Source organism: Phycisphaeraceae bacterium (genome assembly GCA_020639155.1).
Classification (GTDB): domain Bacteria; phylum Planctomycetota; class Phycisphaerae; order Phycisphaerales; family UBA1924; genus JACKHF01.
The window spans coordinates 1-57,671 of record JACKHF010000001.1 but is presented as its reverse complement, the minus strand read 5'-3'; the positions used below and the strand labels follow the sequence as shown (position 1 = coordinate 57,671).

Here is a 57,671-nt window from a genome sequence, read left to right as displayed (position 1 = left end):
TCGCGTTCTCGAATAAGGGCGATGGCTTGTCGTTGGGGCGTGGGATGGTCATGGCCGCACCGCCTTGGAAGCGGTGTCGATCAGGTCGTTTCCGACGGGACTCTCTCGCAGCTCGGAGAAGTACGCCCCTGTAGTGGCTGCAATCGAGTCAGCAACAGCCTTGTTGATCGCAGCGACAACATCCTGCTCGCTTCTATTGTCGTGCGCCGAACGAACGCTATTGCCAGAGCGGAATATGACACACGTGCGAGAACCAACCGGTTGGCTCACCGTCTCAATCAAGTTCGCGTTGATGTACAGTCCGCCGATCCTAACGAGTATTGGCATCGCCATCGCCATCCCCTTGAGGGGGGCAGGCGGTAGAGTCGAGTAGTGCCTCTATTGCATCGAGCTGCGCTCGAATGCTCTGGACCAAACTCTTGACAGATCCTTGTAATGACCCCAAGGGGATTTGAACCCCTGTTACCAGGATGAGAACCTGGTGTCCTGGACCAGGCTAGACGATGGGGCCAGCGACCGGAAACATATCACGTCGAGCCACAAGGTCAAGTTTCTTCATAGCCAACGTCCGCAGAACACGGTGAAATACGCCACTACGATCGCGGGTTGTCGGGTGCTTTGCCGATGAGTTGCTGGGCAGTTCCACCATGGCATATGTATGTGTACAGATCTGCACATCCCGTTTTCTGGGATGGAGCCTGATCATCAGGGAGTTCCATGTTCGTTATCCGCCGACCAAAGTTGCAGGACACAACCACGCTGCTGAAGCTGGCGAAGATGGTCTACTTCATCAACTTACCGCCAGACAAGGACATCATTGGCGCGAAGATCTCGCACGCACGAAAGTGCTTTGAAGCCGTTGCGCGAGGTGATGCACACGTCTCGACCCACGATCGCAAGCGGGGGCACACGGGTGGATACGCGATCGATGCGAGCGAGCTTTTCATGTTCTGCATGGAGGACCTTGACTCTGGCGCGGTCATCGGCACGAGTCAGATCATCGCGCAGATGGGCGGACCGGGAAATCCGTCGGTGTCGCTCAAACTCTCGCGCAAGGAGTTCTTCAGCAAGAGTCTGCAGACTGGCACAATGCACACCGTTGCTCGTCTGCATCTTGACGAGTCCGGGCCATCAGAAATTGGCGGCCTGATCATGCAACCATCGTTCCGCAGACACAAACTCAAGCTCGGTCGTTTTATGGGATTGGTGCGGTTCCACTTTGTTGGACTGCATCGTGCGCGATTCCGTGATCGGGTGCTCGCGGAGATGATGGCACCTATCACTGCCGACGGGCAGAACTTGCTGTGGGATTTTCTCGGTCGCAGGTTTATTAACCTGAGTTACTCTGAAGCGGATCGTTTCTGCCAGACTTCGCGCGAGTTCATGACGTCGCTGCTGCCGGACACAGATATTTATCTGTCGCTGCTCCCGCCCGAGGCGCGTGCGCTTGTTTCTGAGGTTGGTCCCGAGACAGTGCCTGCAAGGAAGATGCTCGAAAAACTCGGCTTTGCGTACCGCGATCTGGTCGATCCCTTTGATGGGGGCCCGTATCTTGACGCGGTGACAAACGACATCTCCATTGTGAAGGCGACGTCCCGTCGTGTGCTCGGTAACGACCTACCTAAATCAAAGTGCAAGCAGCGGGGGATGGTGTCTGTGCTCCATCCCGATGGTGAGTTCTTTGCTGTTGAAACCGAGTGCGCTGCAGCGGGAGCAGGAAAACCGGTGTCTTTGCCGCGTGCTGTCCGTCTCGCACTGAAAGCTGAGCCGGGGTGCGAGATCGGATTTACACCCGAGGAAATACCGACTGTGAAGAAATCTTCAGGTCGATCACGAACACGATCGTAACACCTCACATAGACATTGAATGACTGATACGATGTTGCAGGACGAGGGCACGCACGCGTCGTGTCTGCGATCCGATGTCTGTTCATATCTGTTTTACGGGAAGGATTGCACACGCAATGTCGACAACGTCGAGTGCAGGTTCAACATCGTATGTGTTCTCACTCGGATTGCTGCAGCGCCAGCCGTCCGATCTCGTTGGTGGGCAATGGAAGCCGTTATCCGCAGGCAATGGGATCACATCGATTGATCCCGCTGAACCCAGATACACGCTATGGCAGGCGGATCCGTCACTTGCCAATCTCGATGAAGCGCTCGAGGCTGCCCGAAACGCGCTCCCTGTGTGGGCTGGCTGGTCGCGTGAGCAGCGATGTGCTGTGCTGAAGACCTACGCCGACATCTGTACAAAGCGCCAAACACAGATCGCAGAGCTGATCTCGCGAGAGACCGGCAAAGCGCTCTGGGATGCAACCGCGGAGGCGGGGGGGCTCGCTGCGAAGGTTGCAATTACACTCGACGATTCACAGTATGGTGCGATGTCACGCGTCACAGACTATGAACTGGCACTCACCGATTCACGAACTGGAAGGACATGGTACAAACCGCACGGCGTGATGGCAGTGGTTGCACCGTTCAACTTCCCGGCGCATCTTGCCAACGGGCACATCGTGCCTGCGCTTGTTATGGGCAACACGATCGTGCTCAAACCGAGCGAACGCACACCAGCAACCGGGCAGATGCTCGCTGAACTGTTCCACGAAGCGCTTCAGGCCCATCATGCGCCGCCCGGTGTTGTGAATGTTGTGCAGGGTGCAGTCGAAACCGCGAAGCGGATTGTGTCGGATTCGCGCGTCGATGGTGTGCTGTTCACCGGGTCATGGAATGTTGGCAGGCGCATCCTTGAAGCAAATCTTGATCATCCGTCGAAGATGATCGCGCTTGAGATGGGCGGCAACAACCCTGCGGTTGTCATGCCGGATGCAAACATGAGACAAGCTGCTATTGAGTGCGCTCGGGCAGCGTTTGTGACAACAGGGCAGCGTTGCACATGCACCCGCCGGCTGATTATCCACAAGGACATTGCTGAGACATTCATCGGAGCAGTGGCAAAGGCTGCGTCCAATGTCATCATCGGGCATCCTCGCGCAGAACACCCCGTGTTCATTGGGCCGATCATCTCAGCGCATGCCCGCGAAGCGGTGCTGAAGTTCCAGCAGGACCTTGTGGATGGTGGCGGCGAAATCATCGCAGAGGCCACAGGCATCGAGACACTCGATCATGGGTTTTATGTCTCACCCGGCATGGTGCAGGTTGACCACTTTGTTGCGGACGATGCGGGTGGACCAGCGTCTCATCCCGGGTGTGATATGGAGGTCTTCGGCCCGATGCTGCGCGTCTGTATTGTGGACTCACTCGACGATGCAATCGAACAGGCCAACGCGACGCGGTACGGGCTGGCAGCTTCCATTTTTACGAGCAACATGAACGACGCGAAACGGTTCCTGCACGAAGTTCGCGCAGGGTGCATCAACGTCAATACGGGTACAGCCGGCGCATCAAGCAAACTCCCGTTCGGCGGGCTTGGGCTTTCCGGCAATCACAGACCAGCGGGTTCGTTCAGCCTTGATTACTGCGCGTACCCGGTCGCTGGTATGATCGAGCAGGGAGAAGGTGTTGCCCTACCGCAGGGAATGCGATTCGAGGATGCGTGGGTGAAGTGAAAACTCAGAACAGGTCATCAACTTCATGTGCAACAAACTGGCCGAACGGCTGGGCGCAACGGGTCGTTATGCTGCGGCTTATGGGAGTGCTGCTTGCTGGTGTTGTGCTTCTGATTCCCGATGTACATGCAGTCTTGAATACATTGGCACAGTTGATCCTTGATCCATTTGTTCCGTTGTTGCCATATCAGATGGGTACATCGTCGTTTCGCGACACTGTCAGAATGAACTTCGACACGAGGTTTTCCGGAGACACGCCCACGATTTTGTTGCGCTTTGGTGTCTCAATGCTCTGTGTAGCTGTATTGTTCTTTGTTGTACTCAAACTGCTGCTGACACTGCCACCAGAAAGCAAAACTCACCGCAAGTAACAAATAAATAGGTGCCCGAGATGGCTGAGCCTCGTCAGATGACACAGACACACAACAACGAGAACGCAAAGCTTGTCTGGTGGGCCAGAACAGGCGTGTGCCTGATAGGAGTTGTATTTCTCGGGTTGTCTGTGCCTCGCGTTGTGAATGCGCTGACGGATATTGTGTTTTCGATCATCAGGTCTGAGTATGGTTTGATTGGAGAGGGCCCCAGCTTTGGATTCATTTTGTTTGCTGCATTCCTTGAACTCATCCGCTGGAATATCGGGGACATTTTGCAAGCTGTGCTTGGGTACTGGTGTCTGACATGTTCAGGCTCTGTGGCTCATCGCATCACACGCGGCCTTGTCGGCCATTGCTGGCACTGCGGGTATAGCCTTGAGGATCTTCAGGTTGACGCATGCCCCGAGTGTGGTGCTGCACTTGAATCAACAAGACAGCATATTTCTCCACAGAACGAACCCGATAATCAGACTCAACCGACGAATTCTGACTGATGCCTGTTGGTCGAGGAACGCGTGCCCGCTCCTCCGTAGTATCCCCGCATGCATCCTGACTTTGTCCCCGATACCAACGGCGATATGCCCAAACGCACCACACTCCCAAACCCCCGTGTTCAACCACGTTTTGGTGGCGTGTGTACGTTCGCACGCTTCCCCATGCTCGAACTCGTCCAGCAGGACTATCTGCCCGTGGACTGGGCGGTCTACGGATTTCCCTTTGACGCTGGCGTGACGTACCGGCCTGGTACACGATTCGGCCCGCGCGCGATCCGCGATGCATCGCAGTATGTCAAGCCGTACCACATTGAGCACGACATCGACGTGACGGAATGGCTGAGCCTTGCCGACGCTGGCGATGCGCCGATCAAGCCGTTCTCGTGCAAGGGCACGCTCGACAGCGCATGCGAGCACGCGTGCGGTATCGCCGATCCATCGCATACAAAGATCCTCGCGCTCGGCGGCGACCACTCGCTTGCGTACGCGAATCTGAAAGCGACGTGGATCCGTCGCGGCAAGCCGAGCGACGGTCTTGCGATGATCCACTTCGATTCGCACGTCGACACCGTGGATATGACTGGCGGTGAGAAGTGGTCGCACGCCTCGCCGTTTATCCGATTGATTGAAGAAGGATGCCTTGATCCGAAGCGCATGATCTCGATCGGTGTAAAGGGGCCGCTCAACACGCGCCATGATCTCGACTATGCGAAGGACGTTGGAATCGAGATGATCACCTACTCGCAATGGCGCAGGGAAGGCGATGTGCGCCTGCGGGAGTTTCTCAAGCGACTCGGGAACGACGAGACGTATGTGACGTTCGATGTCGATGCGCTGGACCCCGCGTTTGCACCTGGAACGGGAACGCCATGCATGGGCGGCTTCACATCAGCTGAAGCACTTGAACTGGTCCGTTCATTGGCGGGCGTGAATGTGGTGGGGGGCGACGTGGTTGAGGTGCTGCCAGCGATGGATCACGCGGAGATTACCGCGTTGATCGCTGCCCATCTGGCCTTTGAGATTCTGGCTCTGAGTGCAGTCCACAAGAGGCAGATGCACAGTTAATCGCGTGCCTACAGGTGGGAAACAGATGATCGGGCTAAGCCCACTGCGAGTTGATGGCAGACTGCGTGCTCTGTGGGCGTTGAAGTGGTCTTGTCTAGCGATCTCAATCCTGATTTTGCTTGCGGAAAGGTCCAGACGGGCTACGATTGGCCCCTGCTGGTGGGATAGGCCAGCAGGACTCCGGGGTGTAGCGCAGCTTGGTAGCGCGTTTCGTTCGGGACGAAAAGGTCGGAGGTTCGAATCCTCTCACCCCGACGTTTTGCTAGTTCGAGCCCTTCGGTGAGTACATCGAAGGGCTTTCTCTTTGTACAGACCAGACTTACGCCATCGAGTTGGTAGTTCAAACACACGATTTCGAGGATTCTTCGCTTCGTTGGGTAATCGGCCGCAACCCATTGCTCACAAAGCGTTTGCGAAAGTTCAAACACCTTCGACGCAAGCTCCGCATTTTCATCGTGCGAGCGATCCAGCACATCAAGCTGCAGCTTGATCGATGCGAGCCTGTCTCGAAGCTGTGTGTGCTTGTGCGCGAATGTGTCCTGGTCCACATCGTCGCTGAGTCTGAGATTGAGCAATCGGTCCTGTTGCTCGACGAGCAACGTAGCCTGGCGCTGGAGTTCGGATCGCTGAGCGCGCGCATCATCCTGCGCATCGCGTGTTTGTGACGCGAGCACCATCCTGAACCAATCACGCACATCGGGATCCTTGATCTTGATCGAGTCGAAGAGCGCAAGCATCTGCTGATCGAGATCCTTCTCGGTGACGCGCACACGCGGATGTCCCTCGGCGGTGTAGCCGCTGCATCGGTAATAGACATACTGCTTCACGCCGGACCTGGTCTTCTTCCTGACCTGCTCGCCGGTAACGACTCGACCGCAATGGGCACAGGTGATGAGCCCACCCGCATAGGTGAGTTGGTGCGCGTGGTAGGTGGTGCCGCCGAGCAAGGCCTCGACTCGTTTCCATGTCTCGCGGTCGACGAGCGGTGTCTGCTTGCCGGGATACCACTGGCCCTTGAAGGGGACCTCTCCGATGTAGGAACGATCGATGAGAATCGAGTGCAGCTTGCTGCGCGTGAACCGTGGTGCGTGGGGCAGGTACACTGCGCACTCGGCGTGCAACCGGTCGCGGAGCGCATCGAGTGTGAGTGGCTCGTACGCGTAGAGATGGAAGATCCGCTGGACAGTTTTCGCAGCAGCCTTGTCGACGACCGCAACGCAGCGGCCGTCCTTGCGAATGTTTTTGTAGCCGTATGGTGCCTTGCCGACGAACCAGCCCTCCTGCACGCGGCGGGCAAGCCCCTCTTTGACATCGACGGATTGCTGCTCGGTGTAGAAGCTCGCCATGTTGGCGAGCGTGCGTCGCATCATGCGACCTGCGGGTGTGTTCTCGGTGGGCTGTGAAATAGAAATGAACGGGAGGCCGTACTCGCTCTCCAGGCGCTCAAGTTCGACGTAATCGAAGAGGTTGCGAGACGCACGGTCGATCTTGTAGAAGAGCAACCCGTCGAGCTCGACCGCGTGCTTCTTCGCATAGGCGATCAGTTCACGGAACGCGGTTCGCTGCTCGTGCTTGCTCGCTGTCTCTGCAATGCGGAGAAACTTGACGATCTCGCCGCCAGCCTGCTCTGCGTAGCGATGCAGCGCCTCTTCCTGCACGGCGAGCGAAAAGCCCTCGCGTTCCTGCTCTCTGCTGCTGACGCGTGCCAGTGCCGCAAACCGTTTCATGATGATGGCTCCTGCGACAACACCGAGATCAAACGGCTTGTTGTCAGCAGAATTGTAACCGCGTCATCGATGGAAAGCGGCTCGGTGTAGTACGGTTGCCAGACGTTTATTGTTTTTTCTATCAGTTCCGATGTGATCCACTCTGGCAATCCATCGGGCACATCACAGCACGCACGATCGTGCGCAGTCGTGCGTGCTGTTGTGCCCTGTTCGGTGTGCATGGTGTGAAAAGCATGTTGGATCGGACATAACCCAATTCTGGGCAACGAGTTAGAGTGCGAAGAGGTTCACGTCGACTGCGGGACTGATTCAAACAGCCGATTCAAACAACGGTGCCTGCTCGATCTCCTTTGCGCGTTGCTGCTCCGCGAGTGCGTGCCCGTCCTATCCAAAAACTGAATTCACACCGCTTTTCGATGGTAGGAACGCAGCAAACCGCCTAGTCGCTCACTGCAACCCACTTCTGTGGCAGGTCCATACTCGGGCGGTGAAGGTTTGCCGATTCGCAGATTGTTCAATCCTTGGTGAGGGCGATCTGCGTTGTAGTGCTCGACATACGCAGCGATAACATGTCGGAGTTGGCGTTCGCCAAAGAGAATCATGTGATCCAGACACTCACTCTTGATCGAGAGCACGAACCGTTCAGCGTATGCGTTGAGATTTGGGCTGCGCGGCGGGAGCTTCACACACCCAATGCCGGATTCGCTTAGCAACCGTTGGAATGCCATCGTGAACATGGGGTCACGATCATGGATCAAGAACCGCTTGCCAAGCAGGAAGCCGTCGAACACGTCGGTCAGATTCCTCGCGATCTGCTGCATCCATACATCTGAGAGCTTCGAGGTGATGCCTGCGACTTCGACTCTGCGAGATTCGAGCTCGATGACAAACAACACCCAATAGCGTGTGAGCCCTTTTGATGTCCACACTTCGACAGTGAAAAAGTCGGTAGCTGCGATCATCGACCAGTGCGTCTTCAGGAACTTCCGCCAAGTCGTACGCTTCATTCGCTCGGGTGCAGGCTCAATCCCATGCTCGTGCAAGATGTTGGCAACAGTTGATGACGACATACGATGTCCGAGTACTTTGAGCTCACCAACGATCCGTTCGTAGCCCCAGTTATTGTCTGTCGCCATCTGGACAACGAGCGTGCGTATGTGCTCCATGACGCGCGGTCTCCCCGGTTTTCGTTTCGTACTTCCGTCATACTTCCGCGCGATCAACTGGCGATGCCAACGCAACAGTGTGGCAGGGGTCACGATAGAGCACACGTCACGCAACGCCCTCCGACCAAGCCGTTTCGCTCGAACCGCAAGACGTCTGCGCTGCTTGTCGGTGAACTTGAGCCGCCGTTTCCCAAACTGCTCTCTCAATACCCGATTCTCTTCACGAAGATACTCAATGATCAACTGCTGCTGCTCGTTGAGCAGGCCACCAACGATCACCGCGAGCATCTGCCAAGGCTTGACCATCTGATTCATGCTGCAGCGTATCGATACAGAACAAGGCCAGCGTTAGAGCCAAGAATTATGAGTGAACTGAGTATTTGGAGGGCACACCATCTAAACTCTGAGGGTAATCATTGGCGTTGATGATAAGGCGGTTCCACAATCACTGATAGTGCCATTTGATGTGTAACGATTCGCATGATTAATAGATCACGTCATTCGACTCTTGCTGTTGCGAAGTTGTCAGGAACAAAGCCGATGGCTCGTCCATCGATTCACATCTGTTGGGTCTTGGTTCCAGACGACTCGATCGTGGAGTCTTCCCTCGCGCGCTGACCAGAGCTCCACAGTGTGAGCAAACAACCTATATCCACCCCAGTGTTTGGGGCGGTTTAGGCCTCCGCTGAGCATTGTGGATTTCGCAACGTGCAGCGCCTTTGTGATCAGTTCGTCTCGCGAGGCAAGTGGGGCGCTCTGCGCGCTCGCTGCCGCACCGATTCTTGATAATAGCGGGCGCTTGTTGAAGTACTCATCGCTTTCTTTCTCACTCACGCGCTTGACACCGCCCTCAATGCGCACTTGTCTTTTTGCATGAGGCCAGTGAAACAGCGCAGCGGCTCGCGGGTTTGATTCGATCTCGCTGGCTTTTCGGCTGGTGTAACTCGTGTAAAAGACAACTGCTAGCGGAGATAACTCGACTGATTTGCACAGCACGATACGCGATGAGGGTGCGCCATAGGATGTTGCGGTTGAGAGCGACATCGCATTCGGATCATCGTACACACCCGAAGTCCTGGCTTGCTCGAACCATGACAGCAGCATCTGACAGGGATCTGCGGGAACTTCATGTGGAATGTCGTTGCAGGAGGCAAGCCGACGGATCAACTGAATGATGGTGTCTTTTCCGGCATCGCGTGCGGTTCTGTCCTGTTGGTTGTCCGGTGTACTCATCTGGGATGCCCTATATGAACGACGTTGTGTGCTCAATCGCTCCTGTGGCTGATTCTTATTGTGACGACGTATAATCACGCTTTGATTTACACTTCTTTATATGCCTTCCAGTCAAATGTCTCGATGAGTCCATTGACGATCTCATGCGTGGGCACGCAAAGGCTGGTTGAAGACGCGTGTCTGATGATCTGGCGATTGAGTTGGCCAACTTCTGATTCTCGCCCCTTCCTGATGTCCTCGACCATGCTGGGCGTGTGGTCCCGCGCACCTTGCATTGTTTCGATTGCGTGCTGTTCGAACGAAGCGCCAAGCTCAATTCCTTCCGCAGTGGCCACCTCGATGCCCTCTCGGAGCAGCCTTATCACAACATCAAATGCCGGGCTGTCGAGCACCTCTCCGACGGTACAGTTCACAAGCGCTGCGACAGGATTCATCGCAGCGTTGACGATTGCTTTCTTCCACACGGCCTGATCGATCGCGTCTGTGTGCTGAGTGTCCAGCCCTCCACGTGTCAGCGCTGCAGCAATGTGCTCGCTGACGTGACGATCAAGTGTGGTTGGTCCACCGATCGCGTGTGGCGGCTGATTCGTGTGGATGTGTGCAGCTGTACACCCGTTTTCTTCCTCGAGCGACACACCCAGCGTGAGTACCATTCGGAGCACTTGGCACTCCGGCATCAACGACATGAGTTGCTCACCGGGCTCAATCCCATTCTGGAAACTCACAACATGCGCGGATCTATCGTTGCGGCTGCTTGCTCGGAGGACGGGGGCAAGTTCGGCGGCGATCGAAGGAATTGCTGTTGTCTTTGTCGCGACAAACACAACGTCTGCACCGCCGGCTGCAGGAATGTCAGCGCACGATCGAACCACCACCGGATGAGAGTTGCACTGAATGTGTCCTGTGCATCGCACGCCATCGCGGAACAGTGACGACGCGCGTTCCGTATTCCTGCTCACCACAATCACGGGACACACTTGCCCGAGAACTGCAGCCAGTAGCGTGCCCATCGAGCTCGAACCGATCACTGCGACGCGCTGCATGGTCCAGTTATCTTCGAATGTGTCGGTATGGTGCTTTGTGCTCGCTTCCATGATGTGGTGCGCTCCTCGCGGGCATTGTTTACGGGAGTAAGCCCCCGGTGCGGATGCCAACTCCTAGGATCAGCATAAGCACTGCCAGCCCGGTCAGGCAGACCGTGAGAATCAAAAATAGCTGCAGATTCTTCTCACTGAGCCGTGAGACAACTCTGTGTTGTGTGAACGCGGCGACACAGATAGTCAGAATGAGCACCACCATTTTCGCTGCGATCATGCGTGTGTGCATTGTCGGTTCGGCGATAATCTTTGAGAATGATCCAATCCAGTGGTGTGCCAGCCACAATCCAGAAACAACCTGAATGCCAAGTGCAGCGAGCCCGATCGGACCGAACTGCCGCTCAAACTGAACAACTGCATCGGTTGATCGAGTCCGGAATGCGTACGGGATGATCGCGAACAAGAGTACCATGTGACCACCGATCCACAATGCTGATCCCATGAGATGGGTTATGACCATGAGTTTGTATGTCATCGAAGACCTCATTTGTGAAACGGAAACACAAGTTCATCATTACACAACCGCTTGTATTCACGCGATTGATCGACCAGGTCAACCACCATCATGGTTAGATGATGTCCCTTCGCTAGGCACATTCCAGATTTCATTGAACACCTGCACAACGCCGTTGATGCTCTGCGCAAACTGGATTGCCGATTCTTTAGATGCAAAGGCAGCTACACCTGATCCCATCGGTGTTCTTAACTGTTCAGACAAAGCGAAGTATGCGTTTTCTGTTTCAAACCACTCCAACGTGGCGTAGTCGTGTGACCATCGCTTTGATGGCACTCGTTCGATGTGGGCAGTCTCATACTGCCTTTGGCAGTTGAAATCATCAAACAGCATTGCGTCAGTTCCACGGCTACTTGGGTAGAGTGTTGCGGTGGCGTATCGTTCATCGCTAATGATCATGCCACACTCGGCACACATCGAATCGCCGATCAGGATCTGAGGCGGCCCGAGCGTGTCAGTCCGGTCGCAACCCGGGATAGTTGCGAGCAATGCGACTCCACAGAGCAAATGTGTTGTTTTCATACCGTGATCCTCTTTGCAAAGAGAATGACTGCCAAAGTGACGGGGACAACCGCCCACATTGCCATGACACCGCCGATCAGCCAGCCCAGCCATTCGCCATAGACACGAGACGCATACGAACCAACCGGTCCGAGCACATCAAGCGATGCGTTGATACTGAAAATCACAAGCAGCTTGAATGCCTGAAGCGGATTGATAACACCAAGCGCAAATACCTCCTGAACTCTGAGCTTGAAGATTAGCGTGCCGGCCATCAATCCCAGATCGCTCAGAAGCACAAATGCGAGCCAGAGGAAGAGCGCTACACCTGTGGCGACCGATACTCTGCGTGACATTACAGACACAACCATGCTGATCGAGAGCATCGCAAGCGCAAGCAGCACCGTTGCACCGACCAGAACGAGATATGCGCCAACGCCAACACCGCCTGCGCGCCACACGAGCACAAGCGCACTAATGCCAAATCCAAGACACAACAAGCATGAGAGTGCGCATGCAAGACCAACATACTTTCCGAGCAGCAACTGCGATCGCGACAGCGGCTGGGCCATGATGTAGAGCAGCGTACCACGCTCACGTTCACCCGCAATGGAGCCCGCTCCGACGGACAACGCCATCAATGGCACAATGAGCATGATGAGATTCAACAAGCCCGCAGCAGTTCGCCCGAATCCCGCAAAGCCTTGCGAGCCCGAGCCACTCAGAGAAAGGAATGAGACTGCAACTGCTAGGCCAGCAAAAGCCAGCGAGTAAAGCAGAAACCACCTACTACTGATCGCATCCCGGAACTCGCGCCGCGCGATCACCCACAGCCCCCCCGCATACGACAGACAGGAGGTGTGTTCACCCTGAGAGTGTCCCACTTGGATCGTTGTCATGTCTTTTCTCCCGGCAATGTCACATTCTCAAGCAGTTCGATATCTCGCACCTCAATGTTGTGCTGCGACAGCACATGGATGGGTGTTGCCTTGTTGTCGCTGGGAACGGATACACAGAGCCCACTTCCGTTAAGATGGACCGCGTGCCCAGCGGATTGCAGGATCTCGGCTGCTTTTGTCTCCGATGACATGTTCAGCACGAGGCGCATCACCTGCACACTCGTCTTGGTTGGCCAGAGTTCGGCAGGTGTGGATGTACGGACAACCTTGCCCTTCTCAAGCACCATGACTCTTTCAGCAAGCGCCATGACTTCATCAGGTCTGTGTGATGCGAACAGCAGCGTTTTCCCTGAATGCAACAGCTGCTTCAGTGTGTCGACCACCTCGCCGCGACCAATGGAATCGAGATTTGAGGTTGGCTCGTCCAGAATGATCAGTGGTGGATCTGAAAGCAATGCGGTCGCGAGCGCAAGCCGCTGCTTCATGCCACCGGACAGATCGCGGACTCGTTTTCGCTCGTGTCCCTGGAGACCAACCGCGCGTAGCGAGTCACTGGCCGAAGCCAAGTCTGCTCGCCTGAGCCTTGCAAAGAACATCATCGCCTGAGCGAGCCTTATATCGTCGTGAAACGCAAGTTCCTGTGGCACATAGCCGACACGCGATCGAGCAACTCGGCCATGGCGACGCACATCGACACCACCGATCGTGATGGCTCCACTGCACCGTGTCACACCGAGCAGGCAACGGATGAGTGTCGTTTTTCCTGCTCCGTTGCTTCCCCACAGCGCCAGCGACGATCCCCTCGGGAGTTCGAAAGAAACATCATCGACTGCTCTGGTCTTTCCAAATGTTCGGCTGACATGTGATGCTACGATCATGGCACATCCTTTGTTGCAGTCTGCCCGAGCGGTTGTTCCCAGTACAGCCAGCTACCGAGACACGCCACTCCACCGATGAGACAGATACCGACGATTGCCAAATGCCATGGCGTGCTTTGATGTTTCGGCATTGTGATATCAATACTGGGCGCTTTCACAAGCGGATGTTCGTCAATAAATACGGGCTGAGGCCTGAGTTCAGGCAGCGCCCGCGCGGTAAAATCGACCGCCTGCTGGGCTGGGCTATGCATGAAGAACCGAAGATTTGGCTCTCTACTCACGATTGCTGCGAACAGGTTTCGCGGCGCATATGCAAGATCGCCGATGCCATCGCGATCGTGATCGAAGCCAGCGTAATCTGACCAGAAGTTGCCGGTGCCTGCAGTTGAGAATGTGTTGTTTCCGAGATCACCCCTGCCGTGAGTTGCAGCTTGTTCTTCATTCTCTATAAACGCATTGGAAACAATCGTGTTGCTGTGTGTGTTTGGTGTTGCCAGCAATCCAATCTCGTTGAACGCGATCATGTTGGACGAGATCGATCCGATGGAATCGATCGATGAAGGGGCGTTGTCGATGTAGATGCCAACACGATTGGCAAGCAGCGCGTTGCCGAAGAGTTCTATATCGTCACAGTCTTTCAGCCCGATGCCATATCCAGAAGCTCCGCGATTATCCGTCATCCTGTTTGCTATGAGCGTGATTCGGTTGCTGTACATCAGGTAGACACCGACAGAGTTACTCGCTAACTCGTTCTCTTCCAGCGTTGTGTCATGGCTGTACATAAAATGCAGGCCATACCGAGAGCCGCTCACAACATTTCGTGAGATCTTGAGTCCTTCAGAATACCAGAACACCATATCTCTTGCTTGTCTGACGATGTTGTCTTCAACTGTGCAGTGATGGCTCCACCACAATCGAATTCCGTCACCGCGCCGACCCGGCTCTAGCGGCTTACCAGTGATGTCGTTGTACCGAACCACCGAATCCGACGACTCTCGAAGATCGATCCCAAAGAGCGCATCGGTGATAACATTGTGTTCAATGACGACGGCTGGCGCAAGCACTCGAATTGCAGCAGGCTCACCCGTCACGTTATCACCCGAACCGGTCACTCGTATGTTACGAACCGTCACGCTCGGCGCCGTAATCTCAATTACTGTACCAATACCCTCGCCATCAATTGTCACTTCTCCTTGTCCATCAAGCACAACTGGTGAGCGTACTTTCAACTGGCCGCGGTACGTTCCTGGAGGAATGACAACAGTACTGCCTGACGAGGCATCCGCAATCATGCGTTCGAGCATCTCTACAGACATGCGATGCTTCGACTGTTTGTCCTGACTGATCTGCCCGTTCGCGTGGATAGGTGCCGCTACAGCAAAGACGGCTGCCAGCACGGCTGACACAACTCTGGTTTGTTTCGGGCACATTTACACATCTCCATCAGATCACTGAACCTGTTCATTCTCATCAGCTTGCGCTCTGACAAGCGGGAGGTATGCGCGTCGGTGGAAGAACAGCGCGATGACCATGACAACTGAGGAAGTTGACGCCAGCACGAGCCCCGCGCCTGGTGTGGCGATGGTCACAAACTGGCCGATACCGCCCTTACCAAGCGCGGTTGGCACAAACGGTTTCACAGAGTTGGATAGCGGCGCATTGGGGTCGAGATTCAAACCAAAGTGACGCATCCAGAGGTGTAGATCCAGCAGGAACACGATCGGGAACAACATTGCCGGTAGCACAAGCAGCACCGCCCATCGACTATGAATGAACGCGGCAAACTCAAGCATGACAACCATCGCGATCATGACAAACACGCCAATCTTTCGTTCAAACCGCGCAGCTTCGTAGAGTGATCGCATGCCAATGTAGTGGTTCAGTCCATCGATTTCAGCAACATCACCTGTCAGGGTGTTCATATACGCGGTCATGTGCAAGCCGCTTGGATATTGCGGTGCCTGGAGTTCCATGTGCCAGTACGGCAGGAAGAGTGACACCAGCAGCAGAGCTCTTGCGAGCAGCAGAAACCATCCGGGCATACCGAATCGAAGGCCGTGTTGTGCCTGTTGATCTCGACTTAACCTCGGACCGACGATGCGATCAACAATCGCTGATTTCATTGTGTGATCCCTTTTTGCGTGGATGATGACATGGCGAAGAAAAGGAAATATGACAATCGGTCGCGGCATGTTTCCACGGCGCGACCGTCGGATCAGTTCGGCTCAACCATGAAGTACCCCATCATCTCGAGGTGGAGTGCCGAGCAGAACTCTGAGCAATAGAACGGGAATGTGCCAGGCGTATCAGCGATAAACTCGATCTTGGCGGTTTCTCCCGGCTCCAGACTGAGATTCACGTTGTACACCGGTATCGAGAACCCATGCACCGCATCAACCGCACGTTCTATGTTGGTGATGCGCCAAATCACTTTGTCGCCTTGCTTCACCGTGACATGCTCAGGATTAAAGTGACTACGCACGGAAGTCATGAATACTTCGACTGTGTTGCCCTTGCGAACAACCCGCTCCATCTTCGGTTTTGGTGCCATGGGATCCATGGATTGTGTGTGCGGATCCCACCCGATTTCTGGATACACCGCCCACGGATTGAGTTTGTCTGCTTTAACAATCTGTGCGTAGTGAGGTTCACCGACACCGATGGGCATGTCATAAATAACGGGCATTGTCGTGCCCTTTGCAGATATATCGACGAGTTGGAAGTTCTGCGGGAGAAGGGGCCCAGTCTGGAAAAAACGATCCACTGACCATTTGTTAAATGCGACGAGATACTTGCCATCGGGGCTGACGGTGTCTCCCTCGGCAACACCGATATGTCCCACATTGTAGTGAACAGGTGTCTTATGAACGAGTGTCCAGTCGGGTTCCGGAGTGCCACTGCCATAGGAACCACCAAGCGTCCATCGTGCGACAGCTGAGTCAAGGAACAGCGACGTATAGGCATACCCATCGGGACCAAACTGTGTATGAAGCGGCCCGAGACCTACTTCAACCTGTGCTTCGACCACCGCATCAAAGTCGAGAATCGGAACGCCGAAATCGTCTTTGCCTGCAAACTTCTTTGACGCGATTGCGCTTGTGATCTTTTCGAATGAGTAGATTGTTACGTGCGGATCGAGTTTGCCGGACACAACTATGAAATCCCCTTTCGGAGCAACATCAACACCGTGCGGGCTGCGCGGTTCTGGTGTGATATAGAGCAGCCCTTCTGCGATTGCTGTCTGCAAGGTGATCACCGGGAAGCCCTTGACTATCTCGACCTTGCCAGCCTGATAGATCTTCTCTGCCTTGTGCCAGTCGATGATGTGAAGGAAGTCGGTAGCGTTCCTACTAACCCCGGCTTCGAAGGGAGGCTTCTTATCCTGAATTCCACCGGTTGCCATCTCGGAGTTGAGAGAGTTGAGGAAGATGTATCCTTCACTCACCCCCTTGCCCGCATCAGATAAATCTTGCCAGTACGGGGGAAGTTCTATTGCGAACGATTTCTCCTTGTCGATCCTGCCTTTGGCTCGATCGAACTTCCACATCGTGACCGAGCCCTTGTATTTCTCCTTGTACTCTTCGATCGGGGCGTACTCATGACCCCACGGCACAGCATACTGACCGCCTTCAATCACGTACTCAGTATTGGGTGTAACGAACGTGCCACCATGATCGCTGATCGTCAACGGATTTTTGATAATCTGCTTTGTTTCAAAGTCGCGCAGATCGATTACTGCGACTCGTGCGTTGATCTTGTCGTTGATGAAGCACCACTGACCGTCGTAGTCACCATCAGTCTCAGAAAGGGCTGGATGGTGCGTGTCTCCCCAGAGGTTCTCCTTCCCATCCACATACCCTTCTTTGAGTACTTCTTCACCAACACCATACCCCCAGCCTTGCCACGGTTCGGGAGTAAAAACCGCGATAGACCGCAGTAGGCGCATCGAGGGAACGCCTATAACGAACACCTGTCCGGAATGCCCACCGGAGGAGAAGATGATGTACTCATCCTTCATGCCACTGGGAACAAAGGTCTTAGCGGCAGCGAGGAGGTCGGCAGTGCTGAGCCCTCTTGATTCGGCGACCTTCTGGACATCACTAATTGACTGCCCAACTGCTGCGGCCGTTACCATCGCGGCGCCGGTTATGAATGCGATTCTCGATACGCCTCTCGTACGTTTCATGTGAAACTCCTTGGTTCAATGCGCGTGTCACAAGGCAGAACATGCCTCGGTGAATCTGTGGCTGTTACTTATGGATACTGCGGATAAACCGAACGATGTCACTGAGTTGCTCGTCTGTGAGTGCTGGGTTACCACCCTTGGGCGGCATATCGAGCCCAGTTGTGTTGTTCGAGTCCCAGATTGGACGCCCACTCTTTATGAACTTGATAAGTTCTTCATCAGATTGGGCTACAACAAACTCACTCGTGGCAAGCGGTTTTCCTAACCCTTCCATTCCTTGCCCTTGAGGTCCATGACATGCAGAACATGAAGCGACAAAGAGGTCGTGCCCGACACCAGAGGGGCCTGCAGTCTCAGATGACATATCGCGCGGGATATTCCACGCGTCAACCAACACCGTTGGTTGGTCCATGTCTTGAAGCGAACGGAGATATTGCACAACACTGCGCAAGTCATCGTCGTTTAATGCTTGGTTCCCGCGTGCAGGCATGGCAGCGCCGGTTGTGTTCGCTGGATCGCTGGGTAACCGTCCTTGCGCAATCAGCGTAAACAACTCATCATCAGAATGTTCTTGCACAAACGCACTGTTCCGTAGTGGCTTGCCCAGACGTGCTACACCGTTTGCATCGTTGCCGTGACAAAGTGCGCAGCTCTTTGAGTAGATGTATGCACCTCTGTATATGGCATCGGTATCCAACCCAAGTTCCTGGGCGATTTGCTGGATTCGTAACGACGATACATCGCGAACAGGGGCAGGCTGAGTCACCATGACCAAGAGAAGTATGGATGGTGCAGTAAGCCCTACAAGGAGTGCGTACGCGATCGCGTGCCACTTATACGGATCATCTTTCTTGCTGACTCTGCTAGACACCATGCCTTTACCTCGATTCAAAGACGACGGCAAATACAGATATGTGTATACACTACTCCATTTATGAAGCAAACTGTATCCCGGATCAAAATAGTGGTCAAATAGATACACTATTCTTTTTTATTTTCGGCTGGAAAGTCTGATATTGTCAGGCCTTGGGGTCGCATAGATGATCTGCAAAGCGGTTGATTATTGGTCGTTGTTAACAAGTCCTCGATCGATGTAGACGCAAATGCCTGCTGAATACGCGCAATCTCAGAGTCGAGAAGCTTATGAAGCGCGCAGAGGGTTGTATGTCCTTTGATACCAAGAGGACAACTGGAAATACGTTCGATCTCGGTTTCGGTCGCCCGAAGCACATCGTACACGCTAATAGATGATGGGAGTTTGGCAAGCTGAAAACCACCGCCAGCACCTCGCTGCGCAGTTAGAATGTGGTGTTTCGAAAGCATCCGCAGCACCTTCTGCAAGTACAGCACTGGAACCTTTGTTGCTTCAGAAATCTGACTTGCAGACGTTTGTTCGTTTAAAGTTTGGGCAGCAAGGTAAACGACTGCTCTGAGCGCATATTCAGACGTTTGGCTGATCACTGTGTTGCTCGTTCTTCGTTATTTGTGTACCTAGACATCGATTTTACTGCGGTAGGCAACTCATTTCCACAGAAGACATCGAAATCGAATGGGCTTTCGCAGTCAACTCATACTTGTATATCTCAAGGGCAAACTGCTAATCAATGCACAATCGTGAGTTTTCCATTCAATGTGCCTTAGTGACTTTCAACTCTTCACTCAATGGTGTTTGTGAGAGCTTTGCTGGCGAGTGAGCTCTATGTCTTCTCGCTGCTGGTAAATTTCAGGAACGTGCTTCTGTATCCGTTCGCTTCCCGATTGACGGCAAAGCGAGCGGTTCATCGGCACGGCACTTGAAAAAGGACATTTGTGTCTTCTATTATGCTAGCGATATGTGAACCGTCAGCGGGAGGGCCTCCGATGCCTGCCGAAACTCCAGCCTCCAAGCTATCTGATGCAGAGTCCTTGTCTGCACAAAGACCTCGAAAGCGGATAACCCATGTGGGCCTGCTCGCGATTGCGGTGTCCTTTGCCTGCGGTACATTCGGCGGCGTGGGTACGTTTACCTTTGGGTACGGCGAGGGTGCAGCCTATCTCAGCAACAACCCCGCTTCGTGTGCAAACTGCCATGTGATGCAGGCACACTACGACTCGTGGCTGAAGTCGAGTCATGAGAATGTTGCGACATGCAACGATTGCCATCTGCCGCACCATCCGCTGGGCAAATGGATCACCAAGGCCGACAACGGGTTCTTCCACTCGCTTGCGTTCACCACGGGTGACTTCCACGAACCGATCCAGATCAAACCACGCAATCGCACCGTGACACAGCAAGCTTGCTTGCATTGTCACGGCGAGTACGTCAACCACATGCTCCCGGCCGAGTCTGGCGGCGACATGCTGATGTGCATCCACTGCCATTCGGATGTCGGCCATTCGCAGCGATAACGCGCGATGCACGCACAACAGAGAAGAAAGTGACGCACGCAATGAAACGCACAACACAAGTAGCACCTGATCCAATCGAAGTGAACTCCATGCCGCAACGTCGCGGCGGGGCGCTCGTGCTCTTTCTTGTCTTTGTAATTGCAGTTGTTGCGACGCTGCTGGTGACGTGGGTGCTTGTGACGATGTTCGGGCACAAGCAGGAAGCGCGCAAGCCGTTCATGCGCGTTGCGGAAGTTGATGAGATCACCACCGATCCTGAGCCGTGGGGTCGCAACTGGCCGCACCAGTACGACGGGTACAAAGCAACCGCCGGCTCGAAGTTCTATGGTGGTTCGAGCGCGATGACCGAGAGCAAACTGGAGCAACAGCCGTGGCTGAAGCGCCTGTATGCCGGGTACGCGTTCAGCATAGACTACCGCGAAGCTCGTGGACACGCGTACATGCTCTACGACCAGACAGTGACCGAGCGCGTGACAAAGCGCAGCCAGACCGGCGCATGCCTGCACTGCCACGCGTCGGGCACAGTGATGTACCGCAAGGCAGGACTCGAAGCGATGGGTATGCCAGCAGACGACAAAGCGCTCGCTGCCGACTTCAATATGCTAGCGGTGATCCGTGGGTTTGAAGAAGTCAGCAAAAAGCCATACGCCGAGGTGCTTGCGATGGTGCAGGCAGCGCCCGATGGCACGCCCGGCAACACACAAGCGACCCCCGCAGATGGTGAAGGTGCAACCCATCCGGATATTGGTGGTGCGCATCCGGTCAGTTGCATCGATTGCCACGATCCTGCATCAATGAAGATCCGTGTGACACGCCCCGGGTTTGTGCTCGGTATTGCGGCACTCGCTGAGAGTAACGAACCCGTGCCGCATCTCCCATCGATTGAAAAGTGGCGCACAACCGATCGCGCGGAGCGATACGACCCCAACACACTCGCAAGCCGACAGGAAATGCGTTCGTTTGTGTGTGGGCAGTGCCACGTGGAGTACTACTGCGCAAACAAGGACGTGCTGACATTCCCATGGGGCAACGGGCCCAAGGCGGAACAGCTCGAGTCGTTCTGGGATCAGAAAAAGTTCCCTGACGGATCACCGTTCTTCGACTACAAGCACGGCGAGACGGGCGCACCGGTGTACAAGGTGTGAGCTGTGGAGTCAGGGCGTGCACGCTCGCAGCGGCGTGTCGTGCGCCGACTGCCACATGCCCTACGAGCGTCAGGGCGCGATGAAACTCTCAAGCCATAATGTGCAGAGCCCGCTCGCAACAGTGAACAACTCGTGCCAGCAGTGCCACAACGTGAGTGAGATCGAACTGATCGCGCGTGTCGATACGATCCAGCAGCGCACCGCAGACCTGATGGAGCGCGCAGCAAACGCGATGACAGACATGCTCGATGCGATCATGGAAGCAAAGGCCGATGGCGCAACCGATCTTGAACTGGCAGAAGCGTACGAGCTCCAGCGCAAGGCCATGTGGCGTCTCGATTACATCAGCTCAGAAAACTCGCGAGGATTCCACGCGGACCAGGAAGCGGCACGCATTCTTGGCGAGTCGATCGATTACTCGCGACAGGCACAGGCAGCTGCGATCAGGATTCGCGCACCCGAACCGCCGAGCATCGAGCATTTGCCCGTGACCCCCATCGAGGGTGTGACTCGCAACGCGAGGCAGACCCCGGACCAGCCCAGCCGGAATCTGGAGGCTAAGCGACGAGTTTACAAAAGATGTCGCTGAAAGAGAGGAACTACATAGTTAGATTGCATGATGATCCTGATAACTGATCAGCATCGCTCACCTACGCGGCCTCACTCTGCTCATGCTTTGGTACGAGCACGCTGAAAGGTTCCCTCACCCCGACACTTCGTGCATAGTTACGGAGGCGTTCCATGAGCGCCTTCGTTATCTCACTTCCTTTAGATACAAGCAATACACCCGCTTGAGTCGTTATGTCCTCATCAGCAATCATCTCTGTTGTCAGATCGTCCGCGTTGATCTGCTTTGTGTCGTAGTGCCGCTGATTGTTTAGTGTCATAGCTGAACATACCTGCAAGATGGCGAGCAGGTTGGGGTTATACTCTTTTGATTGTGATTCCATCTTTTCAAGTGTTTCTTGCCGGGATAATCCAGACTGGATATGCGCATCGTAGTCTGTTGCTACCCGAAGCATTTGCGCGCCGATCTCGCACGCACCTTCGGCAGTATTCGGCTTCGGTGTACCACCGGAACCATACGGCTTGAACTGCCCTCCAATCATTCGAGCACAACGATCGAGTCTTGGAATGTGTTCGATTAATCTTTGCCCGTGTTGTGGGTGTGCCCGGTACATTGTTCGTTCAGCATCTGTCGTTCTTTGGCCGGTATGAACCTTTTCAATCAACTCTGGAGGGAGCGTGATGCATCCAATTTGTGACATCATCGCCGCAAGTGTGTATTGCCATTGATTGTCAAGTTGGAGTTCTGTGCATAAAAGTTGCACAATCGGCTTTATCCTGTTTGCTCGCGAGAAAGCACGAGGGCTCACCAGCTCAAGAGCTTCCATGAGGGCGCGGATGCTGCCTACCAAGGTGCGTTGCAGCAGTTCCTTCTCGGCAGTAACCAACTTGTGCTGCTTGATAGCGGCATCGAACGCCGAAGCAAGTAACTCATTCTGGCATGGCTTTGTGAGAAATCGAAACACATCTCCGTCATTAATTGCGTCAATTGCAGTTTGTTGATCGGCGTTCCCAGTGAGCATCATGCATACAGAGTCAGGCGACAACTTTCTCGCAGCACAGATAAACTCTACGCCGTTCATTTCTGGCATTCGCATATCTGTCAGGATTACCGCAAATGGGCCTTGATTCCGAATCGCAGCGAGCCCATCGACTGGCCCGGCTGCTATGGTAATATTATACTTCCGCCCCAAAGATCGCTTGCACGCATCAAGGATGAACGGTTCGTCGTCAACATACAAGATGGCGTTCGGCATTGCATGCTCCAATCACGCGGCAACCCTGGGCACAGCTCTCCACGATGCTAGCTGGTCCGCTAAACCCAGTCGATCGAGGTACGGTTTGTCGATACCTGCGAGCGCTGTATCGTCGTTGTGGGTATCCGAGTTTACAATTGCATTGGCAACATGAACCGCAGTGAGCTCTGAGAAAGTACTAGAGTCATGTCTAGAGGGTGAATGGTGGAAGATCGCTGTATCTACAATGGGATCCGCAAACGCCCAGAGGCAAAGTAGATATCCACCGACTTCGCCATGTGTGGCGCCTATACGGTCGTGCTCAGCTTCCTCAGCAGTTATCGTACCATCACGAGTGATGTCAAGAACCTCGGCGTATTCTTGCGATCGATACGTAGCCAGCACAAGCTTGCCAATATCATGAAGCAGACCTGCAAGAAATGCTCGCTCCACATCCTTCTTCGGATAGCACTCGTGCAAAGCAATCTGCTTTGCAATAGTTGCCACTGCAAGGCTGTGAGAAAAGAGTTGTCTCTCCGAAAACCCTGGCGCCGCTGGTCCTTTGACTTGAGAATAGACCTGCATGGCTATCACGAGTGAGCGGACCGTGTCCATCCCGAGAAGAAGCACAGCCTCTGAGGGCGTAGTAACCTTCCGTGTTAGCCCAAAGAAGGAAGAGTTGACGAGCTGCAGTATCTTTGTCGTTGTGCCAAGATCCTGGCCGATTGCTTCACCGATTTCCTGGGGGGTCGCGTCCTCGCAGTTCAGCTTTGCCAGCAGCTCTTCTTGCAGAGATGACACGCTTGGTAAGGACTCAAGCTCTGTAACCAATCTCCGAAGCTGTTGGTCATTAAATAGCTGTCCAAGCTCACAGGTACGATTGACAGCTGAAACAAGAACATCAAGATCACACGGCTTATGCATAAACTGGTGGATCGGTCCAACGCTTGTAACGATTTCCTCATAGTCTGCTTGACCAGAAAGCACGAGCCTTACCGTGCTCGGATACTCTTGTTGGACTCTGCGGAGCAACTCGCTGCCTGACATAGCTGGCATTCGCATATCTGAAACGATTACATCAAACGGCTTGATAGCCATTTGTTCCAGTGCCTTCTCGCCAGAGTTGACAAAGACCATGTCCCACTCACTGCGATGGGATCGTAGCATTCGACGCAGCCCATTCAGGAGGAACTCCTCGTCGTCAACAAAGAGTACTCGTGTCTTCGTCTCACTCATGCCGCCTCTCTTTCGGTTTGCAATGATTGTTCGATTAATGGAAGTCGGATGTAGAACGTTGTTCCTTCTCCTGGCTCAGAATCAACTTTAATGGTTCCGTTGTGCTTGTTTACAACAACATCATGGGAAATTGACAGTCCCTGCCCTGTTCCACTGCCAACCGCTTTAGTCGTAAAGAATGGGTCGAATATTTTTCGCTGAACTTCATCCGGAATCCCTGTCCCGGTATCCGAAACACAGATTTCTGCCCAGTCGCCATTTCTGCGTGTTGTAACCGTAATCAGACCGTTCGTACTCTGTTCATTCTTATTCGCTTCTGCAATCGCATCAGCAGCATTCACGACAAGATTAAGAATAACTTGATTGATTTCACTCACGAAGCATGGCACTGGCGGGAGAGACTCATCCAGCTGCAAATCAACTTCTGCAACATACTTCCATCGATTCTTGCAGACAGTCACGGTACTCTCTATCGCCTTGTTGAGATCAGCCGGAGACTTCTCGCCGCCGGGATGTGAAAATGACTTCATTGCCTGTACGATCTCTGATACACGCTTCACACCCTCCAATGACTGTGCCATTGCCTTTGGGATTTCATCTTTCAGAAACTCAATATCCAAGTCATCAAGCAACTGCTGTAGCGCCTGGGCACGCTCCTGCCACGGCCTGGCTTCAATAGTGGGATCAAGCTGTTTGGCATACTCGTCAACAATCCTGAATAGCCCTTCGTAGCTTTCGGCAGCGAATCGGGTATTGTCGCCGATGTACTGGATAGGTGTATTGATCTCATGGGCTATGCCCGCGGCGAGTTGTCCGATAGATTCCATTTTCTGGGCGTGAACGAGCTCGTCTTGCAGTTGCTTGCTTCGTTGGATCTCGGCTACCAGTTGCTTCTTCTGTTCTTCGAGCTCGTTCGTCCGTTGGGCTACAACCTCTTCGATCTCTTGATTGGTCGTCTCGACTCCAGCAAGAAACAGCGACATCTCACGCATGTCGCGTGTACTTAGAACGCACGATCGGACGAGAAAACAGTTCTCAAAGACAACCCAGAATGCATGCTCAACAGGTCGCCACGGACTCGCTGTGAGAATTCCAAAGACTGATTCAGGCCAAAATATTCCTCGCGCAAAATGATCCAGTGCGATCACAATCGTCGCGGGCACCAGTACTGTCCAATCTCTGTAGAATGCAAGAAATGCGAGTGAACCAAAGACATGGAAGTGTGTTTCGATCCGACCCCCGCTCAAATGAATGAGCAACGCCGAGAACAGCATCTGAGCGCACGCGATCGTGTGTCTGGTTACAAACTCTCCTGGATGTCTGATTGCGAGATAAACAGGCAAGCTTGCAATTCCGCCGCCGAGCAGGAACGCAGTCCACACATGCACATGGGTGCTACTCATCATCCCAGACCATGTCTGCGGCGAGAGTGTCAGAGCGAGCACCAAACCACCAATGAACTGGCCAATCATAAGTAACGCAAAGAGCCGATCAGTGCGCCGGTAGTTGCGTTGGCGTTGCGTTTCGAATATCTGATTTGCTCGTTCAAGGATCATGACGCATCACTCTCATCGCACTCTGGACATGAATCGGTTTGATCAGAGCCGAAGATATTGCAACCGAAGACGTGTGAGTAGGACGCTGGGATGCTATGTCCACGGCTGAACGCGATTATGCTTTGTGATCCGATATTGTCACCTTCATGGCCACGTCCAGACGTTATTCCCCCTCCGAAGACGAGCGTGCCGTTCTCATCAAATAGAGCACATTCACCAGAAGTTCGCGCTCCAAACTGCTTGATTTGTTCGCCGTCCACATCCGCAATCACACGCACACCAGGGATACTCGAGAAAGAGTCCCACAAATCAGTTCTTTCCCATCCATCTTGCATGATCTCGGGAGCATAAACGAGCACGACAACATCAAGCTCACTCTGTGTGAAACGAACAATCCTCGCGAGTTCCATTGCTGTCGCTCGACTGCATGGACATCGAGGGTGAATCGAAACAACGAGACTTGCGCCCATCTTGTCTCGTTTTAGCGCAACAGCGTCCGGCCACCGTTGAACAAGGGTAGATTCGGTGTGCTCTGGCGAGTTTGAATAGTCCCATAGCACAGCCATTCCGAGGAGGACACCTACAGACCAGACTGCAACAAGCGACCGCAGGAACACCTTTGATGTACGCTTAGCAGGCGAACTTGCAGAGCAATGCCCTGCTTCGGAAATCCACTCGGAGGAGCTTGTGTGAGTCATAAGTTAGTGCCCAGTGAACAATGACTTGAGGTTGATCACTTATCAAATCGCCTAAATCCTCTGTGCTGATCATCAATATCTGGCCATGTCACATGGTGCTAGCTGAAACCCCGCCTGGGCTGCTTTGGATCGGCTAATTTGATTCGACAAGCACCCCAAAGCAGGGTGGATTTGTTCAGATATTCAGTGCGAACTTGGGCAGATTGAGTACCAGCTTCTTCTACATATGTGAACAGAAAATGCAACCCAATCCAAGCATCGTTCCGGTGTGCAAAGGAACAATCGTCACAACTGCAGACAATAAATACTCTGGCACTGACGAGTTGCTTCGACATTCAAGGTGAGTTAGAGCACGCATGTGTCCGGTCAAAGATGCATCAGTAATAGTTGCCTGCATTGACACATACTGTTAGACCTAAAATCTGCTGTAGACCTTGCTGGTCCATTTTCTGAGCTCTCATTATTGGATAGGTGTGTTACCGAGATCAGGGGAGCACTTGATTAGTATTTGGAGCGAAAACTGACTGAGTTCAAATATCGTACGAAGCAACCTGAACTCAATTACAACTATGCTCCGATGACTCTGTCGGAAGCGATAAACTTCTACTGTCTGGCCATTCGAAATCGTTGCTAACCTCTGTGAGCCTGGGCTGGCACGATCCCTCTCAACCCATGCTCTGTTCCCGCACCTTCTCTTTGGAGCAGGTGCGGGCTGTTCTTTGATGAGGATATCGTGGATCAATACACCCCCGGAAGTTGTGTGTGATGGAGTGATAAGCATACAACGTTATCGATTGGCAGCCTCAGTATAAAGAGTAGTTTCACCAAGATCTGTGAACAACGTTATGATTGCAGAGTAAGACGCATACACATGTTGATCAGCTAGTAGTTGCAACCGATAGTACTGTAGCGTATATCCGATATCTGACAAGGTATACCTGTGGGAGTGTGCCAATGAAAGCACTTAAAGAGCCTGTAAGCGCATCACGAGGATGGTCCGCAGATCCGTCGCCAAAAGCTGCATTGGATAACATATTTGGCAATGACAAACTTGACGATGCTTCGCTTGGAATTGTGTTCGCATCTGCTGAGTACAATCTTGCTGAGCTGGGGAGGGCGATTGAACATCGTTTTCCGTGCCCGGTCATTGGATGCTCTACAGCAGGTGAGATCACCTCCTCTGGGTACCAACGGTCGGGAGTTGCGGCTGCTGTACTACGGGGTGTGAAGGCGAACGTTGAAATCATTGACGATACTACATCATTTGATACGGATGACGCGGCGTTGCTCGCCCGAAGGCTTGGAACCCAGGCTTTAGATCACTCAGAAAACGCTGTACTTATCTCGCTCTTTGATGGATTGTGTATGCGAGAAGAGTCGCTATCGTCACAAATATACATGGCCACGGGTGGTGTGCCAATGGTAGGCGGTTCGGCAGGTGACAATCTGGCATTTCACAGAACGAGCATTTATCATTCGGGGGCATTTCATTCTCGGATTGGATCATGTGCGCTTGTTCATGCTCCAAGTGGCATCCGGACATTCATTGGTCATCATTACGAAGACACCGGGCAAGTTCTGGTTGTGACAAAGGCCGAGCCAGAGCAAAGGAGAATAGTTGAGCTCAATGGCATACCAGCTGCAAACGCCTATGCAGCAGCCCTCGGTACTGACTTGGATCGGCTAACCAAGGCTGATGAACTGATGCACCCTCTCATGCTCCGAGCAAGTGATCGTTGGTATGTACGTGGCGTTCAACAACTGTTGGCAGATGGTTCCATCCGCTTGTACTGTGCCATTGATGAGGGTGTCGTGCTCCATGTGGGTCGAGCTGATCGTGCCCATGAGAAACTAGGCACAGATCTCAATGACACTTGTGTTGGACTAAAGCCGAGCTTGGTCCTTATGTTTGATTGCATAACTCGCCGACTTGAAACTGAGCACTTTGCTAGCCAGGACAACTTTGCTTGTGTGGTGTCTCAGTACCCATCAATGGGGTTTAGCACCTACGGAGAGCAGTTCAATGGCGTGCATGTCAATCAGACCGTTACCGGAGTCGTGTTTGGAGAAGCGGCATGACTGCAGAGCTCGTTCGACTGAAGCAGGAGAATGATTCACTCCGGAAAACCGTTGCTGTGCTCACAGAACGGGTTGAAGCAGTGTTTTCGTCACCATCGAACCTGCACGACACGTTCACTCAGAGTATTCTTCTCCAACAGATTGTAGAGCGAAGAACGACCGAGTTAGAAAAGATCACACAAAGCGTTCGAACCGAAGCAGAGTATAGGCGCAAAGCAGAAGAGTCGATGCGACAGGAGAGGCGACTTCTGCAAAGTGTGCTCTCTCATATTCCGTATCTGGTATCCTGGAAAGATAAATCGTGTGTGTTTCAAGGATGCAATGCACCCTTTGCTCAAAGTATTGGGATAGCATCGTCGAACGACGTTGTGGGTCTTACCAATGCAGATGTTCTATTGCTGTCGAAGAGCCATTCAAGCAGGGACGACATTGAACAACGAGTTATTGAAACTGGCATTGCAGAAGTTGACTTTGAAGAACAATCCAGCAACTCTGAGAGTCAATGCACAACATTGCTCACGAGCATCGTGCCAATGCGTGATGAAAATGGCGACATCACTGGCACTTTGACGATTTCGGCAGATATTACGGAGAGAAAGAGACTAGAAAATCAACTGGTCCAAGCACAAAAGCTGGAATCAATTGGACAGCTTGCCGCAGGTATTGCACATGAGATCAATACACCGGCTCAGTATGTCGGTGACAACATTCGGTTTATCCAAGGCGAGTTCAGCAATCTCCTTGATGTGATTGACAAATATGCCGCACAACTTGATCGTAGCGGTAACTCTCGTAGTTGGGAAGATCGGTCGAATGATATCCGCCAAACACTTGAAGAGCTGGACTATGAGTTTCTTCGCGAAGAGATCCCAAACGCATTGGACCAATCAATTGAAGGAGTGAGCCGTATTGCTCATATTGTCAGGGCAATGAAGGATTTTTCACATCCTGGTTCGGCATCAAAGGTGCCATCTGACCTTAATAAGGCGATAGAATCAACAACCACGGTATGTAGCAACCGATGGAAGTATGTTGCAGATCTTGCACTTGAACTCGATCCGAATCTGCCTCCTGTGCCGTGCTTGCTCAGTGAGTTCAACCAGGTCATGCTCAATCTTATTGTGAATGCTGCCGATGCGATCGAAACCAATCGCCAACACGAACTGGAGAAAGGCAGCATTACAATCAGATCCAAGCTTGACGGGGGCAGTGCTGTCATAGAAGTTACTGACACGGGCGGTGGTATGCCAGAAGAAGTGCAATGCAGAATCTTCGATCCGTTCTTCACTACCAAGAAAGTCGGGAAGGGGACTGGACAGGGCCTTGCAATTAGTAGAGACGTGATCGTTGAAAAACATGGAGGTCAACTTGAATGCCGTGTCCAGCCAAAGATTGGTACTACATTCTGTATTCGTTTGCCGCTAACGAGTTCACATAAGGACGCTGCGTAGTTTACAGTGAGTTCAAGAAACCGTTGGTGACCTATCCGAATAGTATGTTCACGCTGCTTTTCGAAGGTACAAACGAAGTAAACCATCCAAGCGATCACTGCCACCTTATTCTGTGGATGGTTCAAACTCTGATGGTGATGGTGTGCCGACTCGCAGATTGCCTAAGCCCTGATGAGGACACTCTGCGTTGCAGTGACCTTCCACTTGAATGTGATCCACTGGATTGTTTGGCTCTGGGCGCGAACTCAGGAAGACTTGTTGCATCAAGGATGTGCCTTGCCAAGGTCCATATAATGATTAATCAGTATTGATTGAAGAATTTCTCTTTCAATTCGGCCTATACCGGCCATATGCGACCGATCCGACTACTAGTACCGATTGCGAGTGCAGGAGACGCGGTGGATGAATATCACGACGAAATTCTGTGTTGTTGCAGCTGTTCCGTTGACAGCACTGTCTGTTTTCGCTTTCCAATCGGTCGAGCGCAATCGATCAACGTATTGCGAGATGTCACAGATTGATGACGTAGTAGTACTCTGCGACCTTGTTGGTTCTGCCATTCATGAATCCCAAAAAGAGCGCGGGATGACCGCTGGATTTATTGGATCCGGTGGCAAGAGTTTCGCATCTGACATCGACGATCAACGGAACAAGGTCGATGGCGCATACGACGCGCTTCGAGGTGGATATGCCGAGATTGGACGTGACAATCTGCCCGAGGTATTCACGACGCACGTTGACGCGATGCTCCATGACGCAGAAGGGTTGAATACGATTCGTTCTCGTGTGACGTCACTGTCCATCCCCGCACCGGATGCGATCGGATATTTCTCAAGCATGATCGGCAATGGTCTAAACGCGGTCGCGAGAACGAGTTCCGTGACGACCGACAGTTGGATGACTGAAGCAATAACCTCGCACTGCGCACTGTTGGAGATGAAGGAGCGTGCCGGTGTGGAGCGTGCAGTACTCAGCGGAGCATTCGCGGCGGACGAGTTTCGCCCGGGGATGTACGAGAAGTGGCTTACTATCCGAGCTGGTTTGAGCGCATATGAGAGCGAGTTTCGCGAGCGTGCTGACGCATTGCTCAACTCGATGCTCGACTCGGACGACTCAAAGGCAATGTTTGCCGAAGTGGATTCATTCCGATTCAGTGCGCGCGAGCACGCGCACTCGGGCGGTTTCGGCATGGTGTAGGGTCCAAATACTCGATTCAGCCTTTCACCAACAGTGAAATCTGCGTTTCTACTTTGAAATCGCGGATGTGGTCGGCAAAAAGTTCAACTGGCGTTCTATCCAAATATTGAATTCAAACTTTCACGAGTCGTGAAATTTGCGTTTCTGCACTGAAATCGCGGATGCGGTTGGTGAAAAGTTCAACTGGTGTCCTGTCACCTCGATTTAGTTTTGCTTGCGATCTTTGTAAGTGCTTGTGTATCAATAGCTTGTAAATAGTTCGATCCTGTCCTCTCACCCCATGCTTTCTAGAGTTGTGTTTGAACTACGAATAACTCCACACAATATTGTGTCGTACAAAAATGCTAGATTTGGCAGCGAGTGAGCTACGAGTTGCGTTTGGAATTATTCCGACACGTGGATTGTCGAGCTGAGACAGTGTTCACTAGTGCTTTTATTTGTTTCAAACGTTGCTTCCAGTATTTGAAAGCACAATTTTGGGTTTATTAACCTCATTTCCGAAGCAAAGTCCAGTGAATTGAGTATTTGGATGGCACAGGAGTCAGGATGCAGCACACTTCACGCAATGTTCTCCGACCAAGCCGTTTCGCTCGAACCGCAAGTCGCCTGCGCTGCTTATCGGTGAACCTGAGCCGACGCTTCCCAAACTGCTCTCTCAGGATTCGATTTTCTTCACGCAGATACTCGATCGCCAACTGCTGCTGCTCGTTGAGCAGACCTGCAACGATCACTGCGAGCATCTGCCAGGGCTTGACCATCTGATTCATGCTGCAGCGTATCAATGGCACTCAGAATCAGCATCTGAGCCTAGAATCATGAGTGAACTGAGTATTTGGAGGGGACAAGATGGTCGAGCGTCATTCTACATCCACTAGTGTGAGTAACTCGTGAGATGGGTCGCAATCATCATCTCAACCCATTCGCGATCAAAAGAGTACTGATCAATCTCGGATTCTGGATTAGGAATCTGCAAGGCAACAGCATCAAGAAACTGATCAGCCTTATGCGCATAAGTTGCAAATGCATAACCGGTCATGCGTAGACCCCAATGCCGCACATACGCAACTCGTCTGACTACGCTACCATTTGGATAAGTGCACGCTGAGATATTTGACCAATTAGGATCACCACGCCACCCTTCATTTGAAACATTTACATGCGATGAAATCCACTGTTCTACGCTGAGTGATTGCTGCTGGGCTTCGTTGGTTGAGCCTACTTGGGTTATCCTAATTCGAGCTAAGAGATCACCATTGTGCCGCTGGTACTCGATCCGATCTTTATCAATTTCAAGATCAACTCCTGCTGGAACAACGACTCTCGCGCCAGACGACTGATCAGCGTACAAATCAAACTCAGCATCACTATGAATCTGTCGTCCGGTCTGGCGAAAGATGGCTTCAAGTTGTGCCAAACCGAGTTGGTCGTCAGCTGTAGCACGCAACTGGCGGAGATCTCTCGTACCGATATACACGAGCAAGTTCTGAGCGTCTCGATCTGCTTGTATCCGGAATTGTTTTGCACGACGGGTATCGCCAAAGTTAAAATCACCGAAGAACACTTCAGGTGTTTGGCTGCTTCCAAGTACTCGGCGATGCTTGCTCGTTTTAAGCTCTTCGAGTTTCGATGCAGGTACCGCCCAAGTATATCCTGTCGAACCCGCTTCGAGTCCGCCTTGGATTACTCCGATCACGTATCCTTCAGCATCTAATACAGGGGCGCCTGAGTTTCCAGGGACGGCGTTGCCTTCAAGATCGATCACGGGAACTCTCAGGCTCGGGAATCCGAGTTCACGTATCTCGTCACGAGCCTGTCCGCCGAGTATGTGGCGGAGTTGAAGGTTGTCTGTGGCTCGGATGCGCATTGCAACATCACTCCAGATTGAGCGGTCGTATCCATGCCCGATCATGACTGCAGTCTCCGAATTGGTGTTTCCACTTCGGTGTAGCAGTGGGGGTATCTCTGGTGCGTTATCGATTGTAAATAGTGCGAGATCAGCATCTAGGAGGCTGTGAGAAGGCTCTTTCACGATCCGGTTACTGCCATCAAACTCGATGATTACTTCATCAGCACCAACCACCAGATGGAGAGCAGTTACAATTTGGCCTCGTTCGCCCCAGACAAAGCCGGTGCCTGGAATTGGATTCTCGTGACCAGGCCAATGCGCCAAGATTCTTACTACTGATTTAGCAGCAGCTTGGGTTTTACAACGTGATAGAGGTGAATCTTGGGCATGCACCAATGGTGATAGCGTTAGTATTAGAAACACTACTATTAAGTACGCGCTTTGCAGTCGTGTCATTACGAATCTCCGTCTCGTGTTTCGTTCTGCTGATAATTTTCTCTCATTGCAATCCAAACAGCGGTAAGTGCTGTGCGAAGGGCGACGTGATCACCTTCGAGTTTTCTCAATTGTTCTGCGGCGTTCCGCCATGCGGGATTCCGCGCCTGTGCCATCCTATTTAACCAATCGACTGCACTGTCGTTTGCAGGATCATCCGGATCGAGAGCCCAGAGAACCACACTCGCTTCGCCATCGAAGAGAACACCGCTCAGTATGCCGGGTTTAGAACCTTGAGAGTTTAAGTTTTCTGTATGAAGTGTTCCAAATTTCTCCATCACCACAAGCCGCCATATTTCGTCTTTGGGTACTCCGACATTTCTCCATTCTTGAGCTTGGTCAGCGAGGCTCGGAGCAAGCACCTGATGAGTACGGGCCCATATTCCAGCAGATGCCCCTGCAAGTATGCCAACGCTCAGCCCAATAGTTCGTAGTCGAGGTAAACCACGTACTAATTGTAAAGATGTTGGACCATCAGATGTGGGAACAAGTCCAAGAAACGCAGCGATCAACGCAATCAACCCGATTACTACCTGTCCAACTACGGAAGTGATGGAGAGACCGGTTAAGGCACCGATTGCAAGGCCTAGGGCAAGGCCAGTAAACAGCTCAAGCAAACCATCCCAAGCGCGAGACTTGGCTTCTATTTTCACTGTGCAGGATTCAGTCATCATACGGAACCAAATAGTAGCAGGACAAAATTGTATTTGATGGAAAAGGGTGAAGACATCTCCAAGCACTCGATTAATATTTTCTGAACGGTGAAATGCATATCTCTACGAAGATGGACATGGCTGTATTGTCCTAGGCAAGGGTGCAATATATACGGTCACTGGTCTAGGAATTTCCCCTATTTTTATTAGTAATTACTCTAAATTATTTGAAAAACATCTATAGGTTTAGTATTCCGTTTTCTACAAAATAAGGAGTTTTTTCACGAGTTGTGAAATCGGCATTTCTGCGATAAAATTGCCGATTCGATTCGCAAAAATTCTATTAACGCACTGTTGCCCTTCAATTATAAACCGTGTTTCACGGAGCAATTTTTCAACATTTGACAAGCCTGAGATACTTTGTAGATCAAGACAGCATATTATGTATCGCTATTGATGGCAGGTTTAAGATAAAATGCAACCGGGTAGATATCTGGAGGAAACAGGACAATGTTCTGATACGCCGGCCTGTCATCACTTTGTATTTCTGGCGTGCGTAGGCGTTAATTTAGTTGAGGGTCGTGTTGAGTTCTAGTGGTGCGGCACTCCTTCTGGCGCGTGTTGGGATCACAGAAGCGGACAACATGTATGCGGTCTGATTGAGCGGAGCAGCGCGCGATGCTTCGGAGCAACCTAGCTAGGAGGTGAATCTCGTGAGCGGTACCAGGACTCTCGCGTCGTTCAGTAAGTTTGCGCTGGTTTCGGCCTTGCTAGCTGGGTGTGCCGGTAATCCCACCCAGCACCTTGTCACCGGCGAGCCGGTCCTGTACGGCGTGGAGCGTCGCACAGGCGAGATCATTGATCGTGATCAGTGGCCGTCCGGGGATCCAACGAGCCCGACCATTGTGCCCGCGGTTGGCGACGTGGTCACGATCTCTCTAAACACGCTCTTCCTTAAGCGAGTCAAGGAGTTCGCGAGCCCGCATGTGCTCGTGTACGCGGAAGTGTTTGATGACGGTAGCGACGATCCCGAGTCTGCTTACACGAAGATCCTCTTCGAGCAGAAGGACCAACCCTCAGGAGCACTGCTCGGACTCGCAGACCGAGTTTTGTACGGCCCAGCGGTATATCAGGGATATCCGCTGAGGGTTCGGATCTACGTGGTCGAACTGGATAAGGAAAATAAGCAGCAGGCGTCGCAGGCCCTCAATCGCATCGGTAGTCTCACAAGCTATGCCCCGGTGCAGGCGCAGCTGCCAATAAGCCTTGCGCTGGATGTTGCCCAGGCCATCAACGCACTGAACGAAGACGACTATGAGCTTCGTTTTGATCTCACGCTTCACCCCAATGGCCCTGTAGGCACACTCGACATCGGTGACCCCGAAACGTTTACCCCAGGTCCCTTCGCCAGAGCCCAAGCGGCACAGCATATCGAAGAACTTGCCGGTGATCGACTCGCCGCGCTGGCAAGGACAAACCGACCACCCAGCGGCGCGCGATACGTGCTAAACGGCGCACTTCGCACCGGTTCGTACCTCATTATCAAGCGGGAGCTTGAGGGTCGCGGTGGGCCCCAAGCGGAGTACTTCCGTCCGGACTGGGCCCAACGCCTTCACTACCAGCCAGTACAAGGCATCGACGGGTCCGAGTATCTCGCAGAATTTCTTCTTCGCCTTCAGGGGTTCCGGCTCTACAAAGTCTATCGCAACGTCTTACCAGTTGAGTATTCCAACACAGTCAAGGGGCGGAAGAGATCCGTGATCACACAAGGTAGCTCCGCACCCGGGGCCACGAGTTATCAAAAGTTAGGCCCGGCCCAGAATCCGATCGAGAAGATGCCACTCACGGTTCAAACAACTAATGGGCCCAACGCGGGGCTCCCGTTCGACATCGAGCCCGGAATACGTGAAGACTTTGATCTTCAGACGTATGCCGTGCTGACGGTTTCAGTAGGTGCCTCGAAACATGTCAGTCAGGCCACGCTCAAGGGTGCCTCGGATCGTGACCGCCGTCGTCTGGGTGAGTTGCTGGATACCAGCGACGATGCAACCCAGGATATGAATCAGCGCCTGGATGCGATCGCTTCGACTGCAGCCGCCATGCTCGCACAGAGGCAACTCGCCGTGCTGATCGGTCAGAAGGTCGATGCGCAACCGGGTCTGCGAGCGACCCCCGATTACGTGTTGCTTTGGTCGGGCCAACTCCACCAGATGACCACCGACCAGCCCGCGGAGGATTCAGTCGAACGCCGCAACAACCTGGCGCGAAACGCAGGCATTCTCGAGGTACTGCAGTCGCTCATCGTCAACCTTCCCTTGGTCACACCGGAAAGAACCGCGAGCGTCAACGCCATCCGTCAAATTACAGTGGACGAACTTGAGGCGATCCCCGAGTCTCCTGGCAGATTCCGCCTGACGGATATCGCGTACAACCGAATCGCGCAGGCTCAATGAAACAAAGGCTCCGGGCAACGCCCGCGCCATCTCTTGGAGGTGTCTAATGGCAATAGAACGCAACCCCCAGTCCGCAGTCAGTGGAATCCAGCCCACACCGCTTGAAACGGCGGGCGAATACGCCGAACACGATGGTCCAGCATCGCCGCTTGGCAACGAAGCTTGGTATCCAGGCCAGAAGGCAAGAGTATGGCGATCACGGCGGAGCCTCACAGGCGGTGTCTGGTGGCCACCGCGTTCAGTCATTCCTAGGCGCGGGATCGGTCCGGTGGTCAAGGGTGGAACGCACTGGCCAGACCGCATTGCCGAGCTCGATGTTTCGCTCAAAGGAGGGCCCTGGTGGCCTAGACGCATGGCGCACGCTGCGGAACCCGGGTACGTCGGGCTAGGCTGGCTCCCAGATGTGCCGGATGCCCGCGATCATTCCAAAGAAGAACTTGACCAGGAACTGAAGAGCCAACTCGGTCGGAAAGCATCCGGCAAGGCGGTGAGCAAGGCGATGGCGGCGCTGAGGATGCGTGGCTCGGATGGCTCGAATGGTTCGGGTGGCTCGGGTGCGGCAGTCACGGCCCCTCCGTGGATCGATCTCCGACTGTCTGGATGGCTCTCGCCGATCGAGGATCAGGAGTCACTTGGTTCATGCACTGCGAACGCGGTCGTGAGCATGCTGGAAGCTGTCCGAAGGCGGCTGACCGGCGAGCATGAGGACCTCTCCCGACTGTTCCTCTACAAAATCACCCGCAAGCTCTTGGGATGGGATGGCGACACGGGCGCTTTTATCAGGGAGACGATCAAGGCGACCCGCACTCACGGTGTTCCTCCCGAGGAGCGCTGGCCATACGTCATTTCCAGATTCGATGAGGAGCCCGACGCCTTCCTCTACTCCTTTGCCGCGAACTACAAGGCGACGCTCTATGCCCGTCTGGATTTGTACAGCAACACCGCGTGGCAAAACCTGGACGCGCTCCGTTCCACCTTGGCCGAAGGTAATCCCGTCGCATTCGGTTTCCCCGTGTACGACAGTATCAATCGCCCCATCAACTGGCAGGGCGAAGTGCCCTATCCTCAACCCGGCGACAAGCAGGTGGGCGGCCACGCTGTGCTCGCGGTCGGCTACGACGACAAGATCAAGATAGCTGGTAGTAAACTCGACGACTCCAAAGGAGCGATCATCTTCCAAAACTCGTGGGGCGAAGAGTGGGGCGATGATGGCTTTGGGTACCTCCCCTATGACTATTTCTTGGAAGGGCTTGCGATGGACCTGTGGACCGTCACGAGCGCCGAGTGGATCGACACTTCCAAGTTCGCATGAATGAGCATCTGATAAAGTTTGACAATGGGATCCATGTTGCAGTGTATCGATTGCAAGCAATGCCTGCAGCAGACCCTGGGATCATATGCGAATTGAATATTTGGAGGGTACAGCGATGCCGTTGAACCCATCATCGACGCGGACGATATTGCCGAAGTGGTTGCCCTAGCGCTCACTGATACGAGCCTGAACAGCCAATCGCTCGATCTTTCGGGGCCGGAGGCGCTGACTCACGATCAAATCGCAGCAGAGTTGTCAAAGGCCGCTGGCCGTGAGATCCGCTACGAGTCGATCTCTGATGACTCGTTCCGTTCGGCGCTTACCGACCTGAATGTCCCCACGGAATACATCGATCTGCTCGCGTACCTCTTCGATATCACCCGCAGTGGCGTCAACGCGGCGCCCACGAACGATGTCGAGCGTGTTTTGGGTCGGCCTGCGAAGTCCTTCGCCGAGTTTGCGGCGAGAGCCGCCCGTGAAGGTCTGCTGAGCCCTCAGGAGGTCAGCAATGGATGATCTTGTGACCATCCTCATCCGCCTTGCAATCGTTGGTACCATGGTGATCGGCGGTTCGCTGTTCGCCTTTTCCACGTTCATCATGGCAGCGTTGAAACGATTGTCGGATGCGGAGGGCATCCGCGCTATGCAGCAGATCAACAAGACAGTGTTTACCCCGTGGTTCATGGTACCGTTCTTCGGCACGGCGTTGCTGTCGCTCTGTGCAGTGGCTTTTGCGCTGATGAATACGGATCAGACGTGGTGGCTCCAACTGCTTGGTGCGGGGCTCCTGTATGCGGTCGGCTTGTTCCTTGTGACCGTCGTCGGGAACGTCCCGTTGAATGAGAAGCTCGCGCGGATGGATGCCGATCAGAGTGAGACGGCCCAGTTCTGGCAGGGCTACTTGGTTGTCTGGACCCGTTGGAATCATTTGCGCAGTGTGGCATCGATCGGATCCGTTCTGCTGTTCGCGGAATCACTCCGGCTCATGAGTTAAATGACAGTGAGAGCAGCGATCACACCTCGGTACGGTTCGCCCCAGAGGTCGTCGTGCTCACGGATCTTCCCGATGCTGTCCTATCCAAACACAGTTCATGCCGCTTTTCGATGGTACGACCACAGCAAGCCGCTCAGGCGTTCACTGCAACTATGTACCCTCCAAATCCTGGATTCACACTTTCACGAGTCGTGAAATCAGCATTTCTGAGCTGAAATCGCGAAGCTGAGAAGTAAAAAGTTCAACTGGTGTCCTGTCACCCCGATTTTGCAAGTATCTCTCACAGAGTTGCTGCATGATTTTTCACAAACGATCAATGTACTAGCATCCTTTGCAGGCACTGATTCATTCGATGACGACACCTCCATTGCTTCTGTCTCGATCTAACACCCTTCCCCATAAGATAGCGGCATGCGATCCTCGGACGATCAACCCGATGTGACGATGCTGATGCACGCTGTTGCGGATGGCGACAGGGAAGCAGAGGCGCAGCTCCTGCCGCTGGTCTATCACCAGCTGCGCCGCGCTGCCCAGCAGCGGATGGCAGGCGAACGCAATGACCACACGCTGTCAGCCACGGCCCTCGTGCATGAAGCGTACCTCAAGCTTGTTGGTCCGCGCGATGTTCCCTGGGAAGGCCGCGCCCACTTCTACGCCGCTGCTGCTCAGGCGATGCGCCGAATCCTCATCGATCACGCCCGGTCGCGATCCGTGCGAAGCAGCGACCGCAAGGTCAGGCTCGAAGACATCGGAGACGTTGGTGCCCTCGCAGCCGCAGATTCTGAGAAAATCCTGGCAGTCGATGCGGCGGTCACACGCTTGGAGATCGACGACCCCGAGGCGGCAGCAGTTGTGCGGCTGCGGTTCTTCGCCGGCCTGAGCGTGGATCAGGCGGCGGATGCGATCGGAGTCTCGCCGCGTACGGCCGCTCGCCTGTGGACGTATGCACGCGCGGTGCTGTACCGAGAGTTAACCAGGCACATCGAGAAAGAACAGGCATGACCAGCGACAGACGACACGAAGCGCGACGGATATTCATGGAGCTTGCCTATCTGCCCGCTGATAAGCAGTCCTCGGCGCTTGCCCAAGCGTGCGCGGGAGACGACTCCCTCCGCACCGAGGTTGAGACGCTGCTCCGTGCCGATGCACAAGCGGGTGGCTTCATGGATGCGCCGACCAGCGATGTGGTCGCTGCCAACCAGGAGAACGCGACAGTTGCTGCGTCGTCACGCGAACGCGCGGGCGAACACATCGGACGATACAAACTGCTCGAGCAGATCGGCGAAGGCGGCTTCGGCGCGGTCTGGGCTGCGGAGCAGCGCGAGCCGGTCAAGCGCCGCGTGGCGCTGAAGATCATCAAGCTGGGCATGGACACAAAGCAGGTGATCGCAAGGTTCGAGGCCGAACGCCAGGCGCTTGCGATGATGGATCATCCCAACATCGCAAAGGTGTTCGACGCGGGCATGACCGAGACCGGCCGCCCCTTCTTCGTGATGGAGTACATCAAGGGCGTGCCCATACTTGAGTACTGCGACACGGAGAAGCTCGATACCAAGTCACGCCTTGATCTCTTCATGAAGGTGTGTCACGCGATCCAGCACGCCCACCAGAAAGGGATCATCCACCGCGACATCAAGCCGAACAACGTGCTGGTCACCATGCACGACGGTGTGCCTGTGCCAAAGGTGATTGACTTTGGTATCGCCAAAGCGACCAATCAGGAACTGACCGAGAAGACAATCTATACGCAGCACCGTCAGATGATCGGCACGCCCGCGTACATGAGCCCGGAGCAGGCGGAGATGTCGGGGCTTGATATCGACACACGAAGTGATATCTACTCGCTCGGCGTGCTGCTGTACGAACTGCTCACGGGCACGACTCCCTTCGACAGCACGTCGCTGATGGAAGCCGGCTTCGCCGAGATGATGCGCATCATCCGGGAGGAGACACCGCACAAGCCGTCGACACGACTGAGTTCACTGGGCGAGACCGGCACGCGCACCGCCGAGCAGCGTCGTGTTGATATTGCTAGGCTCAGCACGATCCTGCGCGGCGATCTCGACTGGATTGTGATGAAGTGCCTGGAGAAGGACCGCACGCGCCGGTACGAGACGGCCAACGGACTTGCGGCTGACATCGAGCGTCACCTGAACGACGAGCCCGTGCTCGCCGGTCCGCCGAGCGCAAGCTACAGACTCCGCAAGTTCGTGAGACGCAACAGGGGCCAGGTCATCGCGGGTGGCATCGTTGCTGGGGCGCTTGTGTTGGGCATCTTCGGTACGACATGGGGCCTCATCGAGTCTCGGACGCAAGCGGCAATTGCACAGCGACGCGGCGATAACCTGCAGCAGGTTGTCGACTTTCAATCCGAACAGTTCAGCACGGTTGTGCCGGAGCTTATGGGCGCTGATCTGCGCAGTGCGATTATCGACGCGGCACCGGAGGACTCTCGTGCGCAGCTGAAGCCGATGCTGAGCGAGATCGACTTCACCGGCATCGGTGTGGACGCGCTGCGGCAACACATCTTTGATCCCAGCGCAGAGAAGATTGAAGAACAGTTCTCTGACCAACCGCTCGTGCGCGCACAACTCTATCACGCACTCGGCGAGCGGCTGCTCGAGTTGGGTCTTCTCGATCCGGCCGAGCAAGCAGCCACACGAGCAGTTCAGATTCGAACCGAGACCCTCGGAGCATCTGAGCCGTTGACACTTGATTCCACGACCCTGCAGGCCGATGTGCTCGTCTTGAAGGGAGAGTTTGAAGACGCAGAACGTCTGTTCCGCCAAGTCGAGGCGCACCGGCGGCGCGTACTCGGTGATGAGCACCCGGACACCCTGAAATCCATCGCGAACGTCGGCCACATACTGCACGAACGCAGCGTGCTCGATGAAGCTGAGACGGTCCTCAGGACCAGCGTCGATGCCTATCGGCGAGTTCTCGGGAACCAGCACGAGGACACACTTGCCACGATCAACTGGCTCGCGCAGGTGCTCCGGGCTCGGGGGAACTACGACGAAGCCGAAAAGTTCTACCTTGAGGCCCTTGAGGGCCGCAGGATGGCACTCGGCGACAACCACCACTCCACCATTCAGTCGATCAACAACCTCGGGGCTCTGTACATCAGTCTCGATCGGAGCAACGAAGCCGAAGATCAGTTCAGGCGGGCATACGAGGCATGGAGTCTGGTCAGCGGCACGCGGCACCCGGACACGCAGGCAGCGTACAGCAACCTCGGCATGTCAATCCTCTATCAGGCGGTAGATCTAAAACGGGGGCGTGTCCAGGGCGTAGATCCCGGCGACGATCCCGACGCACTCCTCGATGAATCTGAGGGCATCTTCCGAGCGGCGCTTGAGGAGAGCCGCCGAACCCTCGGTGATGCGCACCCGGATACGCTGCGCGTCATGGGGGGGCTCGCGCTCACGCTCAAGGCAAGAGGGCAGCTCGACGAATCGGCGGAGCTCCAGGAGCACATCCTCAAGGCTCGGCGCCGCATTCTTGGCGACGACCATCAGAACACGCTCAACACATTGGGCAATCTGGCGAGTATCAGGCACGCGCAGGGTCGCCTCGAGGAAGCTGGCAGCCTCTATCAGGCAGAATACGTAGCCCGCCTCCGGACTGTGGGTGACACCCATCCGTTTACCCTCAGTGTCCAGGTGCGCATCGCCAGGGTCCGCGAGTCACAGGGACGGCTGGACGAGGCCTGCGAGATGTGGAGGGAGATCGCCGAGACACGCCAGCGCAGCCTCGGCGGCGACCACCCCCAGACACTCAGTGATCTCGACGACCTCGCTCAAATCCTCTTGAAGGCGGAGAACTTCGACGAAACCGCAGCCGTGCTCGAAGTTCTCATTGAGCGTCGTCGTTCGCAGGAGGAAGACAGTCACTTGGCCTTCTCGAATCTCACGTTCCTCGGTTCCGTACACGAGAAACTCGGGAAGTTCGCAGAGGCGGAGGCAGCCTACCGCGAAGCTTTCGAGGGGTACCGCCGGATCGACGGCGAGAACAGCGAGCGAGCGCTCCCACCGATGATCGCAACCGGCGTTGCGCTCAACGCCCTCGAACGATATGAAGAATCCGAAACGTTCATGCGGGAGGCAATCGAGACGGCCTCGCGTGTGCTTGGAGCCGATCACTGGCGCGTTTCCGACGCGCGGACCATTCTCGGTGCCGCGATCGCCGGACAGCGTCGATTTGATGAAGCCGAACTCCTTCTTCTTGCGGGCCACGCGGCGCTTGAGGCTTCTCTGCCCACAGACTTGCGAGCGGAAAAACTGCCGCCCGCAACGCAGCGACTGGTCGATCTGTATGAAGCATGGGATCGGCCCATGGACGCTGAAGATTGGCGTAAGCGGGTGGGCGCGTCAGTAGACGACGACTAAATCAGACCCGCGGCCGTCGAGATGCAGAAGTGTACAATCCCGTCCCCTCCAAATATTGGGTTCACACTTTCACGAACCGTGAAGTCTGCGATTAGCTTGTTTAGGTTGCCGATTTGTTCGACCAAGATGTAACTTGTGGTTTCTTGTACACCCCATTCCATTCGCGACCAAAACGAAACACGTTGAAACCTGAAATCTGCTCTCGGTTCTCCCCAGATACGATTGACGATGGCAGAACCGAACGATGAGTCTTTGAGCGTTGCAGGCACGAAACAACCTGTTCCTGAGCAAGATGCGAGTTCCTCGCGAACGCGGTTTGCTCGTTTCAGGCAACTGTCGAGGCAGTTTCTCCGTCGCACACCTTTCAAAGGATCTATTCGCCCCGGCCGCGTTCCACTTGTTTCGTTGCGGTCAACTCGGCCAGCGTTGCCGTTTCCACATCCATGGAACTACCGCGAACCGCTGCGGATACTTGAGACGTACTTCCACGGTGCTGATGCGGAGACTGACGCAGGCGCACGACACAACCGATATCTTGAAGTCGTCGGCTTTGCGCCTGTGCTCGTTACGCGCGACCCTGGTGTCATTCGGGCGATCTCAATGTCATCTGGTGACAAGCCAGGGCAGTTCGACCGCGACACAATGCCGACATCGGGTATCGCGCGCGCGACGGGCGAACGCACGCTGTTGTATTCAAATGGTGCCGAGTGGAAAGCGCAGAAGCGCATGGCAGCGCCACCTTTCTCCCGATCGACGCTGTACCAGCCGGAGGTGTTCAGCGAGTTTGCGGACACCTTCCGTCACACAGCAGTCGAGCGGCTCAAACTCGTTCGCCAAAGAGTAGAGCAGCACGGTGATCCGACGCTTCGCGTAACGCTTGATATCGAAATCAAAGCCGTCATGCTCGACATGCTGGTCAACAGTTTCTTCGGGGCTTCAGTCGATCCACAATCGATTCGAGAGAGAGAGGTGCCAGCGCTCGACCATTTCATTGATCGCATCGTGCGTGACACCGTGATGACCAAATCCGGGTGCCCATTGCATCGTCTTCCCAGATGGATGCCAGGAGTAGCTCGGTCGAGAGATGCTGCTGCGATCTTTGAAGAGTTGACCACCAGCGCAATCGAGCCACGGGCATCGGGCCTCGGATTATGGAAGTACTTCAAGTCAGAGGCGTCCAATGAAGCGCTCCGTCCGAACATACGTGTCTTTCTCGCTGGAGCTCTTGAGGCGACAACTTCATACGCCAGTTGGGCATTGGCGCATCTTGCTCGCAATCCGGAAGCTCAGGAAAAGCTCTATCGTGAAGTGCGCGAGGTGGAGGATTACAACCCTGAGGTGCTTGCAGGACTTGAGTATCTTGGATGCGTGCTTAACGAAACACTGCGTCTGACACCAGCGTTGTACTTTCATCCCCGTCGGGCTACAGCCGATACCTGGATTCAAACTGATACAGGTGGTTCGCTGTTTATGCCACGTGGAACGCACGTCCTGTTGGATGTCTGGCATGCCAACAGGCATGAAGATCACTGGGGTGTCGGTGTGACGGGATTCCCTGCTGAACGGTTTGTTCCCGAGCGATGGATCGGTCGCGGCGCCACAGACCTCGGAACGCGTGAGTGGGCCCACTTCGGATTTGGTCATGGGCCGCGATTCTGCCCCGGCAAGAATCTCGGGCAGATGGAGGTCGCTCTAGTTGTTGGTGCGGTTGTCAAGCTCTTTGAACTGACTGCAGTTGAGAGTGAGATTTCCGCGTATGCAGGTGTGTCCACAAAGCCCGCTGATGGGGTGCTCGTGAATTTGCGAATCCGAGAGGGTTGATATTCGCTTCCATCTGATGCTCAGTCCAAGATGACCCTCGTATTAACACAACTGAGTCAGCGTCTTACCACACGTCAAATCATGCAACTACATCGACCAACATTCTGTGTACGAGCCGACAACGACATTGTTTTGTGAGAATGTTATCTACTTTGAATCTGGTAACTTATTCAGCAGAGCGGGTATGTCGTCGATTTGAAGAATCCCGGAATGCACTGCTCTGACAATTCCATTGCTGTCAACGAGCACAAGCGTGGGAAGACCACGCACGTCGTAGCGAGCATCCATAATGCTCCCGTTGATAAGGGCAAATGCCCACGATGCACCTCGCTGCTGGGCAAAGCGTCGCACTGCTTTGATTTCTTCTTTGGGCTCAACAGGATGTTCGCCCACTTTACTACCTGGCAACCGTCCCTCGGGCGCTGACACGCTCAAAACACAACCACCACGATCAGAAAGTTGAGTATGTAGTTCTTTAAGTGCCGGGAATGACGCAATACAGGGGCCGCACCATGTTGCCCAGAAATCAATCGCGACGGGTCCGCCGCGAAAATCTTGAAGGCTCGTTGCCTCAGTTCCATCCTGCTCAAGAAATGCAAGGCTTGCAGCTGCCGATCCAATCAAGTCTCCCTTCATAGCAGGGGTGTCCAGCACTGCGAGTTCGTTGCGGATGTACGTTGCCTGAGCAGATTCTGTATCAAGCCGATGCAACTTGTCCTCAAGTGCTGCGACCAGTGCAAGCCTGCGCGCTCCGATGAGCGCTGCGGGCAGTTCCGAATCCGCGGTTCTCATAAGCTGAAAGTGCTCGCGAAGCAGGTTGAGTCGTCCTGTCTCGGGGCTTTGGTCGATTGCATCACTCAGTTCAGCCAATCGCCATGCCATGAGTTCAACTTCCTGCGGAGTTAGTTGCAGCGGTGCTCTTCTGAATATGCGATGACCAAATCCGGCGCGTAGAGCATCCTCCAGCCCTGGATGATCCAGTGCAGCAAGGATTAAATCATTATTTGCCATGGCAATCTGACGGACAAGATCATCTGCAATGTCGTTGCCAAACGCATCGACCAGATTCTCATATGAACCCGACATAAGAGTTGGGCCGAGTACAACGCGCACTTCAGCTGCAACTGCACCTTCCATTGAATGCAGCCGAGATAATCGCTTTGCACGAAAACGTATCTGGTCACAGAGTGGCACGAATGCAGGTATATGACTCCTGCCTACAACAAACTCGGTCAGTGCAGCAATCTGAGTTGCGTTCATAGTCTCAACCGGGTATCCCTGAAGGTGTTCAATCAGAAATACATCAGCTCCCTCAATGGAGCCATCACTCAGCCGATGCTCACGCACATACGTTTGCCACTCGTGTCGCAGCGCAGAAAGTGAAGTGTCGACGGAGTCGTCCTGGGCATTAACGGGACCTGAAAGACACATCCAGATTGCTATGACTGATACAAGGGTGCACTGACAACGCATTTCATTGCTCCAGACATAATACTGATGAGGTGGCGAGCATCACGATTGCAACGGCCCCGATTAGAATGCATCTGGATGTCTTGAGCGAGCTGATTGGTCACAAGTTTCGACTAGAACTTCACTATCGACAACATCCCCGGTGCTTTAGCCTGATCCGCAAACTGCAACAATCATCGTGTATTCTCACAAAGATGCGACTACAGACTTGTTTCAGCGCGTACTGGATTGAAGTGTTCTGAGCGGGTTTTGATGAGCCGAAGATTCAAGATGATTGACAACGCATCATATGCTAGAAGGTGCAAGATGCTCACAGCTCGATCTGTTCTCTCGGAGGCGCACTTTGTTTGGGTGTGGAAAGCCGCCTCCCGGACTCGAACCGGGGACCTACGGTTTACAAAACCGTTGCTCTACCAACTGAGCTAGGGCGGCAGATGGCCTGCCAGAGGCGTGTGGCCTCCGCAGGGCAGATATTTTAGACCCGTTCGGCCAGATGTCATGGTCTCTTCAGCCTTATTCACACAAGTAGCGAGGCTCGTGAGAATCGGTGAAACAAGAGGGTGGTCTATGTGCAGAATCCGGCGATTTTCTGTCTCAGTCCTCTGTCTTACGTGCGTCAGTGGAGTGCTTGGTGGGTGTGCAGTTTTGCGTGAGTACCAGCCTCTCGGTGCCGTGGCTGCGGATCAAGTGCTCGCTTCAGAGGCTGGGGTCGAGATTCTGGCGAAAGGTGGGAATGCGGTCGATGCTGCTGTGGCAACCAGCTTTGCCCTCTCGGTGGTTCGGCCGTATTCGTGCGGGATTGGTGGCGGGGGTTTCATGGTGGTGTACCTTGCCCCGACAGAGACTGCGCCAGCAAAGACTGTTGCGCTGAACTATCGTGAGACCTCGCCAGCAGGCATCGCTCCAGATCACTACGAGCAACTTGATGACCGAAGGGCATCACGGGATGGTGGACATGCAGTTGCGGTTCCAGGCACAGTCAGTGGGCTGCTGTACGCGCTTGAGCACTGGGGAACCATGGATCGTGCAGATGTGCTTGAGCCCGCAATACGTATCGCAGAGCAGGGATTTGCTGTCGACGAAGATTATGTTGAGACCGCATTTGGTCTTGTCAGGCGATTTCGTGCAGATCCATCGTTGCAAACTCGATTTGCTTTTACATGGGAGCGGTTTCTTGGCAATGGGCAAATACAGGTTGGTGATCGAATCAGGCTGCCAGAGCAGGCGCGAGCGCTTCGCTTGATTGCAAGAGATGGAGCGACTGCCTTTTACGAGGGAGCAATAGCTCAAGCAGTGTTACGCGCGGTTGATGGTGATGGTGGTGTGGTTAGTGCGGCTGATCTGGAGCAATACGCACCTGTGGAAATGACACCTATTTCCTTCCGGTTTCGCGGATATGACGTGCTGACAATGCCGCCACCGTCAAGCGGTGGCATCGCGATGGCGCAGATGCTCGGTATACTTGAACGCACAGGCACGCTGCGTGAGGGCGTCGATATTCTCGATGATCCTGCAGATGCCCATGTGCTGATTGAGACGATGAAACATGCATTTGCTGATCGCGCAACCCACCTTGCGGATCCTGCGTTCCATCATGTACCAATCAATGCGTTGCTGAATCCTGCATACCTCGATTCGCTGGCGCATCGGATTGATCCTGATCGGACGCTCCCGCCTGAAGCCTATGGCACGCAAGTGGACCTCCCCGAGGACCATGGCACAAGTCATTTCTGTGTGATTGACCCGATGGGCAATGCGGTTGCGTGTACCGAGACGATCAATACCGAGTTTGGTTCGCTGCTCCCGGTCCCTGAGTTTGGGTTCTGTCTCAACAATGAGATGGACGATTTCACGACAAGCAGTGGGGCGAATGCGTACGGCCTGACACAGTCGGATGCAAACAGGCCAGAGCCCGGCAAACGCCCGCTCTCCAGCATGACACCGACGATCGTGCTCGATCAAGGACAGGTCATTGCAGTTGCCGGGGCGTCTGGAGGTCCCAGAATCATTACCGGTACGATGCAGGTGTTGATCAGGATGCTGGTGACTGATCTTCCGCCGAATGAGGCAATTCGTCGTCCCCGATTGCATCATCAATGGTCCCCGAACATTGTTCGGCTGGAAACATGGGGGCAACACGAATGGCCGGACATGTGGCCTGATGCGATTGCTGATCGTGGGCATGTGCTTGGCGAAATTGCCGCTGTGGGGAATGTGCAGGCAATCAAGCAAACCGATGGCTTCCCCAGAGCTGGCTCAGATCCTCGAAAGGGTGGTGAGCCTGCGTTTTTGTGGAAAACGCAATAAATCCATCGGACACGATCTGGTTGTTGTGGAATTCCTGCTCTTGCCCCGATTTTCGCACAATCTCAACGAAAGCGGTCTCGACGTTTTTGGTTCTCTCCCTAGACTCTACTTGCTGTCAATCGGGCCCGTATTGGCTGGGCCATCCCCAATGAAGAGGGTTTGTTGGTGGTTTTACTTTGGCAGTATTCAGGTCACCTGGAAAGGGAGAGACACATGTTTGGTCATCGATGTGGTATGGTTTCTGCATGCGCTGCTGGTCTGCTTTGTGCAGCGGGCGTGGCGAGTGCGCAGACCGAAGCGTACATCTCTGAGATTTTCTTTAATCCGGTTGGTGCGGACGACGGGTTTGAGTTCGTTGAACTCCAGGGCACACCGAATGCTGACCTCACTGGTTGGTACTTCATGGTTGTCGAGGGTGACGGGGCGTTCGTCGGCGGCGATGTCGACAAGATCTTTGATCTGACCGGGCTCTCATTCGGTTCAAACGGGCTCCTTCTGCTGCGTGATTCAAGCCTCGTGCTTGAGCCCCAGCCAGATCCCGCAACCAATGTCTCGGTTGATCCTGTTGGCTTTGATCCGGACATCGAAAACGGTGCAAACACCTTTGTGCTTTTCCGTTGGGATGCGGCTGCTGGTGGCACACTCCCATTTGTGACATACCAGTTCGACACGGACCATGACGGCATCATTGATGTGCCGCTGACAGGCATGCTTGACATTGATGCAGTGGGTTGGATTGATAACTCCAGTTCCACAATGGATTACGACTACGGTGAGCAGTTCGGTGGTACTTCACTCAACATGTTGTTCCCGCAGTCGGGTGGCAACGCATACAACGCCGAAGGCTTTGTGCGTGTGTTCAGCAACGGGCAGCCATGTGCATGGGCCGGTGGCGATACCGATCCAGATGCACTCACAGGTGCAGATCCGTTTGTCTGGAACTTTGATCGCAGCTTCGGCTTTATCGAGAACGGCGTGCCGGACCCGAGCCTGAAGCAGCTTGATCCGGGCACAGCCAACGACATGACCTGCGGCGCGCAGCCATGCTACGCCGATTGCGATGGCAGCGGTGCTCTGAACATCTTCGATTACATCTGCTTCGGCAACGAGTACGCTTCAGGCACCAGCTATGCTGACTGTGACGGCAGCGGCGCACTGAACATCTTTGACTACATCTGCTTCGGCAACGAGTACGCGGCGGGCTGCCCGTAATCTCATCGAAAGCTAAACAGCTTCATCCGAAGACACAGGACCCCGGTACATGCCGGGGTCCTGTCTTATCCTGAGATTGTACAAGAGCATTTTTATACCCGGAGCATGTCCTGATAGCTTGGCATCGGCCAGAGATCATGTGAAACCGAGCGTTCAAGATCATCAATGATCTGCCGCAGGTCAGCCATTGCAGGAATGACTTTCTCGACCAGTAACGAACCATGCTTGATCGGGTCCTTGTGATGGGCGATATCGATCTGTTCGCTGAGTTTGCGCATTCCTGCGATCATGCGATGGACGGCTTCGTTGTGATCCTCGAGCAGGCCGCGAAGATCGCGTGGATCAACATCGGCTGCCTCGGTTGCGGACACTGCTTCGGCAAGCTCACACTGGTGGCGCAGCAGTGCGGGAAGGATGCGCGATTCCGCGATTGATACAAGAATCTCGGCCTCGATCGTGAGTTGCTTGTTGTATTTCTCAGCAAAGATGCTTGCGCGGCTTTCGACCTCGGCCTTGTTCAGAACACTCTGGCGCTTAAACAGTTCCGCGGTCTTGCGATCACGCAGCACAGCGATTGCCTCAGGCGTCGTACGAATGATCGGGAGCCCACGTTTCTCTGCTTCGTCATGCCATGCTTTGTCGTAGTTGTCGCCATCGAACAGCACACGCTTGTGGGTGACAACGATGTCCTTGAGTAGTTTGTTAATGATTTTCTGGCGCTCTGCATCAGAGAGTTCAGTTTTCTTTGGCGATGCTTTTTCAAGTTCGTCAGCAATGAACAGCAACGAATCCGCAACGATAGTGTTCAGCACCATTGCTGGCAGTGCAACTGCAGCACTAGAACCAACCGCGCGAAACTCGAACTTGTTGCCTGTAAATGCGAACGGTGAGGTTCTATTTCTGTCGCCTGAATGACGGGGAAGTGTCGGCAGCGTGTTTGCGCCGAGTTTCAAAGAACCTCCCTTGATGCTCTTGGTAGCTCCGCCTTTCTCGATCTGGTCGATGATATCTGAGAGCATGTCGCCGAGAAAGATGGAGATGATTGCCGGCGGCGCCTCGTTCGCACCGAGACGGTGGTCGTTGCCAACGGAGACAATCGAGCTTCTCAGAAGATCTGCGTGCAGATCCACAGCGCGAATGACTGCGCAAAGGAATGTGAGGAACTGAAGATTGTCGTGGGTGTTTTCGCGCGGATCGAGCAGATTCATGCCGGTATCTGTCGCCATAGACCAGTTCACGTGCTTGCCCGAGCCGTTGATGCCTGCGAACGGTTTCTCGTGCAGGATGCATCGCAAACCATGGCGCGGCGCCGTACGCATCAGTGTTTCCATGACCAACATCTGATGATCGCACGCGAGGTTCGCTGTCTCATGGAGACATGCAAACTCGAACTGGCATGGTGCAACCTCGTTGTGGCGTGTCTTTACAGGCACACCGAGTCGGAACAGGGTCTGCTCACATTCTGTCATAAATGCGAGCACACGCGATGGGATAGATCCGAAGTAGTGATCCTCAAGCTGCTGCCCCTTCGGGGGGAGGGCACCAATAAGTGTGCGATCGCAGATTTGCAGATCCGGTCGAGACGTGAGGTGCGAAGCGTCGATCAGGAAGAACTCCTGCTCTGCACCCACTGTTGTATCAACGCGCGTGACTCCAACATCTGTACCAAAGAACTTCAGCACACGGACTGCCTGCTTGTTGAGTGCAGCAACAGACCGCAGCAGCGGAGTTCTTTTGTCGAGCGCTTCACCTGTCCACGAAACGAATGCGGTAGGGATGCAGAGCGTGGGGCTTGGCCCATGACGATGGATGAATGGTGGACTGGTGCAGTCCCACGCGGTGTAGCCGCGAGCTTCGAATGTGGTGCGCAAACCGCCCGATGGGAAACTGGAGGCGTCGGGCTCTCCCTGCACGAGTGTGCTGCCACGGAACTCATTGATAGCGCCTGCACGATCATCGAGTTGGAGGAATGAGTCGTGTTTTTCGGCTGTCAGGCCGGTCAGCGGTTGGAACCAGTGTGTGTAGTGTGTTGCACCATGGTCGATTGCCCAGTCTTTGATGGCGTTGGCAACAACATCAGCCAAATGCTCATCAAGCGGCTCGTGCTGGTCAATCGTTGCGCGCAGGCGTGTGTACACGCTCTTGGGTAGGCGCTGACGCATCTCCCGATCGTGAAAGACATCGGCTCCGAATGTATCAACAACCCGAACCTTGGAATGTCCCGTCTGGCATCCGCTCGCGTTCATGTGCATCCTCTGTTGTCACTGGAACATGCGACCTTCATCGGCCCCTGCCAATGAAATCCACGCAACCGTTCATGGTAGAAACATACCGGGGTAAAACTCCAGAACCGACGCAAATCGACAATCGAATGCAGGTCAAACTGCCCATAAAGTCGGCAGTTTCTGCTTGAAGACAAACTTTGTCCGGCGGTTTGCGAGGGTGTGATTCGACATGAGAATCGCTTTGCGCCGATAGTCTGCATATCTATGCAACAGGAACACCACAGACACGGCACTCAACGCACGCTCGTCGTCCTTGACGGGGATCTCGGTGGGCTTGTCAATCTGACGCGAGTCGTATTGGCACGTGATTCATCGCAGGCAGCTGGGCAGGTTCCGTCAGTGGTGTATGGCCTTGTGTCGCCGGCAATCAGCGATGAATGTGAGCGTGCAGCGTCCGCTCAGATGGATAGACTGGGTGTTCAACCTGCCCTCTCGATAGACGACTCAAAACGACTGGCGCTTGCGGAACTGCTCAAGGGTGAGTCTATCGACAGATCGCGTGAACTTGTCATGCTCCATGCACGCTGGATAGCAGAGGACATGGACTGCGACCGAGTGCTGTGGTATGAGCATGCCGGTTCTTCGGCACCAGATCAACAACCTGTGGCATCAGTTTCTCATCACCATGCTGTACTGCTGAACACCCGGCTTCTCATCTCACAACTGGGGCTTGTTCAGGTGCCTCAAGAACAAGCAGTGAGGGCGTCGGTTTCTGCTGTGAGGGCCATATCTCGGCGGCAACCCGCGACAATCGATTGCCCTCTGATGGATCTGGATGATTCCATACTGGCTTCTTTGGCTCTGGATCTCGATTGCCCGGTCGATCTGGTGTGGTGGGCGATGAGTTCCAGTGACAAAGGAACAGCAGCACGTGTGCGATGGAGTGAAGCAGGGTTAATAATGTCCTATAACTAGTTTGTTTTCAGGCAATCTCATCTCTACAAAGAAAAAACATGGTGTTTGGCTTGTGTTTTTCTGGCCAAACCTCTGGCTTGGCGCATGTTGTGGACGGAGCCGTGCATTTTGCCGGGTCTGTCATTGTTGCGGATTGAGGCCCCACGACATTGGCAACATTACATAGATGACCCAGAGGGGGTTAAGAGATGAACCGTCGCATCGCGATTCGTGCTGCTGTGCTTTCAATGATTGCTGGCTCACTTCTGACCGGAGCAGCAAGTGCTGATCCTTGGTCCTACGAGCAGAACTTCAATGGTGGTTCAAGCCTGACCGGCTGGTCTCACACGCAAACTGAGATTTCACCATCTGGCACGCAGACGTTCCTCGGTCAGTTTGACAACGACACAGTGTCACTCTCACTGAGCAATATCCCCGCGCACACACAGCTGCAGGTCAGTTTCGACCTGTACGTGATCGGCACTTGGGATGGCAACGACTATCCGGGTCCAGATCGCTGGAGCTTTGGTGTTCAGGGCGAGCAGCCCGCGATCGATACCACCTTTGCGGTCAGCAAGCCTACTGGGTACTACCAGCAAGCATGGCCCATGAACTATCAAGAGACTGGTTCATCCTTCCCGCATCGCTACGGCGCCAAGGAAAACAACACACTCGGCTATATCTGGAAGGGCTGGGCAGTGGATGCGATCCAAGAGATCAATGTCACACTTGAGCATTCCGATGCTGAAGTGACACTCGATTTCTCAGCATGGGGTCTTCAGGGTATTGGTGACGAGTCATGGGGCATCGACAACGTTGTCGTGACAGCAGTGCCCGCACCAGGCGCATTGGCAATGTTCGGGCTCGGTGGTCTGGTTGCAACTCGCCGCCGCCGCTGAACGATACATTGATGGTATGAGTCTGAGTTTCTTTCACAGGGATGATGCCATGAGGCGTCGTCCCTGTTTTTCTGCACTCATTGCAGGGTGTACACTCGTGCATGTCCAAAGCTACTGTCGTTGGCTCTCTTCTTATTGCTGTTGTGGCGACTATTGCAGCTGTTATTCTGCTTCGTCCGAAGCAGGGGACTGGCATCACTGGCGTTGTGACCTCGGTTCTGACAACGGATCAGGTTGCTGCTGCTGTTGAGATTGAACTCGAACATCCTGATGGTTTTCATTTGTCGGGGAGCGCATGGAAACGTGTTGTCGTCAGTCAGGATGCATTTGGTACGTGGTGGGCTGCGTTTGAAGAGAGTCTGACTGAAAGTCCGAGATCACTTCGATGGCCGGTTGAAGAGACACAGGTCAGGGCGATGTTGCGCGTGCTGGGTTCAACAGAGGTTCGATCCTCCCAGCGTGAGCGTGATGATTCGGAGCAGTTTGGGGATGTGTATAGGCTTGGCATTCGTGTGCAGGGCCACGGGTGGATTCGGTATCAACTGACGTCGCCGCGACTCGGTGGTGTTGTTTACGCAATCAATCAGGAAGACCGAACACATACCAGCGTGTGGCCGAGTGAGGTCTTTGATGGTCTGTATGCTCCCGGTCCTGTTGCATGGCTGAACAAGCACTGCTTCGCAGGTGTTGGTGAAGCAGATTCGATTGCGATTATTACGAACAACGAACCCATGGAACTTCAGCGCTCCGGCTCCCGCTGGAGCATGACAAAGCCTGTTGTCAGTGTTGTTGATGCAACTGCAATGGATGCTCTGCTGAAATCGATTGGCACTCTCTCGTGGGAGACAATACAGCCCGGTGCAGATAAAGCACCTGGATGGAATGATCAGATTGTTGATGTCGAAGTGCGTTCAAGCCGGAAGAATCAATCCGGTGGCGCAACAGAGGAAGTGGTGACGCTACGAACAGCACTGGCGGATCCTTCCAACTCTGCTGTCATGCGGTCTCGTCCCGCGACGATCCGTCGCATGGATCGGAGCAAATCGTCCAAACCGCCCGAAGCGTCTGTGCAGCTCACAGTGTCGAGCGCGTCAATCAGCGAGATTTTGATGACACCTGCTCAGCTTGTTTCACGCATGAGTGTGCAGCATCCAGCGAAGGACATCGGTGCGATACGCGTGACAACAACAGACGGTCTCACAGCGATCTTTGCGAGGACGCTGGACGGGTGGGCTTTTCGGAGCGAAGCGGGAGTTACAACAGAGCTTTCTGCATCATTCCAAAGCACAGTTGCGGAGCTTGTGCGCACGCTCTGTGAAACTCCAGTGGATTCTGAAGCGATACAGATTATCGGTGATTTACACGATTATGGCATGACGGGTCCATTCACATCGATAGAATTTCTCACACTGAGTGATTTGTCACTTGGTATCGTGAATATCAAACTCCAGCCCGTGGCTTCAGGTCCGGCATCTCTGGGTGTGGGTGGATTTATAGCAGTGTGTCAAAACCATTATGTTGAGCGAACATACCCGGCGAGCACGCTTGATCAGTACGTGCGGATGCTGGTTGATTTTGTTCGCACCGCGCAGAAGTAGCTACCGAGTCGCATTCGATGTCAGAACTGATGCGCCAATGTCGGAGCGCATCTGCATGCCATCAAAGTGGATCTTCTTCGCCGCGTTGTATGCAGTGTCACGTGCCGTATGGAGATTGTCTCCAAGACCGGTGATCGCGAGCACGCGACCGCCGCTGGTGACGATGTTGCCGGACGCATCTCGCTTTGTCCCCGCGTGGTACACAACAACGTTTTCATCCGTGACATCATCAAGCCCGTTGACAGTCACGCCGGTGCGGGGTGAATCCGGGTAGTTCTCGCTTGCGAGCACAACTGTGCATGCAGCACCCGATCTCACCTGGATGTCTGCTTCCTCAAGTCTGCCTTGCGCCGTCAGATACATCATCTCCAGAACATCCGAAGTGAAGCGGGGGAGCAGCACCTGGGCCTCAGGGTCGCCGAATCGTACGTTGTATTCGAGCACCTTCGGACCAGCGTGCGTGAGCATTAATCCAGCGTAGATCACACCACGGTACACGATGCCCTCGCGACGCAGGCCACTCACCGTTGGAAGCAGCACATCACGTTCGATCTGAGCGAGGAGTTTCGCCTCAACCAATGGACTTGGACAGAACGCGCCCATGCCCCCGGTATTCGGGCCCATGTTGTTGTCGAGCAGGCGTTTGTGGTCCTGGCACACATCAAGAACTGCAAGAGTTTTCCCATCGGTTAACGCGAAGACGGATACCTCAGGGCCTTTGAGTTGTTCTTCAATAACGCAGATATTCCCAGCGTTACCGAACTGCTTTTCCACGAGGACTGCATCCACCGCAGCGTGCGCTTCATCCACTGTTGATGGAACAATCACACCCTTGCCCTTGGCAAGCCCGGCCGCTTTGACAACAACACCATCCATGCGAGTGCGCACATACTCGTGCGCAGCTTCGGCATCAGTAAACGCACGACCTTCAGCGGCTGGGATTGCCATCTGACGCATGAACTGCTTCGCCCACGCTTTGTCACTCTCAAGACGAGCGCCAGCCTGGGTTGGCCCGAACACAAAGCGTGTCTCAGTTGCGAGCGCATCGGTATACCCCTCAGCGAGTGGGTCTTCGGGGCCGATGATGACCAGCGAGATGTTGTGATGGTTGCAATACTGGTCGAGTCTGTAGATCTCTTTGCGCGACACGGGTATGTCAACTCGCGTACCGAGCGACTGCAGGCCAGGATTCGACTGATCGGTCAGATGCAGGGTGCCGAGTCGAGAGGATCGGGATATTGCATGGGCAATTGCGTGCTCTCGCCCACCCGAACCGATGAGCAGGACGTTGATGGCATCTGGTGTGGTTGATGATGTTGTCACAGACGAGGATAGGTCCCCGAGTTGGCGAACTGGATGGATGTTCGATTGACGATCGGGTGGGCAGGGGCTATTGTGGGGTCCTGATTGCGGGGTAGAGCAGTCTGGTAGCTCGTCGGGCTCATAACCCGGAGGTCGTTGGTTCAAATCCAGCCCCCGCTATTGATCGCCGGTTGCAAACACAACCGACAACCCGAACGATGCAAGGCGCTGCTGAACCGATCGGCAGCGTTCCTGCGTTTTGGGCCGCATTTGCGGATCGTGGGGGCGGAACTTCGCGCACGAGTCGGTTCCGTTCAGGTCAAAGGCATAACCAGAGACAGTGGGGCAGCGGCCAAATCCGACCTGAGTTCGGCGATTGTCTCTCCGTGTCTCTGTTTTCAGAGTGTCGGGTTATAGAGGTGTTGGGAGCAGTGGGTTCATTGACTTGTCAAAACGCATCAGATTTGTGGTCCTTCAAATGTCCGTGAGC

42 protein-coding genes, 4 tRNA genes and 2 pseudogenes (1 of these 48 running past the window's edge) are annotated in these 57,671 nt (G+C 54.1%); 22 read left to right on the top strand and 26 right to left on the bottom strand.

The genetic code is table 11. From position 1 onward, the window contains the following. The 3 genes from H6815_00240 to H6815_00230 all read right to left on the bottom strand — a co-directional run. Positions 1–52, bottom strand: the beginning of a protein-coding gene (locus H6815_00240; protein MCB9858853.1) for a hypothetical protein. 608 nt of this gene lie to the left of the window's left edge; only the first 52 of its 660 coding nucleotides appear in the window; the start codon lies at positions 50–52; its stop codon lies beyond the left edge, outside the window. Then, positions 49–327, bottom strand: a complete 279-nt coding sequence (locus H6815_00235) for a hypothetical protein (protein MCB9858852.1) — start codon at positions 325–327, stop codon at positions 49–51. The genes H6815_00240 and H6815_00235 overlap by 4 nt, the downstream gene beginning before the upstream one ends. 109 nt (positions 328–436) lie before the next feature. Next, positions 437–511, bottom strand: a tRNA-Glu gene (locus tag H6815_00230). Positions 512–717: 206 nt separating this feature from the next. On the opposite strand from H6815_00230, the gene H6815_00225 reads away from it, so the two are divergent. The 5 genes from H6815_00225 to H6815_00205 all read left to right on the top strand — a co-directional run bounded on the left by H6815_00225 (position 718) and on the right by H6815_00205 (position 5,754). After that, on the top strand, positions 718–1,848 hold the full coding sequence (locus H6815_00225) for an arginine N-succinyltransferase (protein ID MCB9858851.1): 1,131 nt from the start codon (positions 718–720) through the stop codon (positions 1,846–1,848). Positions 1,849–1,964: 116 nt separating this feature from the next. Beyond that, positions 1,965–3,566, top strand: coding sequence for an aldehyde dehydrogenase family protein (locus H6815_00220; GenBank protein MCB9858850.1), 1,602 nt, complete (start codon positions 1,965–1,967; stop codon positions 3,564–3,566). Between the two features lie 391 nt (positions 3,567–3,957). Continuing rightward, the gene (locus H6815_00215; protein MCB9858849.1) at positions 3,958–4,434 is read left to right on the top strand and encodes a hypothetical protein; all 477 of its coding nucleotides are present in this window, start codon (positions 3,958–3,960) and stop codon (positions 4,432–4,434) included. 84 nt (positions 4,435–4,518) lie between these two features. Continuing rightward, positions 4,519–5,499 carry an agmatinase gene (speB, locus tag H6815_00210; GenBank protein MCB9858848.1) on the top strand — a complete coding sequence of 327 codons (981 nt, stop codon included), beginning with the start codon at positions 4,519–4,521 and terminating at the stop codon, positions 5,497–5,499. Positions 5,500–5,680: 181 nt separating this feature from the next. After that, a tRNA-Pro gene (locus H6815_00205) sits at positions 5,681–5,754 on the top strand. Here the strand turns inward: H6815_00205 and H6815_00200 are convergent. From H6815_00200 to H6815_00140, 13 genes and pseudogenes are all read right to left on the bottom strand, one after another. Then, a pseudogene (locus H6815_00200) lies at positions 5,739–7,226 on the bottom strand (recombinase family protein). The gene H6815_00205 and the pseudogene H6815_00200 sit on opposite strands and share 16 nt — an antisense overlap. A gap of 401 nt (positions 7,227–7,627) precedes the next feature. Continuing rightward, positions 7,628–8,707: a transposase gene (locus H6815_00195; protein MCB9858847.1), complete on the bottom strand. Its 1,080-nt coding sequence runs from the start codon at positions 8,705–8,707 to the stop codon at positions 7,628–7,630. 210 nt (positions 8,708–8,917) lie between these two features. Next, positions 8,918–9,625 carry a pyridoxamine 5'-phosphate oxidase gene (gene pdxH / locus H6815_00190; protein MCB9858846.1) on the bottom strand — a complete coding sequence of 236 codons (708 nt, stop codon included), beginning with the start codon at positions 9,623–9,625 and terminating at the stop codon, positions 8,918–8,920. A gap of 86 nt (positions 9,626–9,711) precedes the next feature. Continuing rightward, positions 9,712–10,719, bottom strand: a complete 1,008-nt coding sequence (locus H6815_00185; GenBank protein ID MCB9858845.1) for a ketopantoate reductase family protein — start codon at positions 10,717–10,719, stop codon at positions 9,712–9,714. A 28-nt stretch (positions 10,720–10,747) separates the two neighbouring features. Continuing rightward, positions 10,748–11,197 (bottom strand): hypothetical protein, encoded by a 450-nt coding sequence (locus H6815_00180; GenBank protein ID MCB9858844.1) that lies wholly within the window; start codon positions 11,195–11,197, stop codon positions 10,748–10,750. A 78-nt stretch (positions 11,198–11,275) separates the two neighbouring features. Beyond that, positions 11,276–11,758 (bottom strand): nitrous oxide reductase accessory protein NosL, encoded by a 483-nt coding sequence (locus tag H6815_00175; protein MCB9858843.1) that lies wholly within the window; start codon positions 11,756–11,758, stop codon positions 11,276–11,278. Further along, positions 11,755–12,636, bottom strand: coding sequence for an ABC transporter permease subunit (locus H6815_00170; protein MCB9858842.1), 882 nt, complete (start codon positions 12,634–12,636; stop codon positions 11,755–11,757). Before H6815_00170 ends, H6815_00175 begins: the two co-directional genes overlap by 4 nt. Further along, positions 12,633–13,514, bottom strand: a complete 882-nt coding sequence (locus tag H6815_00165; GenBank protein ID MCB9858841.1) for an ABC transporter ATP-binding protein — start codon at positions 13,512–13,514, stop codon at positions 12,633–12,635. The genes H6815_00170 and H6815_00165 overlap by 4 nt, the downstream gene beginning before the upstream one ends. Further along, positions 13,511–14,944, bottom strand: coding sequence for a nitrous oxide reductase family maturation protein NosD (gene nosD, locus H6815_00160; GenBank protein ID MCB9858840.1), 1,434 nt, complete (start codon positions 14,942–14,944; stop codon positions 13,511–13,513). The genes H6815_00165 and nosD overlap by 4 nt, the downstream gene beginning before the upstream one ends. An 18-nt stretch (positions 14,945–14,962) precedes the next feature. Beyond that, on the bottom strand, positions 14,963–15,637 hold the full coding sequence (locus H6815_00155; GenBank protein ID MCB9858839.1) for a cytochrome C: 675 nt from the start codon (positions 15,635–15,637) through the stop codon (positions 14,963–14,965). Between the two features lie 92 nt (positions 15,638–15,729). Next, the gene (nosZ, locus tag H6815_00150; protein MCB9858838.1) at positions 15,730–17,700 is read right to left on the bottom strand and encodes a Sec-dependent nitrous-oxide reductase; all 1,971 of its coding nucleotides are present in this window, start codon (positions 17,698–17,700) and stop codon (positions 15,730–15,732) included. 64 nt (positions 17,701–17,764) lie between these two features. Continuing rightward, positions 17,765–18,574: a c-type cytochrome gene (locus tag H6815_00145; GenBank protein MCB9858837.1), complete on the bottom strand. Its 810-nt coding sequence runs from the start codon at positions 18,572–18,574 to the stop codon at positions 17,765–17,767. A gap of 107 nt (positions 18,575–18,681) precedes the next feature. Continuing rightward, positions 18,682–19,161 (bottom strand): Rrf2 family transcriptional regulator, encoded by a 480-nt coding sequence (locus tag H6815_00140; GenBank protein ID MCB9858836.1) that lies wholly within the window; start codon positions 19,159–19,161, stop codon positions 18,682–18,684. A gap of 399 nt (positions 19,162–19,560) precedes the next feature. Here H6815_00140 and nrfH point away from each other — a divergent pair, with 399 nt between their 5' ends. Then, positions 19,561–20,088 carry a cytochrome c nitrite reductase small subunit gene (nrfH, locus tag H6815_00135; protein ID MCB9858835.1) on the top strand — a complete coding sequence of 176 codons (528 nt, stop codon included), beginning with the start codon at positions 19,561–19,563 and terminating at the stop codon, positions 20,086–20,088. Positions 20,089–20,177: 89 nt separating this feature from the next. Further along, positions 20,178–21,822: pseudogene (locus tag H6815_00130) on the top strand (ammonia-forming cytochrome c nitrite reductase subunit c552). Between the two features lie 61 nt (positions 21,823–21,883). Here H6815_00130 and H6815_00125 read toward each other — a convergent pair. The 3 genes from H6815_00125 to H6815_00115 are packed head-to-tail and all read right to left on the bottom strand — an operon-like array spanning position 21,884 to position 25,254. Next, positions 21,884–23,056 carry a response regulator gene (locus H6815_00125; protein ID MCB9858834.1) on the bottom strand — a complete coding sequence of 391 codons (1,173 nt, stop codon included), beginning with the start codon at positions 23,054–23,056 and terminating at the stop codon, positions 21,884–21,886. 12 nt (positions 23,057–23,068) lie between these two features. Next, positions 23,069–24,271, bottom strand: a complete 1,203-nt coding sequence (locus H6815_00120; protein MCB9858833.1) for an HDOD domain-containing protein — start codon at positions 24,269–24,271, stop codon at positions 23,069–23,071. Next, positions 24,268–25,254 carry an ATP-binding protein gene (locus tag H6815_00115; protein MCB9858832.1) on the bottom strand — a complete coding sequence of 329 codons (987 nt, stop codon included), beginning with the start codon at positions 25,252–25,254 and terminating at the stop codon, positions 24,268–24,270. Before H6815_00115 ends, H6815_00120 begins: the two co-directional genes overlap by 4 nt. Positions 25,255–27,479: 2,225 nt before the next feature. On the opposite strand from H6815_00115, the gene H6815_00110 reads away from it, so the two are divergent. From H6815_00110 to H6815_00100, 3 genes are all read left to right on the top strand, one after another. Further along, positions 27,480–28,604 carry an FIST C-terminal domain-containing protein gene (locus H6815_00110; protein ID MCB9858831.1) on the top strand — a complete coding sequence of 375 codons (1,125 nt, stop codon included), beginning with the start codon at positions 27,480–27,482 and terminating at the stop codon, positions 28,602–28,604. Then, complete coding sequence (locus tag H6815_00105; protein ID MCB9858830.1) at positions 28,601–30,055, top strand: PAS domain-containing protein; 1,455 nt, start codon at positions 28,601–28,603, stop codon at positions 30,053–30,055. The genes H6815_00110 and H6815_00105 overlap by 4 nt, the downstream gene beginning before the upstream one ends. A 507-nt stretch (positions 30,056–30,562) precedes the next feature. Then, a complete protein-coding gene (locus H6815_00100; GenBank protein MCB9858829.1) occupies positions 30,563–31,252 on the top strand; it encodes a nitrate- and nitrite sensing domain-containing protein in 690 nt (229 codons plus the stop codon). A gap of 491 nt (positions 31,253–31,743) precedes the next feature. Here H6815_00100 and H6815_00095 read toward each other — a convergent pair whose 3' ends face one another. From H6815_00095 to H6815_00085, 3 genes are all read right to left on the bottom strand, one after another. Beyond that, the gene (locus H6815_00095; protein MCB9858828.1) at positions 31,744–32,019 is read right to left on the bottom strand and encodes a hypothetical protein; all 276 of its coding nucleotides are present in this window, start codon (positions 32,017–32,019) and stop codon (positions 31,744–31,746) included. 104 nt (positions 32,020–32,123) lie between these two features. Beyond that, positions 32,124–33,554, bottom strand: a complete 1,431-nt coding sequence (locus H6815_00090; GenBank protein MCB9858827.1) for a trypsin-like peptidase domain-containing protein — start codon at positions 33,552–33,554, stop codon at positions 32,124–32,126. Beyond that, positions 33,554–34,246 (bottom strand): sulfite exporter TauE/SafE family protein, encoded by a 693-nt coding sequence (locus H6815_00085; protein ID MCB9858826.1) that lies wholly within the window; start codon positions 34,244–34,246, stop codon positions 33,554–33,556. The genes H6815_00090 and H6815_00085 overlap by 1 nt, the downstream gene beginning before the upstream one ends. A gap of 713 nt (positions 34,247–34,959) precedes the next feature. Here H6815_00085 and H6815_00080 point away from each other — a divergent pair. The 7 genes from H6815_00080 (at position 34,960) to H6815_00050 (ending at position 45,214) form a co-directional block, all read left to right on the top strand. After that, entirely contained in the window at positions 34,960–36,699 is a 1,740-nt protein-coding gene (locus H6815_00080; GenBank protein MCB9858825.1) for a hypothetical protein, read from the top strand. 352 nt (positions 36,700–37,051) lie between these two features. Continuing rightward, a complete protein-coding gene (locus H6815_00075; protein MCB9858824.1) occupies positions 37,052–38,011 on the top strand; it encodes a C1 family peptidase in 960 nt (319 codons plus the stop codon). 156 nt (positions 38,012–38,167) lie between these two features. After that, positions 38,168–38,527: a hypothetical protein gene (locus H6815_00070; GenBank protein MCB9858823.1), complete on the top strand. Its 360-nt coding sequence runs from the start codon at positions 38,168–38,170 to the stop codon at positions 38,525–38,527. Next, the gene (locus H6815_00065; GenBank protein MCB9858822.1) at positions 38,520–39,005 is read left to right on the top strand and encodes a DUF1772 domain-containing protein; all 486 of its coding nucleotides are present in this window, start codon (positions 38,520–38,522) and stop codon (positions 39,003–39,005) included. The genes H6815_00070 and H6815_00065 overlap by 8 nt, the downstream gene beginning before the upstream one ends. 411 nt (positions 39,006–39,416) lie before the next feature. Continuing rightward, positions 39,417–40,007 (top strand): sigma-70 family RNA polymerase sigma factor, encoded by a 591-nt coding sequence (locus H6815_00060; GenBank protein ID MCB9858821.1) that lies wholly within the window; start codon positions 39,417–39,419, stop codon positions 40,005–40,007. Beyond that, positions 40,004–43,393: a tetratricopeptide repeat protein gene (locus tag H6815_00055; protein ID MCB9858820.1), complete on the top strand. Its 3,390-nt coding sequence runs from the start codon at positions 40,004–40,006 to the stop codon at positions 43,391–43,393. Before H6815_00060 ends, H6815_00055 begins: the two co-directional genes overlap by 4 nt. A 228-nt stretch (positions 43,394–43,621) precedes the next feature. Beyond that, positions 43,622–45,214 (top strand): cytochrome P450, encoded by a 1,593-nt coding sequence (locus H6815_00050; protein MCB9858819.1) that lies wholly within the window; start codon positions 43,622–43,624, stop codon positions 45,212–45,214. A gap of 147 nt (positions 45,215–45,361) precedes the next feature. Here the strand turns inward: H6815_00050 and H6815_00045 are convergent, their stop codons facing one another. Both H6815_00045 and H6815_00040 read right to left on the bottom strand, forming a co-directional pair. Next, positions 45,362–46,645: a TlpA family protein disulfide reductase gene (locus H6815_00045; GenBank protein MCB9858818.1), complete on the bottom strand. Its 1,284-nt coding sequence runs from the start codon at positions 46,643–46,645 to the stop codon at positions 45,362–45,364. 398 nt (positions 46,646–47,043) lie between these two features. Then, positions 47,044–47,116 (bottom strand) — tRNA-Thr (locus H6815_00040). A 240-nt stretch (positions 47,117–47,356) separates the two neighbouring features. On the opposite strand from H6815_00040, the gene ggt reads away from it, so the two are divergent. Together ggt and H6815_00030 are read left to right on the top strand one after the other, a co-directional pair. Further along, a complete protein-coding gene (gene ggt / locus H6815_00035; protein ID MCB9858817.1) occupies positions 47,357–48,991 on the top strand; it encodes a gamma-glutamyltransferase in 1,635 nt (544 codons plus the stop codon). Positions 48,992–49,204: 213 nt separating this feature from the next. Further along, on the top strand, positions 49,205–50,203 hold the full coding sequence (locus H6815_00030) for a hypothetical protein (GenBank protein ID MCB9858816.1): 999 nt from the start codon (positions 49,205–49,207) through the stop codon (positions 50,201–50,203). Between the two features lie 92 nt (positions 50,204–50,295). On the opposite strand, the gene H6815_00025 is transcribed toward H6815_00030, so the two are convergent. Further along, positions 50,296–52,449, bottom strand: coding sequence for a glutamine synthetase III (locus tag H6815_00025; GenBank protein MCB9858815.1), 2,154 nt, complete (start codon positions 52,447–52,449; stop codon positions 50,296–50,298). A gap of 1,142 nt (positions 52,450–53,591) precedes the next feature. On the opposite strand from H6815_00025, the gene H6815_00020 reads away from it, so the two are divergent. Continuing rightward, the gene (locus tag H6815_00020) at positions 53,592–54,281 is read left to right on the top strand and encodes a PEP-CTERM sorting domain-containing protein (GenBank protein ID MCB9858814.1); all 690 of its coding nucleotides are present in this window, start codon (positions 53,592–53,594) and stop codon (positions 54,279–54,281) included. A 101-nt stretch (positions 54,282–54,382) separates the two neighbouring features. After that, complete coding sequence (locus H6815_00015) at positions 54,383–55,879, top strand: hypothetical protein (protein MCB9858813.1); 1,497 nt, start codon at positions 54,383–54,385, stop codon at positions 55,877–55,879. Here H6815_00015 and purD read toward each other — a convergent pair whose 3' ends face one another. Next, complete coding sequence (gene purD, locus H6815_00010) at positions 55,880–57,202, bottom strand: phosphoribosylamine--glycine ligase (protein ID MCB9858812.1); 1,323 nt, start codon at positions 57,200–57,202, stop codon at positions 55,880–55,882. 85 nt (positions 57,203–57,287) lie between these two features. Here purD and H6815_00005 point away from each other — a divergent pair. Beyond that, positions 57,288–57,361 (top strand) — tRNA-Met (locus tag H6815_00005). Positions 57,362–57,671: the final 310 nt, after the last annotated feature.

Excerpts from the sequence above, each read along its gene's own strand:
- H6815_00235 (MCB9858852.1), bottom strand. The coding sequence starts at position 327 with ATGCCAATACTCGTTAGGATCGGCGGACTGTACATCAACGCGAACTTG.
- H6815_00225 (MCB9858851.1), top strand. The coding sequence starts at position 718 with ATGTTCGTTATCCGCCGACCAAAGTTGCAGGACACAACCACGCTGCTG.
- H6815_00220 (MCB9858850.1), top strand. The coding sequence starts at position 1,965 with ATGTCGACAACGTCGAGTGCAGGTTCAACATCGTATGTGTTCTCACTC.
- H6815_00215 (MCB9858849.1), top strand. The coding sequence starts at position 3,958 with ATGGCTGAGCCTCGTCAGATGACACAGACACACAACAACGAGAACGCA.
- speB (MCB9858848.1), top strand. The coding sequence starts at position 4,519 with ATGCCCAAACGCACCACACTCCCAAACCCCCGTGTTCAACCACGTTTT.
- H6815_00195 (MCB9858847.1), bottom strand. The coding sequence starts at position 8,707 with ATGAATCAGATGGTCAAGCCTTGGCAGATGCTCGCGGTGATCGTTGGT.
- pdxH (MCB9858846.1), bottom strand. The coding sequence starts at position 9,625 with ATGAGTACACCGGACAACCAACAGGACAGAACCGCACGCGATGCCGGA.
- H6815_00185 (MCB9858845.1), bottom strand. The coding sequence starts at position 10,719 with ATGGAAGCGAGCACAAAGCACCATACCGACACATTCGAAGATAACTGG.
- H6815_00180 (MCB9858844.1), bottom strand. The coding sequence starts at position 11,197 with ATGACATACAAACTCATGGTCATAACCCATCTCATGGGATCAGCATTG.
- H6815_00175 (MCB9858843.1), bottom strand. The coding sequence starts at position 11,758 with ATGAAAACAACACATTTGCTCTGTGGAGTCGCATTGCTCGCAACTATC.
- H6815_00170 (MCB9858842.1), bottom strand. The coding sequence starts at position 12,636 with ATGACAACGATCCAAGTGGGACACTCTCAGGGTGAACACACCTCCTGT.
- H6815_00165 (MCB9858841.1), bottom strand. The coding sequence starts at position 13,514 with ATGATCGTAGCATCACATGTCAGCCGAACATTTGGAAAGACCAGAGCA.
- nosD (MCB9858840.1), bottom strand. The coding sequence starts at position 14,944 with ATGTGCCCGAAACAAACCAGAGTTGTGTCAGCCGTGCTGGCAGCCGTC.
- H6815_00155 (MCB9858839.1), bottom strand. The coding sequence starts at position 15,637 with ATGAAATCAGCGATTGTTGATCGCATCGTCGGTCCGAGGTTAAGTCGA.
- nosZ (MCB9858838.1), bottom strand. The coding sequence starts at position 17,700 with ATGAAACGTACGAGAGGCGTATCGAGAATCGCATTCATAACCGGCGCC.
- H6815_00145 (MCB9858837.1), bottom strand. The coding sequence starts at position 18,574 with ATGGTGTCTAGCAGAGTCAGCAAGAAAGATGATCCGTATAAGTGGCAC.
- nrfH (MCB9858835.1), top strand. The coding sequence starts at position 19,561 with ATGCCTGCCGAAACTCCAGCCTCCAAGCTATCTGATGCAGAGTCCTTG.
- H6815_00125 (MCB9858834.1), bottom strand. The coding sequence starts at position 23,056 with ATGCCGAACGCCATCTTGTATGTTGACGACGAACCGTTCATCCTTGAT.
- H6815_00120 (MCB9858833.1), bottom strand. The coding sequence starts at position 24,271 with ATGAGTGAGACGAAGACACGAGTACTCTTTGTTGACGACGAGGAGTTC.
- H6815_00115 (MCB9858832.1), bottom strand. The coding sequence starts at position 25,254 with ATGTCGCTGTTTCTTGCTGGAGTCGAGACGACCAATCAAGAGATCGAA.
- H6815_00110 (MCB9858831.1), top strand. The coding sequence starts at position 27,480 with ATGAAAGCACTTAAAGAGCCTGTAAGCGCATCACGAGGATGGTCCGCA.
- H6815_00105 (MCB9858830.1), top strand. The coding sequence starts at position 28,601 with ATGACTGCAGAGCTCGTTCGACTGAAGCAGGAGAATGATTCACTCCGG.
- H6815_00100 (MCB9858829.1), top strand. The coding sequence starts at position 30,563 with ATGTCACAGATTGATGACGTAGTAGTACTCTGCGACCTTGTTGGTTCT.
- H6815_00095 (MCB9858828.1), bottom strand. The coding sequence starts at position 32,019 with ATGAATCAGATGGTCAAGCCCTGGCAGATGCTCGCAGTGATCGTTGCA.
- H6815_00090 (MCB9858827.1), bottom strand. The coding sequence starts at position 33,554 with ATGACACGACTGCAAAGCGCGTACTTAATAGTAGTGTTTCTAATACTA.
- H6815_00075 (MCB9858824.1), top strand. The coding sequence starts at position 37,052 with ATGGCGCACGCTGCGGAACCCGGGTACGTCGGGCTAGGCTGGCTCCCA.
- H6815_00065 (MCB9858822.1), top strand. The coding sequence starts at position 38,520 with ATGGATGATCTTGTGACCATCCTCATCCGCCTTGCAATCGTTGGTACC.
- H6815_00060 (MCB9858821.1), top strand. The coding sequence starts at position 39,417 with ATGCGATCCTCGGACGATCAACCCGATGTGACGATGCTGATGCACGCT.
- H6815_00055 (MCB9858820.1), top strand. The coding sequence starts at position 40,004 with ATGACCAGCGACAGACGACACGAAGCGCGACGGATATTCATGGAGCTT.
- H6815_00050 (MCB9858819.1), top strand. The coding sequence starts at position 43,622 with ATGGCAGAACCGAACGATGAGTCTTTGAGCGTTGCAGGCACGAAACAA.
- H6815_00045 (MCB9858818.1), bottom strand. The coding sequence starts at position 46,645 with ATGTGTCTTTCAGGTCCCGTTAATGCCCAGGACGACTCCGTCGACACT.
- H6815_00030 (MCB9858816.1), top strand. The coding sequence starts at position 49,205 with ATGTTTGGTCATCGATGTGGTATGGTTTCTGCATGCGCTGCTGGTCTG.
- H6815_00025 (MCB9858815.1), bottom strand. The coding sequence starts at position 52,449 with ATGAACGCGAGCGGATGCCAGACGGGACATTCCAAGGTTCGGGTTGTT.
- H6815_00020 (MCB9858814.1), top strand. The coding sequence starts at position 53,592 with ATGAACCGTCGCATCGCGATTCGTGCTGCTGTGCTTTCAATGATTGCT.
- H6815_00015 (MCB9858813.1), top strand. The coding sequence starts at position 54,383 with ATGTCCAAAGCTACTGTCGTTGGCTCTCTTCTTATTGCTGTTGTGGCG.